The sequence below is a fragment of the Streptomyces sp. NPDC030183 genome (genome assembly GCF_055573455.1).
The window spans coordinates 170,720-228,390 of record NZ_JBVIBK010000012.1 but is presented as its reverse complement, the minus strand read 5'-3'; the positions used below and the strand labels follow the sequence as shown (position 1 = coordinate 228,390).

12 protein-coding genes and 1 pseudogene (2 of these 13 running past the window's edge) are annotated in these 57,671 nt (G+C 71.3%); 9 read left to right on the top strand and 4 right to left on the bottom strand.

Annotation, left to right across the window (positions count from 1 at the left end; genetic code table 11):
* The 5 genes from ACZ4Z2_RS16930 to ACZ4Z2_RS16910 form a co-directional block, all read left to right on the top strand.
* Positions 1-87, top strand: the end of a protein-coding gene (locus ACZ4Z2_RS16930; protein WP_468076664.1) for a CocE/NonD family hydrolase. It extends 1,395 nt beyond the left edge of the window; 87 of the gene's 1,482 nt are visible here — the last part of the coding sequence; the start codon falls outside the window, past its left edge; the stop codon is at positions 85-87.
* Positions 84-1,463 (top strand): YcaO-like family protein, encoded by a 1,380-nt coding sequence (locus tag ACZ4Z2_RS16925; RefSeq protein ID WP_468076662.1) that lies wholly within the window; start codon positions 84-86, stop codon positions 1,461-1,463. The genes ACZ4Z2_RS16930 and ACZ4Z2_RS16925 overlap by 4 nt, the downstream gene beginning before the upstream one ends.
* Positions 1,464-1,696: 233 nt before the next feature.
* On the top strand, positions 1,697-2,674 hold the full coding sequence (locus ACZ4Z2_RS16920) for a nitroreductase family protein (RefSeq protein WP_468076661.1): 978 nt from the start codon (positions 1,697-1,699) through the stop codon (positions 2,672-2,674).
* Entirely contained in the window at positions 2,671-4,410 is a 1,740-nt protein-coding gene (locus tag ACZ4Z2_RS16915) for an ABC transporter ATP-binding protein/permease (RefSeq protein ID WP_468076659.1), read from the top strand. The genes ACZ4Z2_RS16920 and ACZ4Z2_RS16915 overlap by 4 nt, the downstream gene beginning before the upstream one ends.
* The gene (locus tag ACZ4Z2_RS16910; protein WP_468076657.1) at positions 4,407-6,170 is read left to right on the top strand and encodes an ABC transporter ATP-binding protein; all 1,764 of its coding nucleotides are present in this window, start codon (positions 4,407-4,409) and stop codon (positions 6,168-6,170) included. The genes ACZ4Z2_RS16915 and ACZ4Z2_RS16910 overlap by 4 nt, the downstream gene beginning before the upstream one ends.
* Positions 6,171-6,302: 132 nt before the next feature.
* On the opposite strand, the gene metF is transcribed toward ACZ4Z2_RS16910, so the two are convergent.
* From metF to ACZ4Z2_RS16890, 4 genes and pseudogenes are all read right to left on the bottom strand, one after another.
* Positions 6,303-7,193 (bottom strand): methylenetetrahydrofolate reductase [NAD(P)H], encoded by an 891-nt coding sequence (gene metF / locus ACZ4Z2_RS16905; RefSeq protein WP_468076655.1) that lies wholly within the window; start codon positions 7,191-7,193, stop codon positions 6,303-6,305.
* Positions 7,194-7,428: 235 nt separating this feature from the next.
* Positions 7,429-8,412 (bottom strand): carbohydrate kinase family protein, encoded by a 984-nt coding sequence (locus ACZ4Z2_RS16900; protein ID WP_468076653.1) that lies wholly within the window; start codon positions 8,410-8,412, stop codon positions 7,429-7,431.
* Positions 8,413-8,462: 50 nt separating this feature from the next.
* Positions 8,463-9,671 carry a methionine adenosyltransferase gene (metK, locus tag ACZ4Z2_RS16895; RefSeq protein WP_468076652.1) on the bottom strand — a complete coding sequence of 403 codons (1,209 nt, stop codon included), beginning with the start codon at positions 9,669-9,671 and terminating at the stop codon, positions 8,463-8,465.
* A gap of 170 nt (positions 9,672-9,841) precedes the next feature.
* A pseudogene (locus ACZ4Z2_RS16890) lies at positions 9,842-10,545 on the bottom strand (carboxyl transferase domain-containing protein); the annotation flags it as partial.
* Between the two features lie 943 nt (positions 10,546-11,488).
* Between ACZ4Z2_RS16890 and ACZ4Z2_RS16885 the strand changes: the two are divergent.
* The 4 genes in view from ACZ4Z2_RS16885 to ACZ4Z2_RS16870 are tightly spaced (at most 2 nt apart) and all read left to right on the top strand, a layout consistent with a single transcriptional unit that may run on beyond the window.
* Complete coding sequence (locus tag ACZ4Z2_RS16885) at positions 11,489-35,155, top strand: SDR family NAD(P)-dependent oxidoreductase (protein WP_468076650.1); 23,667 nt, start codon at positions 11,489-11,491, stop codon at positions 35,153-35,155.
* A 2-nt stretch (positions 35,156-35,157) separates the two neighbouring features.
* Positions 35,158-48,780, top strand: coding sequence for an SDR family NAD(P)-dependent oxidoreductase (locus tag ACZ4Z2_RS16880; RefSeq protein WP_468076648.1), 13,623 nt, complete (start codon positions 35,158-35,160; stop codon positions 48,778-48,780).
* On the top strand, positions 48,777-57,116 hold the full coding sequence (locus tag ACZ4Z2_RS16875; RefSeq protein ID WP_468076646.1) for an SDR family NAD(P)-dependent oxidoreductase: 8,340 nt from the start codon (positions 48,777-48,779) through the stop codon (positions 57,114-57,116). The genes ACZ4Z2_RS16880 and ACZ4Z2_RS16875 overlap by 4 nt, the downstream gene beginning before the upstream one ends.
* On the top strand, positions 57,109-57,671 hold the 5' end (the start) of the coding sequence (locus ACZ4Z2_RS16870) for an SDR family NAD(P)-dependent oxidoreductase (RefSeq protein WP_468076644.1). 8,806 nt of this gene lie beyond the right edge of the window; only the first 563 of its 9,369 coding nucleotides appear in the window; the start codon lies at positions 57,109-57,111; the stop codon falls past the right edge of the window. Before ACZ4Z2_RS16875 ends, ACZ4Z2_RS16870 begins: the two co-directional genes overlap by 8 nt.

Genomic DNA, 57,671 nt, shown 5'->3' with positions numbered 1-57,671 from the left:
ATCGATCCGGACAGCCTGGTGCTGAGCCTGCCCGTGCTCCCGTCCCGCCCCACCCCCGTCGACCCCGCGGAGGAGATCCTGAGATGACGACGCTGCCACTGGAAGCACTCGTCGACCCGGTCTGCGGCATCGTCCGCAAGGTCGAGCCCGTCGAGCACCCCGCGGGCGCCCCGCCCCGCTACACCGCGCTCACGGCCGAGATATCCGACGCCCGCAGACACGGCCTGTGGCCCGCCGACCGGGTCTCCCTCGGCACCACCTTCGGCGACCCCGGCCAAGCCCGTGTCGCCGCGATAGCCGAGGGGGTCGAGCGGTACTGCGGCAACCGCGTGCCGCCGCCCGGTCACCCCGACGCCCCCGTGCGCGCCACCGCCACCGAACTGGCCGACAAGGGCCTGCGGCTCTACGGCCCGGGGGACCTGCCCGCGTACGCCGACTGGCAGTACGACCGGGAGAAGTTCCCGTACCGCCCCCTCACCCCCGACACCCCGGCCCTGTGGACGCGCGGCACCGAACTGCTGCCCGACGGAAGGACGACGGAGGTCTGGGCGCCCGTCGCGCTCACCCATCTCAACTGGCGTCAGGGCGAACTGCGCGAGCTGCCCCGCACCCACCACCTCAACTACGCCGGGATCGCCACCGGACAGGGCCTCGACGACGCCGTCGAACGCGGCCTGCTGGAGATCGTCGAACGCGACGCCCTGGAACTGTGGTGGCATCTGGACGGTCCGGCCCGCGGCATCGACCCGGCGAGCGTGCCCGGCCTCGCCGACGACCTCGCCGGCTCCGCGTTCGACGTCCACATCGTCGAGATGCACTCGGAGTTCGCCCCCTGCATGGCCGCGCTCGTCCACGACCCGCGCCTCGGTCTGTACGCCGCCGGATTCGCCTGCAAGTACGACCCGGCCGAAGCCGCCCGCAAGGCCGTCCTGGAAGCCGTCCACACCTGGGTCTTCACCCAGGGCCTGACCGACTCCGACGGCTGGGTGTTCCAAGCCGTGGAGGCCGGGCTGCTCGCCCGCGGGCTGTACCTGGACCATCGTGCCGACGGCCGTTATCTCGACGCGTGCGGCGAGCAGTTCGAGCACGTACGGGACCTGGGCGCGCATGTGCAGGTGTGGCTGGACGAGCGAATGGCCGCCGAGGCCAGGCGGTTCACCGAGCCCGCGCTCGGGACCGTGTCCCTCGACGAGGTCCAGCCCGGCGGCCGGCAGCGGCTGGTCGACACGCTGCACGCGGGCGGCCACCGTGTCATGACCTTCGACCTCACCACCGAGGACGTCGCCGAGACCCCGCTGCGCGTCGCCCGGGTCCTCGTCTCCGGACTGCTGCCCAACGCCCCCGCCGCCTTCGGCTACTTCGGCTGCCCGCGCCTCGCCGAGGCCGCCGTCGCCCGAGGATGGCGCACGAACCCGCCGAGCGCGCCGCAGGACTTCACGCTGGCGCCTCCGCCGCACATGTGAGGGCCGCACCCGTGGAAGACCTCCGCGAGGACCGTCCGGTCGACCTCGTCACCGCCCTCGCCCGCGCACGCTCCCCGGAGCCACCCGGACCCGATACCCCCGCCGGGGAAGCGGTCCGGGTCTGGCCCGGACCGCCGTGCCCCCTCCCTCGGACGGACCCGGCCGCCCTCGATCTGGGGGCATTGCTGCACCACTCGCTCCGCGCGACGGACGACTCCGGACGCCTCAGGCCCGTGTCCTCCGCCGGTGCGCTCCACCCGGTGGACACCGAACTGCACGTGGGGCCGGGCTGCTCCCTGCCCCCGGGCCGCTACGGCTACGACCCGCTGCGCCACCGCGTCCACCGCCTCGGCCGGCAACCCGAGGGCACACCGTCGGGGGTGACCGCCGAACTCTCCGTCACCGCGCGGCGCACGGCCTCCCACTACGGCCACCGCGCCTGGCCGCTGCTGCTGCTGGACACCGGGCACGCCGCCGCCGCCCTCTTCCTCGCCGCCCGCGCGCTGGGCACGCACGAACCCGACGTACGGCTGGACGGTCTCGCCGAGAGCCCCCTGGCCGTCGTACACGTCCCCCCGCCCGGCGGGCGGGGCGCCCCGGCGCACCAGGACGGCGGCGCCCGCGTCCTGGACCCGCCGGGGGGCCCGGCCACCCCCGCCGAACTGCTGGCGCGCCGCAGTACCCCACCGCCTCTGCCGGGCACCCCGTCCCGGGAAGCGCTGCTGGCGGTCCTCACCACCGCCCAACGGGCGGGCACCGACGCGTCGCGGGAGGCTTTCACCACCGCCGCTGGATCGTGCGGCGGCGACCTGCGCTGGTGCGCAGCGGTGGGCCCGCCACGCCCCGCCCTGATGGCGCTGTCCGCCGACGGCACGACCCTGCGGCGGCAGGCGGCGGGAGAGGCCCGTCCGACCCTCGCGGCCTGGGCCGCGGGCCAGGCGTGGATCGCGGACGCGGGCGCCGTCCTCCTCGCCCACGGCTGCCCCGCCGACGCCGACGCCGCGCACATCCGCCGCACCCACCTGCGGGCCGGCTTCGCCGTCCACCTGGCCCATGTCACCGCCCTGCGCCACGGGTTGGCGGCCCGCCCCGTCGGCTCATGGCAGCAGGCGGACCTCGGTGCCGCCCTCGGCGCCGCCCCGGGCCGGGACTGGGTCGTCCACGGACTGGCCCTCGGCACCCGCCACGCCGACGAGGAGAACACCACGTGATCGTCCACCCCGAGCTGCGCCGCGCCGCCGGGCGCGCCCGGCGCCCCCTGCTCGCGGCCACCCTCCTGCTGGGCGCCGTCACCCTGACCCACCTGGCGCAGGCCGCACTGCTGGCCCTCGCCCTCGCCCACCTGGCCCGCGGTGACACCGGCCGGCTGCCGTGGCTGCTGGCCGCGGTGCTCGCCGTCGTCGCAGCCCGCGCCGGGCTCGCCGTGTGGCAGCGGCGCATCGCCACCCGTGCCGGGTCCCGCGTCAGAGTGGACCTGCGGGACGACCTCCTCACCCACCTGGGCCGACTGGGGCCCGCCCACCTGACCACGGCGAGGGCGGGAGCCGTCCGCACCACCCTCGTCGACGGGGTGGAGGGTGTCGACGCCTACGCCTCCCGCTACCTGCCCCAGCTGCTGATCACCCTCACCGTGCCGCCGCTGGTGCTGGCCGCGCTGGCCGTGGTCGAACCCTGGGCACTCCTCGGCCTGGTCCCCGCCCTGCTGCTGGCGCTGGCCGGTCCGCGCGCCTGGGACAGGCTCCTGGCCGCCCGCGGCAAGGAGCACTGGGACACCTACGAAGGGCTCGGCGCCGACTACCTGGAGGCGCTCCAGGGCATGCCCGCCCTCCGTGCCGCCGGAGCCGTCGGGCGCACCCGCGCACGCCTGGAGGAGCGGTCCGCCGCGCTGCACCGGGCGACCGTGGCCAAACTGCGGGTGTCCCTGGTCGACACCGCCATCACCGACCTCGCCATCCAGGGCGGCACCGTCGCCGCCGCGCTCCTGGCGTGCTGGTCGGCCGTCACCGGATCCACCACGGCGACCGGCACCTATCTGGTACTGCTGCTGGCCTCCGAGTGCTTCCGGCCGGTCCGCGACCTGGCCCGCGAATGGCACGCCGGATACCTGGGCGTGTCCGCCGCGGACGGCCTCGCGGCCCTGCGCACCGCCGAACCGGCCGTCCCCGACACCTCGAAGGCCCCCGCCCACTGGGCGACCCCACCCGAAGTGTGCTTCGACAACGTCCGGTTCACCTACGACGGCACACCGGCGCCCGTCCTGGACGGCGTCTCCTTCAGCGCGCGGGCAGGACGGACGACGGCGATCGTCGGTCCTTCCGGCGCGGGCAAATCCACGCTGCTGGCCCTGCTGCTGCGCCACCACGACCCGCAGGAGGGCAGGATCACCCTCGACGGGCGCCCCACGACCGAGTACGCGCTCGACTCGCTGCGGCAGGGCATCGCCGTCGTGTCGCAGGAGACGTACCTCTTCCACGCCACCGTCGCCGACAACCTGCGCCTGGCCCGGCCCGGCGCCACGGACGACGAGCTGACGAGGGCGGCGCGTGTCGCCGGAGTCCACGACGAGATATCCGCCCTCCCCGAGGGCTACGCCACCGTCCTCGGTGAACGCGGCGCCACCCTCTCGGGCGGCCAGCGCCAGCGTCTGGCCCTCGCGCGCGCCCTGCTCGCCGACGCCCCGGTGCTGGTCCTCGACGAGGCCACCAGTGCGGTCGACGAGCGCCGCGAAGCGGACATCCTCCGCGAACTGATGAACGCCGCGAGCGGCCGGACCGTCCTGGTCGTCGCCCACCGGCTGGCCGCCGTCCGGCACGCCGACCGCATCGTCGTCCTCGACGAGGGGCGGGTGGACGCCGTCGGCGAGCACGCCGACCTGGTCGCGGCCGGCGGCGTCTACGCGCGGCTCGTCGACGCCGGCCGCGCCCACCGAGGGGAACTCGCCGCATGAGCACCGCCACCGCCACCTCCGCCGCTGCCCCCTCCGAAGCGGACGCACCCGCGCGAGGCGCCCTGCGGGCCCTCCTCCCCGCCCTCGCCGCACACCGTGCCATGACGGCCCGCACCTGCGCCGCCGCCCTCCTCGAACAGGGCTCCCTCGTCGCGCTGGTGACCCTGGCCGCGCACACCGTGGGGACCGCCGTCATCGAAGGGCGCGCCCCCTCGGCCGCCACCGTCACCGCGCTGGTCGCCCTGGTCCTCGTGCGCGCCCTGACGACCTGGCGGGAGATGGACCTCTCGCACGACCTGGCGTACCGGGTGCTGGCCGTCCTGCGGGTGCGCGTCTTCGACGGACTCGCCCGCAGCGCTCCCGCTCGCATCGCCGGCCGGCGCAGCGGTGACCTCGCCGCCACCGCCATGACCGACGTGGAGGCGCTGGAGTTCTTCTACGCCCACACCACCGCCCAACTTCTGGCGTCGGGAACGGTCTTCACGGGCGGCTCCCTGGTCCTCGCCGTGGTCGAACCGTGGCTGCTGGCGGCCGTACTTCCGGTAGCGGCCCTGCTCGCCGCGGCGCCCTTCGCCGACGCGCGCGGACGTGCGGCACGCGGTGGCCGCACCCGGACGGCCGTGGCGAGGCTGTCCGCCGACACGGTGGAGACCGTCGACGGGCTGCGCGAACTGCTCGCCTTCGGACGGCTCGCGGAACGCCGCCGCACGTTGGCGGAGCGGGGACGGCAGGTGGGCGAAGCCCAGCGCGCCGAGGCAACCTGGGAGGCGGTCGCCGCATCGGTCCGCGACCTGCTCATCGTGGCCGCCGTCCTCGGCGTGGTCACCGCGGCGGCGCAGTCCGTGACCTCCGGACGGCTGCACGGCGCATGGGCCCCGGCGGCGATGGCCCTGGCCCTGTCCGTCCTCGGTCCGGTCGCGGAGTCGGCACGCGCCCTGAGCCAGGCCGTGGCGCTGCGGGCCGCGGCCGCCCGCGTCGGCGCGGCCGTCAAGGCCCCCGCCCTCTCCCCGCCGCCCGCCGAGCCCCGCCCCCTGCCGCCCGGTCCGTTGGGTGTCCAGCTGCACGGCGTGCGGTTCGACTACGGCGGGCAGCCCGTGCTGGACGGCGTCGACCTGACCGTCCCCGCGGGCCGGACGGTCGCCCTGGTCGGCGTCTCGGGAGCCGGCAAGTCGACCTGCGCCCACCTACTGGCCCGGTTCTGGGACCCCTCCCGGGGAGTGGTCCAGCTGGTGCCCGCCCACGGCGACCCCGTGGACATCCGGCACGTGAGCGACCCCGAACTGCGGCGGGCGGTCGTCCTCGTGGGACAGGAGACGCCCCTCTTCCACGGCACTCTCGCCGAGAACCTACGGCTCGCCGCACCCGAAGCGGACGACGACCTGCTCACCGCGACGGCGCGCCGGTGCGGCGTCGACCGGATCGCCGCGATGGACACCCTCGTCGGGGAGCGCGGCGCGACCCTCTCGGGAGGACAGCGGGCCCGCATCGCCCTCGCGCGCGCCCTGCTGGTACGCCCGCGCGTCCTGGTGCTCGACGAGTCCACCGCCCACCTGGACAACACCGGCGACGCCCAGCTCGCCGCCGCGCTGCGGGAGGAGGGCCGCACCACGATCGTCATCGCCCACCGGCCGGCCACCATCCGCCGTGCCGACCGCATCGCCGTCCTGGAGAAGGGCCGCATCACGGAAGAGGGAACCTGGGAGGAACTCACCAGCCGCCCCGGCAGCGCGCTCAACCGCGTACTCACCACGTCTTCCTGAGTACGGGACCCCGCCCGGGGCCCGGGCGGGGTCCCGGCCGCACGCAGGTGTGCACTGACAGTCGAACATGGCGATGGAGTGGGGGTCAGTCCTCTCCACCGCATGAGGGACGCGGCCTCGAAATCGGTGGACTCAGCCGGAACGAAGGCTTCTTGTGGCCAGGAGGTCGCGGTGGATGTCGAGGGCCGCGGTGGAGCGGTTCAGTGTGATGTAGTGCAGGCCGGGGGCACCCTCGTCGAGGAGGCGTTCGGCCATGGCGGTGGCATGCTCGACGCCGACGCGGTGGCCTTCGGCAGCGTTGTGGCGTACCGCTTCGAGACGGTGGGCGAGGTCCTCGGGGAAGACCGCGTGGGACAGTTCGGCGAAGCGGCGGATCTGGCGTACGTCGGTGGCCGGCATGATCTCCGGAATGATCGGTATGTCGCAGCCCGCCGCCACCACCCGGTCGCGCAGCCGAAGATAGTCGTCGACGTGGAAGAACATCTGGGTGATCGCGTAGTCGGCGCCCGCGCGGCACTTGGCGACGAAGTGACGGATGTCCGATTCCCAGTCGGGTGAGCGCGGGTGCTTCTCGGGGAACGCGGCGACGCCGACGGTGAAGTCGCCCAGTTCCCGGACGAGTTCGACGAGTTGGGCGGCATACGTAAAACCGTCCGGGTGCGCAGTCCAAGGTCCGTTCGGATCGCCGGGTGGGTCGCCGCGAAGGGCGAGTACGTCGCGGATGCCTGCGTCCGCGTACTGGCCGATGATGTGCCGCAGTTCGGCCATGGGGTGCCCGACCGCCGTGAGGTGGGCGACCGGGCGCAGAGTGGTCTCCGCGGCGATGCGTTTGGTCACGTCGACGGTGCGCTCACGGGAGGAGCCGCCCGCGCCGTAGGTGACGGACACGAACGTGGGCGAGAATGCCTCGACCCGGCGGATGGTGTCCCACAGAGTGCGCTCGCCCTTGTCGGTTTTGGGCGGGAAGAACTCGAAGGAGAAGGTCGGTTGCCCACCGGCGAGGGCATCGCGCACCGGGGTCATCAAGGCCTCCTGCGTAAGTGGTCCGCTTTGGGGCGGAGACGACCACTGCATGGGCGGACTGCTCGCTGGGCCACCCGCGCTCCGACCTCGAACGGGCCCAAGGTTCGAGCGGCGTCGTCGCATGTGCCTGGTCCCCCGTGTGGGCCGTGCGGGCCGAGCGGGCGACGTCCGGATGGGGCACCGAGGCATCGTCGGCCTCCTCGTATTCCGACCGCGCCGCCCGCCCAGGGCCCGTTCACGACACGCCCGCCAGGCGAGGCTCGATCTCTCGGGCGGCGTCGTGTCCGTAGGCGCGTTCGACGCGGTCGACGAGGTCCGTGGCCAGGAGCTTGTACTCCTGTGTGCCGACCGACTCCAGCACCACGGAGGCGAGGGCGCAGCCGAGCCGAGCGGCGCGCACGTCCGGCCAGTCCCAGGCCAGTCCGGCCAGGAAGCCCGCGCGGAACGTGTCACCGGCGCCCGTGGGGTCGGCGATCTCGGCGGTCGGTACAGCGGGCACGTCGAGGCGGGGCTCCCCGTGGCGGGACAGGCTGACACCCTCGGCGCCGCGGGTGACGATCCACGTGCCGACCCGGTCCAGGATGTCCCGCTCCCTCCAGCCGGTGCGCTCCCCCAGCAAGGCGGCCTCGTACTCGTTGGTGAACAGCAGATGCGCGCGGTCGACCAGACGGCGGGCCTGTGGTCCGTCGAGGCGGGCCAGTTGCTGCGAAGGGTCGGCGGCGAGGCGGATGCCCGCACGGTGCGCGGTCTCGGTGTGCCGCAGCATCGCCTCGGGATCGTCCGCGCCGACGTGAACGAGGTCGAAACCGCCGACGCGTGCGGCCACCGCGGCGAAGTCGATCTTCGAGGCGTCGGCCATGGCGCCGGTGTAGAAGGTGGCGATCTGGTTCTCTGCCTCGTCCGTCGTGCACACGAAGCGGGCGGTGTGCAGTGTCTCGCTGATCCGCACGGAATCCGTGTTCACGCCGGCACTGCGCAGCCAGCTCCCGTAGTCGGCGAAGTCGAGCCCCGCCGCACCGACGAGGTGCGGGGTGAGCCCCAGGCGGCCGAGCCCGAAGGCGATGTTGGCCGCGACGCCGCCTCGGCGCACATCCAGGTGGTCGGCGAGGAACGAGAGGGACACCTGTTCCAGATGGCTGGAGATCAGCTGGTCGGTGAACCGACCGGGGAAGTACATCAGATGATCGGTGGCTATGGAGCCGGTCACAGCGATGCGCACGGTGTTTCTCCTTGCCCGTGAGTGGGACGGCCGGACTACGGATGAAGGGCCTAGAGCCCTGCCGCCTTGCGCAGCGCCTCCACTCGGTCCGTCCGCTCCCAGGTGAACTCCGGCAGCTCACGGCCGAAGTGACCGTAGGCCGCGGTCTGGGAGTAGATCGGCCGCAGCAGGTCCAGGTCGCGGATGATCGCGGCCGGGCGCAGGTCGAAGACCTCGTCGATGGCCTTCTCGATCTTCTCGGCGTCGACCTTGGCCGTGCCGAAGGTCTCGACGAACAGGCCGACCGGCTCGGCCTTGCCGATCGCGTACGCCACCTGCACCTCGCACCGCGCGGCCAGACCCGCCGCGACCACGTTCTTGGCGACCCAGCGCATCGCGTAGGCCGCCGAACGGTCCACCTTGGACGGGTCCTTGCCGGAGAACGCCCCACCGCCGTGGCGGGCCATGCCGCCGTAGGTGTCGATGATGATCTTACGGCCGGTCAGACCCGCGTCACCCATCGGGCCGCCGATCTCGAACCGCCCGGTCGGGTTCACCAGCAGGCGGTAGCCGTCGGTGTCCAGCTTGATTCCCTCGTCCAGCAGCGCCTTCAGCTCCGGCTCGACCACGAACTCCCGGATGTCGGGCGCCAGGAGGGAGTCAAGGTCGATGTCGCTCGCGTGCTGCGAGGAGACGACCACGGTGTCCAGACCGACCGCCTTGTCGCCGTCGTACTCGATGGTGACCTGTGTCTTGCCGTCCGGGCGCAGGTAGGGGATCGTGCCGTTCTTGCGGACCTCGGACAGGCGCTTGGACAGACGGTGCGCCAGGAAGATCGGCAGCGGCATCAGCGTCGGCGTCTCGTCCGTCGCGTAGCCGAACATCAGGCCCTGGTCGCCGGCGCCCTGGCGGTCCAGCTCGTCCTGGTCGCCCTCGACCCGGGACTCGTACGCCGTGTCGACGCCCTGCGCGATGTCCGGCGACTGCGAGCCGATCGAGACCGAGACTCCGCAGGAGGCGCCGTCGAAGCCCTTCTTCGAGGAGTCGTAGCCGATCTCGAGGATCTTGTTGCGGACCAGCGTCGCGATGTCCGCGTACGTCTTGGTCGTGACCTCGCCGGCCACATGCACCAGACCGGTCGTGATGAGGGTCTCGACAGCGACCCGGGAGGTCGGGTCCTCGCGCAGGAGCGCGTCCAGAATGGTGTCGCTGATCTGGTCAGCGATCTTGTCGGGGTGACCTTCGGTCACGGACTCCGAGGTGAACAGGCGACGGGACATACCGGGCTCCAGTGAGTAGGGGGATGTGCCGATCAGTGCAAAGGCCGACGTGACGTGAAGTCCTCCGTCACGGGGGCGGGTTCTCGTGCTTGCGGTTGGGCAGGTCCGCATGCTTGGTGCGCAGCATGGCGAGCCCGGCTGCCAGCACCTTCCGGGTCTCCGACGGATCGTCGGACCTCCTCGATGCAGGACTGCTCGTCGTCGTGCGCGAAGTGGGTGACACCGGACAGGCCGGAGTGGACGTCGGCGCCACCGAGTCCGTTCTGAGTGATCTTCTCGCCGGTCACGGCCTGGACCACGTCCGGTCCTGGATGAACATCTGCGAGGTGTCGCGGACCATGAAGACGAAGTCGGTCAGGGCGGGGCTGTAGGCGGCGCCATCCGCGCACGGGCCCAGCATCACGCTGATCTGCGGGATGACGCCCGAGGCCTTGGTGTTGCGCTGGAAGATGTCGCCGGAACCGGCGAGGGCGGTGACGCCTTCCTGAATGCGAGCGCCCGCGCCGTCGTTGGGTGAGACCAGCGGGGCGCCGGCCGCGATGGCCATGTCCATGATCTTGTGGATCTTCTGGGCGTGCGTCTCACCCAGGGCGCCGCCGAAGATCCGGAAATCGTGGGCGCGGGTGCAGACGGTGCGACCGTGCGCGGCTCCCCAGCCGACGTCGGCGCCGTCCGTATGCGGCTTCCTGGCTTCCAGGCCGAAGCCGGTGGCGCGGTGCCGGCGCAGCGGCTCCATCTCATGGAACGAGTCCTCGTCGAGCGGGAGTTCGATGCGCTCACGGGCCGTCAACGTGACATTGGCGTGCTGGGCTCGCGTGGCCCTCTCGCCGGGGCCGCGGCAGATCTGCGTGCCCGGCTCCGGGAGTTCGGTGATTCTCCTGGCGGTGTCGGCTGGTACCTCGGGAGTCCGCTCACCGACCGGCGCTTCACGCCCAGGGCCCTTCTGATGGATCTCCGCGGCGTCGCGACGCCCGGCACGCCCTCTCCCGTGGAGATCCGTCAGAAGGGCCCTGGCCGTCATCTCGAACTCTCCAAGGGTGGGGGATCTGTCCGGCGGCCCGAGGGTGATGGCCCTGCCAATAGCTAACACGCTATCCGTCCACGATGCTACTGAACTCGATTGCGAGATTTTGGGCGGTCGGCAATTTGTTGGCTCTCTCGAATCGCCCGCCGCTTATCTGGGACGGGGCATTGCCGGGGGTGCGCTGGGTTCCTTTCCGGAGGGTCGACTCGTCACTAATGGAATCCACAGCTCCGTATCCTTGCGCATCGATCCGGCGGGGAGATCGACTCGTGGCGGCCCGCTGGCCTTGGGTGTCAGGGAAACACTTGACGCGGTCTTGGACCATGAGCAATGCTGTGGTCGAACGTGTGCACGCGATTGATGTAGGGGGGAGCGAACGCGCACGACCGGAAGCGATCGATGCTGTCAGGCTCACTCATGAGTCCGCGGGCCGACTGGACCAACCGGCTGCCGCGAGCGGCACTGTCGCTGCATCAGGGGGAACTACGGGGAGATTGCTCACCCGGCTGGTAATCCGAGAAGCGCAGGTAGAGGCCTGTGTGGCGGAGATCGGCTGCGGTTCGAAGCTTGTTGAAACTCGCACCAATCGCGAAGTGGCCATCCCATAAGAGGCGCAATGGCGCGTCATGTCAGGCATGGGTGAGTCGGACGCGGGGATCGATCGGTGGCGGTCTGCGATGATGCCGGCCCTGCATGTTCTCGAGCCCCGCCCGGAAGCTCCAGTTTGAAATAGTGCAATTGACGACTCCGGACGTTGATGTAAATTCTCAATGCCCGCTGCCGTGGTGCTGTCATGCCCTTTTATCGTCGCGGCTGGGATATGCGGGATACTCAGGGGGAGCTTTCCGTGCAGGACAACGATGTTGCCGTCATCGGTATGGCATGCAGATTTCCCGGGGCACAGGACTACCGGCAATTCTGGGACAACCTCAAAGAGGGGAAGTCGCATATCGGTGAGGTCCCCCGAACCCGCTGGGACTGGCGTGAGCACATTATTCCGCAGGATGGCTCCATGGGCGGCACACACATGCACGTCAGTAAATGGGGCGGTTTCATCGACGATGTGGACGCCTTCGACGCGGCGTTCTTCCGGCTCTCGCCGTTGGAGGCGGAGAGCATGGACCCTCAGCAGCGCATCATGCTGGAGCTCGCCTGGTCCTGCATCGAAGACGCCGCTGTCCGGCCGGACACGCTGTCAGGCGGCGAGGTCGGCGTCTTCCTCGGCTCGTTCAATCTGGACTACAAAGAGCTCCAGGAGCGAAAGCTGCGCGAGGTGGCGGCCCACCACTCCACGGGCACTACGGGCTCGGTCATCGCCAACCGCATCTCCCACTTCTTCGACTTCCGCGGACCGAGCGTCGTCGTCGACACGGCGTCCTCCGCGTCCTTGCACGCCCTTCACCTTGCGGTGCAGTCGCTCAACCAGGCGGAGTGCGACGTCGCGCTCGCCGGAGGGATCAACGTCGTCCTGACCCCGGGCAGGAACGTCTCTTTCTCCAAGACCGGGATGTTGTCCCCCACCGGCTCGTGCAAGACGTTCGACGAGCGCGCCGACGGCTATGTGCGCGGCGAGGGCGCGGGGATCGTCCTGCTCAAGCCGCTGGCGGACGCCATCCGGGACGGCGACACCATCCACGGTGTCATCAAGGGCAGCGCCGCGAACCACAGCGGCAGAACCCGCACCCTGACCCACCCCAGCGACGAGGCGCAGGCCCAAGTCGTCGCGGACGCTCTGCGACGGGCCGGCGTCTCCCCGGACACCATCGGCTATGTGGAGGCGCACGGCACCGGTACGCCGACCGGCGACCCGGTCGAGTTCCAGGGCCTGGTGAAGGGGTTCAGCGAGGCGCGTGGCGCGCAGGAGGGTCCACGCCGCCTCAACCACTGCGGCCTGGGCTCGGTGAAGCCGAACATCGGGCATCTGGAGGCCGCGGCCGGGATCGCCGGAGTCATCAAGGCGCTGCTCGCGACGGAGCACAAACAGCTGCCGGGGCTGCCGGACTTCCAGAACCTGAATTCCCGTATAGACCTGGAAGGCACGCCGTTCCACGTGGTCGACTCCCTGCGCGACTGGGAGCAACCGCTCTCGGAGGCAGGGCAGCCCTTCCCCCGCCGCTGCGGTGTCAGCTCCTTCGGCATCGGCGGCACCAACGCGCACGTCGTCCTGGAGGAGGCGCCGCCCCGGGAGCGGCCCGTCCCCGACCCGCGTCCGGCCTACCTCATCTGTCTGTCGGCCAGGACGACGACGGCGCTGGAGCGGCGTATCCGCGATCTGGCGGAGTGGGTCGACCGGAACCGGCCCGGACTCGACCTCATGGACGTCAGTGCCACGCTGTTGCTCGGGCGCGAGCACCTCGGCCGCAGGACCGCGTTGGTGGTGCGCAGCGCCGACGAACTGAGCGTGAAGCTGCGGCGCCTGCTCGAGACGGGACAGGCCAGGAACTGCTTCCACGACCACCCGGCCGCCGCACAGACACACCCGGCGGGCCAGAAGCCGGCCGAAGCGCCGACGACCGGGGTACCGGACACCTTCCACCTCGGTGTGGACCTCCCGGCGGATGAGTACGCGCAACAGCTCCTGGCGCTGGCCGAGGCATTCGCCGGGGGAGAAGACCGTATCTGGGCGGGCCTGTTCTCGTCCGTCCCGGTGAGCAGGCTCCGTTTGCCGACGTACGCGTTCGACCGGCGCCGCTTTTGGATCACACCGGACGGCGCCGACGGGCTGCCGGCGGCGGCACCGGCCGAACACGCGGTAACGGCAGCGGACATGAGCGGGAACGCGGGCCACGAGGAGTGGGCAGGTTTGGGCGTCCAGGAGAGCGTCGAGGCAGATCTCAGGAGCATCGCGGGCCAGGTCCTGAAGCTCGCAGCGGACGAAGTACATCCGAAGGACCGGCTGACAGACCTCGGGTTCGACTCGGTCGGCAACACACAGCTGGCTCTCAGGGTGAACGAGCACTTCGGGATCGACATCGGGCCCTCGCTCTTCTACACGTACTTCACCCTCGAGATGATCCGGGACCATGTGATCGAGGAGTACACGGACGCCGTCCGGCAGAAGTACCCCGCCGACGCAGGTACGAGCGCGGCGGAGCCGGCCGCCACCGCGCGCGAGGACGCCGCCCCCACGCCGGCACCCTCGCTGTCCCCCACTGACGAGGCCGACGACGCCATCGCCGTCATCGGCATGAGCGGACGCTTTCCGCAGGCCCGCACCGTCGAGGAGTTATGGAACCTCCTCGCCGAGGGACGTGAGGCGCTGCAACCGATACCCGCGGACCGGCTGCGAAGCTGGCGCACCCAGAGCAACGCGGCCGGGACCAAGGGCGGTTGGCTGCCCGGTGCGGCCGAGTTCGACCCGCTGTTCTTCGAGATCTCCCCGAAGGAAGCCGAGGCCATGGACCCGCGGCAGCGGCTGCTGCTGCAGGAGGCATGGCGGGCCCTGGAGGACGCCGGCTACGGGGCGAAGAAGCTGCAGAGCAGCACCATGGGCATGTTCGTCGGCGCCGAACAGGGCGACTACCAGCGCCTCACCGGCGACGAGGAGACGCTGACCTCCGGCCACGACGGAATCCTGGCCTCCCGGCTCGGCTACTTTCTGAACTTCTCCGGCCCCGTGCTCAGCATCAACACGGCTTGCTCGGCCGGCCTCGCCGCCGTGCACCAGGCGTGTCTGAGCCTGCGCGCCGGCGAGTGCGACACCGCGGTGGCCGCAGGCGTCAACGTCCTTGCGGGCTCCCACTTCTTCGAGCACGCCACACAGGCCGGAATGCTGTCGGGCGACGGCGTCTGCTACGCCTTCGACAAGCGCGCCAACGGCATGGTGATGGCCGAGGCGGTCGCCGTCGTCGTCCTGAAGCCCCTGTCGAAGGCAGTGGCAGACGGAGATCGCGTGCACGCCGTCATCAAGGCCAGCGGCGTCAACTACGACGGGCGGACCAACGGCATCACCGCGCCCAGCCAATTCGCGCAGGCCGCTCTGCTCGGCTCCGTCTACGAGCGGTTCGGCGTCGACGCGGCCGAGATCGAGCACGTGGTGGCGCACGGGACCGGCACTCGGCTGGGCGACCCCATCGAGGTGAACGCGCTCGCCGACGTCTTCGGCCGGTACACCGACAACAAGCAGTACTGCGCCCTGACGTCGGTCAAGCCGAACGTCGGGCACACCCTGGCAGCCTCGGGTGTGGTGAGCCTGATCGGTCTGATCCAGGGACTGCGTCACGAGGCGGTGCCCGCGAGCCTGCACTGTGAGCAGGAGAGCGATTACATCGACTGGGCGCAGAGCCCGTTCTACGTCAACAGGGAGACACGGCCCTGGCGGCGCGCGCCCGGCAGGAAGCGAGTCGGCGCGGTCAGCTCGTTCGGCATCAGCGGAACCAATGCCCATGTCGTCGTGGAGAGTTACGACGCCGAACCGGACGACGCCACCGCCGCTGCCCGGCCGTCCTACCTGCTTGCCCTGTCCGCGAAGACCGACGACGCGCTGCGGGCACGGGTGGCGGATCTGCTCGCCTTCCTGCGCGGCGGGGAAGCCGATGCGGCCGCGCTGGGACGGATCAGCGCCACGCTGCTCGGGGGGAGGCACCACTTCGCGCACCGCTGCGCGGTGGTCGCCGCCACCCGCGAGGAGGCCGAGCACCTGCTCCAGCAGGTCCTCGACGGCAAGAAGGCCCCCGCCTCCCAGGTCTTCCGCGGCGTGTCCGGCAGGGACTTCCGGCCCCAGGTCGCCCTCACCGAGTACGGCAACGAGCTGATCGCGCGCGCCGAAGGGCCGGTCGACGACCAGGGCAGGTACCAGGACGCCCTCCGAGCGTTGGCCGACCTCTACTGCCAGGGCTACGAGCTCGCCTGGGAGCGGCTGTTCGGCGACCGGCCGCCGCGGTGCGTATCGCTGCCCGGCTACCCCTTCGCACGCGAGACGTACTGGGCCGACGTGCGACGGACCGGCGCGCCGCGCGCGCTGCCCTCGTCGGGCGGCGGCGCACCCTTGGCGTCCCTGCACCCGCTCCTCGACAGCAACACCTCCACGCTGCGGGGGCAGCGGTTCGCAAAGCGCCTGTCGACGGACGAGTTCTTCCTGCGCGATCACGTCGTCGACGGGAAGATCCTGCTGCCGGGCGTCGCCCACATGGAGATGGCGTACACCGCCGCTCGGCTGTCCTCCGGCTCCGACACCGTGACACTCCAGGACATCATCTGGGGCCACCCGGTCGTCATGGACGAGGCCTCCAGGACGGTGGAGATCGCCCTGGCCCCGCTCAAGGAAGGCTCCCTCGAGTACCTCATCCACAGCGAGAGCGACGGCAAGCGGACCGTCTTCTCCCAGGGCCGGGCGAACTACGCCGCCGACCAGCCGGGGCGGGTGCGCGGCAGCATCGACATCCCCGCGATCCGGTCACGGTGCACCGGCCGCAAGGAGAACGCGGAGATCTTCGCGAGCTTCCGGGAGCTCGGCTTCGCCTACGGCGAGACGTTCCAGGCCATCGAGACGCTCTACTGCGGTGAGACCGAGGCCTTGGCGAAGATCGTGCTCGGCGACGGCCTGGAGGACGAGTTCCCCTCGTTCACCATGCACCCCTCGCTCTTCGACGCGGCGCTCAACACGTTGCGGGGGATCGGGGAGCAGGACGGTGTCCTGAGGATTCCGTTCAGCCTCGAAGAACTCGTCGTGTTCGCGCCGATACCGAGCCTGTCGTACTGCCATGCCACGATCCACCGGATCGCACGGGACGGCGCGGTGAGCGTGAACCTTGCGATCTGCGACGAGAGCGGCGCGGAGTGCGTGCGGGCGACCGGCCTGGTCTTCAAAGAGTTCGCTGCCGAGAAGGACGATGCGCTGCACCTGTATGTGCCGCGCTGGACGGAAGCGGCCGACGAGCCCACCGGGCCGGCGCGGTCCGCAGTCGTCGGGGCGGAGCGGACCCTGCTCGTCCTCGACGACGACGAGGCCCGCCCGGCCGAGCTCGCGGCCGCGCACACGGGCCGCGTCGTCCGGGTGCGGACCGGGGCAGCATTCGAGGAGCTGGGACCGGAGCTGTTCCGTGTCGACCGGCGCAGCGCCGCGGACTTCGACCGGCTGCTGCGCACCCTGGACGAGCGGGGGCAGCTGCCGCACGCGATCGTGGATCTCTGGTCGCTGGCAACGGCTCCGGCCGACCTCACCGTCGGTCTGGAGAGCCTGCTGCACCTCTTCCGGGCCGTGCACAGGGCCGGCATCGAGCGCGAGATCCAGCACCTGTCCGTCCTCCCGGGTGAGCGAGGGCTCGGCCGGGTGGCGGCGCTGGGGCTCTCCGGGTTCGCCCGTGCCATGACGCCGGTGAACCACCTGTTCCGTATGAACAGCCTCCAGGTCGACACGGCACAGGGCGCGGGAACCGTCGCCGACAGCGTGCTGCGGGAGCTGGCCATGGCGGAGGGCGCCACCTCCCGCGGCGGGCACGAGATCCGGCACGTCGACGGCGTTCGTGCGGAGTGGGCCCTGCGGCCGTGGAAGGGCGGTGGCCGGCCCGCGGCATCGGCGTTGCCGCTGAAGGAAGGGGGCGTCTACCTGATCAGCGGCGGCGCCGGTGCACTGGGACTCCACCTCGGCACCTACCTGGCGCAGCAGTGCCGGGCCAGGCTCGTCCTGCTCGGCCGCAGACAGCCGGATGCCGAACGGCGGGAGAAGATCGCCGCACTGGAAGCGGCCGGGGCGGAGGTCCTGTATCTGGCCTGCGACGTGGCCGACCGCGACGCCGTGCGCAGGGTGCTCGACGCCGCACGGGAGCGCTTCGGCACGCTGGACGGCGTTTTCCACAGCGCAGGCATCGCCGGCAGCGCGGGCGTCATGGACGTGGACCAGGCCGACTTCGACGCCGTTCTGTCGCCGAAGCTGCACGGCACCGTTCACCTGGACGAGCTGACGCGGCAGGACCCGCTCGACTTCTTCGTGCTCTTCTCCTCCATCGCCGCATACGTCGGCGACTTCGGGCAGGGCAGCTACGCCGCCGCCAACCGGTTCCTCGACGCCTACGCCCACCACCGTGAGTCGCTGCGGGCCGACGGCCAGCGCAACGGCCGGAGCGTCTCGGTCAACTGGCCCTACTGGGACGAGGGAGGCATGCTCGGCGACCTCGCCGAGGACGGCCCCTCGAAGACCCTCTACCACGACCACTCGGGCCTGCGCGGCCTCAAGACCGCCGAGGGTATCCGGGTCCTTCTGGAGATCCTGGTCTCGGGCGAGACACAGGTCGTCGTGACCAAGGGCGAGCGCCAGAAGATCGAGAAGGTACTGCGCGTCGCCGGAGCGGACCGCGCCAAGCCGGCCGGCACCACGAGCACTGCCGAGGCACCCGCGCCCGTGCGGCCTCAGCGCCCCGCGGCGGAGGTGCCGTCGGGCGGGGTGGTCGGGCAGGAGTTGTTCGGGGCGGCCGTTGAGTATCTGAAGGATCGGTTGTCGCAGGTCTTCCGGATTCCGAAGGGGCGTATCGATGCCGCTGCGGAGTTGGGTGAGTACGGCATCGAGTCGATTCAGATCATGGAGTTGATGCGTCTTCTGGGGAAGGACTTCGAGTCCGTTCCGGGGACGTTGTTCTTCGAGTACCGGACGATCGAGGAGTTGGCCGGGTACTTCACGGAGCATCAGGCGCAGCGCCTGGGCGAGCTTCTGGGTGCGACCTCCGGGGCGGAGCGTGCCCCCGCGGCAGAGGCCGCACCGAAGCACCCCGCTGCCGCTGAACCGGTCACCGCGCAGGCCCGGTTCGCCGAGCCGCGCCCGGCCGCGGCCCACGTCGAGCAGGCCCCGGTGCCGGCCACCGGACGGTCGCGGGACGTGGCCATCATCGGCATCAGCGGCCGCTACCCGAAGGCATGGAACCTCGACGAGTTCTGGCAGGTCCTGTCCCGCGGCGAGGACTGCATCGAGGAGATCCCGGCGCACCGCTGGGACAAGGACGCGTACTACGCCGCCGAGAAGATGCCCGGCAAGACCAACAGCAAGTGGGGCGGCTTCATCGACGGCGCCGAGAACTTCGACGCCCTGTTCTTCAACATGTCCCCGAACCAGGCCGCGCTGACCGACCCGCAGAGCCGCCTGTTCCTGCAGGCCGCCTGGGAGGCCATGGAGGACGCCGGGTACACCCGCAAGACCCTCAGCCCGGACAAGGCCCGCAAGGTCGGGGTCTACCTGGGCATGATGTGGAACGAGTACCAGCTCTACAGCGGCCAGGACGTCGTTCTCTCCGACCGCGCGGCCGCTTCCAACGCCGTCTCGTACTTCTTCGACCTGCACGGCCAGAGCCTGACCGTCGACACCGCGTGCTCGTCGTCGCTCTACGCGATCGCCATGGCGGTCGAGAGCATCAGGAACGGCACCTCCTCGCTGGCATTCGCCGGTGGTGCGAACCTGTCGCTGCACCCCAACAAGTACGTCTCGCTCAGCCAGATGAACTTCTTCGCCGAGGACGGCCGCTGCCGCTCCTTCGGCGCGGGCGGCACCGGCTACGTTCCCGGTGAGGGCGTGGGCTGCGTTCTGCTCAAGCCCCTCGACCAGGCCGTCCAGGACGGCGACCACATCTACGGCGTGATCCGCGGCGTGGCCACCGTGCACGGCGGCAAGACCAACGGCATGACGGTGCCCAATCCGCTGGCCCAGGCGGACATGGTCACCGCCGCCCTGGCGGACGCGGGCCTCTCGCCCGAGGACATCAGCTACATCGAGGGCCACGGCACCGGCACCTCGCTCGGCGACCCGATCGAGATCACCGGTCTGACCCGGGCGTTCCGCAAGCACACCGACAAGAAGCAGTACTGCGCCATCGGGTCGGTCAAGTCGAACATCGGCCACCTGGAAGGCGCGGCCGGCGTCGTCGCCGTCACCAAGGTCCTGCTGCAGATGCAGCACGGGATGCTGGTGCCCTCGCTCCACTCCCAGGAGCTGAACCCGTACATCGACTTCGCGAACACCCCGTTCTACGTCCAGCAGGAACTGCAGCCGTGGAAGCGGGCCACGCGCACGGTCGACGGCGTGACACGGACGCTGCCCCGGATCGCCGGTGTCTCGTCGTTCGGTGCCCACGGTGCCATCGCCCACGTGATCATCGAGGAATACGTCCCCTCGTCGGAGCGCCTCGCGCGCACGGAGCGGGCCGGGCGGACACAGCTCGTGGCCCTGTCGGCGAAGGACGGCGAGCGCCTGCGGGAGAAGGCGCGGGCCCTCCTGGCGTGGCTGTCGGAACAGGGCCGCGACGCCGACCTCGCGGACATCGCGTACACGCTCCAGATCGGCCGCGAGGCCATGGAGGAGCGCCTCGCTCTGGTCGTCGACGACCAGGACGCGCTGCGCCGGAAGCTGCAGGCGTTCCTCGACGGCGAGGAAGACGCCGAGGGCGTGTTCCAGGCCGGGGTACGCCGGCACAGGGACACCATCGCCCTTCTCGAGGCCGACGACGAGATGCGGGAGTTGACGCAGAAGTGGCTGGCGCGCGGCAGGTACGAGAAGCTGGCGGAGCTCTGGGCCAAGGGCCTCGCCCTCGACTGGGAGGCCGTCGACCGCGGCGCTGAACCGCGCCGCATCTCCCTGCCGACCTACCCGTTCGCGCAGGAACGTCACTGGCTCGACCTGACCCCGCAGGCCGAAGCACGGGCTCCCCGGCCGCTCCACGAGACCCCGCAGACCGCCGTGGCCGCGCTGGAACCGGTCGCGGTGGACGAGGAGCAGGCGATGCCGCTCGCCTTCGTCGAGGGCTGGGAGCCCGAGGAACTGGGCGCGGCGACGGCACAGGAACTCGGCGGAATCGTCTTCCTGTGCACCGGGACGGAGCGCCAGGCCGAGGTCGCACGTGCCCTGCGGGCGATCGACCCCGGTGTGCGCGCGGTCTTCATCGGGCAGGGGGACGCCTACCGGAAGGTCTCCCCGGATGCGTACCAGGTACGCGGCGGCGCCGCTCAGGACTACCTCGACGCGTTCCGTGACATCTCGGCGAGCCGGCTCGGCATCGACGCCGTCGTCAACCTCCGGGCACTTGAGGCGGATTCGGGCGGCGACGACTTCGGCGATGTCGTCCTGACCCTCCAGGCCGTCGCCGACGCCGGGATCCCCGCGCGGCGCCTCCTGATCGCGGGAAGCTACCGCGACGGCGTCGAACGCGCGCTCCTGGAGGCGCACATCGGCTTCGAGCGTTCCCTGAGCCTCGTGATGCCGAAGCTGTCGGTCGCGGCCGTGCTGCAGGACCTCGCGGACCCGCGGCGGCCCGCCGGAACCGCCGCGTGGATCGAGCGGCTCCTCGCCGAGCTGCGTCAGGAGAAGGCCGTCAGCGCGCTCTACCGCGAGGGCCGACGCTTCGTCAGCCGCGTCCGTCCCGCCGTCCTCACCGACGGCCCGACCGCCCTCAGGCGCGGTGGCACCTATCTCATCACGGGCGGTTGCGGCGGCCTCGGGATGATCGTCGCCCGGCACCTCGCCGAGCGCTACGGGGCGAACCTCGTGCTGACCGGGCGCTCCCCGTTGGACCCGGCACGGCAGGACAGGCTCCGCGACCTCACCGCCTCCGGAGCCCAGGCCCTGTATGTGCGGGCGGACGTCTCCGACGCCCAGGACATGAGGAAGGTCGTGGCACAGGCGCGCGAACGCTTCGGCTCCCTGCACGGCGTCGTCCACGCCGCAGGCGTCCAGGGCGAGGGCAGCATCCTCCACAAGGACCTGGCTGACTTCGAGGCCATCCTCGCCCCGAAGATCCACGGCACGCTCGTCCTCGACGAGGCCCTGGCGGGCCAGGACCTCGACTTCGTCTGCTACTTCTCCTCGACCTCCGCCGTGATCGGCGACTTCGGCACCTGCGACTACGCCGTCGGCAACCGCTTCCAGATGGCGTACGCCGCCCATCGCGACGCGCAGGTGGCGGCGGGCCGCCTCGCTGGCAGGACCGTGGTGGTCAACTGGCCGCTGTGGCGCGAGGGTGGAATGGGCTTCGACCGTGACACCACCACGATGCTGCTGCGGTCGAGCGGCCAGGACTTCCTGGAGACGCGGGACGGCATCGCACTGTTCGAGCAACTGCTGTCCCAGGAGGCCACCCAGCACCTGATCCTGGTCGGCAGGCCGGGCCGCGTGGAACGCTTTCTCGGGCTTTCGGAGCCACGGCCGTCCCGTCCTTCCGAGCCGTCCGGTCAGCCCCGGCCCGCGGCCGTCCCGGCGCGGCAGGACGCTCCCGCGGGCGTCCGGGTCCGGGCCGATGTCCCGGGGCCGGCGCTGGAGGAACGCCTGGACCAGGACCTCAAGGAGATCGTCAGCCGCGTCGTCAACGTCTCCCTCGACAAGCTCTACGAGGACGACAACCTCTCCGACTACGGCTACGACTCGGTGAGCCTCGCCGACCTCGCGGCCCAGCTCGGCAAGCACTATGGCATCGAGGTCACGCCCGCACTCTTCTACAGCCACTCCACGCTGAAGAAGCTGAGGACGTACCTGGCCGCGGAGCACGAGGAGCTCCTCGCCTCGTTCTACGCCGGCGCCGGCACGGACACCGACAGCGACGCCGACGCCGAAATCCATGGCGGCGGCGGTCGTGACGGGCAACGCGACAGCGCCGGTGCCGGTGAGGCGCCCCGTACCGAGGCAGGGCCGGTCCCGGAGGCCGGGCCTCCGTCCTCGGCGCCGTCCGCGGAGGACGACGACGCCATCGCCGTCATCGGCATGAGCGGCCGCTTTCCCGGCGCGAACGACGTGGACGAGCTGTGGTCGGTCCTCGCGGAGGGCCGTGACGTGGTGACGCCTGTCAGCCGCGAACGTCTCGCGCTATGGAGAGAGCCCCAGGACAGTCCCTTCGGCGCGTTCCGCGTCGGCCAGCTGTCCGGCCCCGACGAGTTCGACCCACTGTTCTTCGAGATCTCTCCGAAGGAGGCGCAGGGCCTGGATCCGCGCCAGCGGCTGCTCCTGCAGGAGTCGTGGCGGGCGCTCGAGGACGCGGGCTGGACGCCGGCGGCGACGCGCAGGGTCGGCATGTTCGTGGGCGTCGAGCAGGGCGACTACGACGACCTGACCCACGGAGCGGGCGGCCTCACCGCCAACCACGACGGCATTCTCGCCGCGCGCCTCTCCTACTTCCTCGACCTCAGCGGCCCCGCGATGGCCGTCAACACCGCCTGCTCCTCCGGTCTCGTGGCGGCCCATCAGGCGTGCGCGAGCATTCGCAACGGCGAGTGCGACATGGCACTCGCCGCCGGTGTCAGCCTGATCACGACCTCGCAGCTGCTCACCCGTACCGAGCAGGCCGGGATGCTGTCCAAGGACGGCGTCACCTACGCCTTCGACAAACGGGCCGACGGCATGGTCCTCAGCGAGGCCGTGGCGGTCGTCGTCCTGAAGCGGCTCTCGGCGGCCGTCGCCGACGGCGACAGGATCCACGGCGTTATCCGCGCCAGCGGCATCAACTACGACGGCAGGTCCAACGGGATCACGGCGCCCAACGGCGAGGCGCAGGTGGAACTGCTGTGCTCCACGTACCGGCAGTACGGGGTGGACCCGGCGGACATCGAGTACGTGGTCGCCCACGGGACCGGAACCCGGCTAGGCGACCCCGTCGAGGTGAACGCGCTCAACGACGCCTTCCGCAGTTTCACCGACAAGCAGCAGTACTGCGCGCTGACCTCGACCAAGTCCAACGTCGGGCACACGCTCGCCGCGTCCGGGCTCGTCAGCCTGATCGGGGTCATCCAGGCCCTGCGGCACGAGACCATCCCGGCGAGCCTGCACTGCGAGCAGGAGAACGACTACATCGCCTGGCGGAACAGCCCGTTCTTCGTCAACAAGGAGAGCCGGCCGTGGCCCGAGGTCGCCGGGCGCAGGCGGGTCGCCGCGCTGAGCTCGTTCGGCATGAGCGGCACCAACGCCCACATGGTTGTGGAGGGGTATCCGGTGAAGGACCAGGCCGAGGCCGTTGCGCAGCCCGCCCACCTCCTCGCCCTGTCGGCCAAGTCCGAGGAGGCGCTGCGGCAGCGGGTCGCCGACCTGGTCGACTTCCTGGAGGACGCCACCCGCACGCACGACCTGCGCGACATCGGCGCGACCCTGCTCGACGGGCGGCTGCACTTCCAGCATCGCTGCGCGGTGGTGGCCCACGACACCGCTCAGGCGGTGCGTCTGCTGCGCCGGTGGGCCGGCGACGGGCAGGACCCGGAGGTCTTCTCGGGACGGGTGCCCAAGGGCTTCGTCCAGCTGGACGAGGTGCGCCGGGCCGGCGAACACCTACTGGATCAGGCGCCCCTGCTGCGCCACGACGCCACAGCCTTCGAGGAGGCGCTGCGCGCCGTCGCGAAGGTCTACTGCCAGGGGTACGACCTCGCATGGCGCAGGCTGTTCGGCGGCATGCGCATCCAGCCGGTGTCGCTGCCCGGCTATCCCTTCACAAGGAAGCGCCTGTGGCAGCGGGACACGGGACAGCGGCCGACGGGACCGCACGAGACCCACCAGGCCCACCCGTTCCTCGGGACGCGGCAGAACACGGACGCGGGGCAGCGCCTCGGCGTGACGTTCACCGGGCAGGAGTTCTTCCTCCGCGACCACGTCGTCGCCGGAGAGAAGGTCTTCCCGGGCGTGGGCCACCTGGAGATGGCCCGCGCCGCCCACGAAGCCGCGCGGCAGGACGGCGACGGGCGGGCGGCAGACGTGTCGATCCGGGACGTCGTGTGGATGCGGCCGGTCAGGGTCGGCGACAGCCCGGTCGATGTCCATGTCGACCTCGAACCGGACGGCGGCGCCGGAGCGCGCTACCGCATCCTGGCCCCGGCCGACGGCGGGCAGCTCGCCGTCCACAGCCAAGGGCGCATGGTCGTCGGCGAGAGCGTCCCCCGGGCCCCGCTCGACCTGGCCCGGCTCAGGGCCGAGTGCGGCGCGTACGAGATATCCGCGGCCGAGGCGTACGCCTTCTATCGGCGCAGGGGCATCCAGTACGGACCGGCCTTCCAGGGCCTGGTGCGGATCCTCGTGGGCGAGGCGCAGGTACTCGCCGAACTCGCCCTGCCGGCAGCCGCAGAGCACGGCACCGACCGGTTCGTGCTGCACCCCAGCCTGCTCGACGCCGCGCTGCAGGCGTCCATCGGTCTGCTCGACGCGGCCGACGGCCCGCAGCTGCCATACGCCGTGCAGGAGGTGGAGATCCTGGGCCCCTGTGCGCCGATCATGTGGGCGTGGATCAGGCGCGCCGACCGCGGTGTTGGGCAGCTCGGCGGGAAGCTCGATGTCGACCTGTGCGACGCCCAGGGCAACGTCAGCGTGCGCATCAGCGCGTTCAGCACCCGCCCCCTCAAGCACACGGCCCAGGCACTGCCCGCTCGCGCCCCGTCCCCGGCGTCCGCCGAGGGGGAGCTGACCTTGCTGCGGCCGAGCTGGGAGAAGACGCAGCCGGCGTTCCGTGCGCAGGCACTGCGGGGCCCCGGCGGGCGGACGTTGCTCGTCGGCGACGAGCCGGACGCGCTGGCCTCCGTGCTCACGGAGCACGAGGGCGTGGACCTGCTGCTGCTCCGTGCCGAGGACACCGTCGACGGACTGCGGGCACGGCTCGCCCGCGGCGCCACGGCGCACGACCACGTGGTCTGGATCGCGGGCGGCGGCACTCCGGTCGGGCCGGACAGCGAGTCCCTGGTCGAGAAGCAGGAGGAGGGAGCGTACGCGGGCTTCCGCCTGGCCAAGGCCCTCCTCGCCCTCGGCTACGAGAAGCGGGCCCTGGAGTGGACCGTCGTCACGGTCCGCAGCCAGTTCGTCGAGGACACCGACCGCGTCGACCCGACCCACGCCGGGGTCCACGGGCTCGTGGGGTCCCTGGCGAAGGAGCACCCGCGGTGGAGGGTGCGCCTCGCCGATGTCGACGAGCTGCGGGAGGACGTCCTGCGCGAGGCGCTCGCCCTGCCGGACGAGCCGCCCGCGAGCACCTGGGCGCACCGCGGTGGGCGCTGGTACCGCCAGACCCTGGTCCCCGTGCCGGCCGTCGCGGCGGGCCGCGACGACGCCACGCCGTACAAGCAGGGCGGCGTCTATGTGGTCATCGGCGGCGCGGGAGGTCTCGGGGCGGCGTGGACCGAGCATGTCGTGCGTACCTACCGGGCGCAGGTGGTCTGGATCGGCCGCCGCCCCGAGGACGAGGCGATCCGGGCCAGGATCGACGAGCTCGCCCTCCTGGGGCCCGCGCCGTGGTACCTGCAGGCCGACGCCACGGACCGGGAGTCCCTCGCGGCAGCCGTCGCGCGGATCAAGGCGCGCTTTTCCGAGATCCACGGTGTCGTCCACTCCGCCATCGCTCTGCTCGACCAGAGCGTGGCGCGGATGACGGAGGACCGCTTCAAGGCCGCCGTGCGTGCGAAGGTCGACGTCAGCGTCCGGATGGCACAGGTCTTCGCAGGCGAGCGGCTGGACTTCGTGCTGTTCTTCTCCTCGCTCAACTCGTTCCAGAAGTCCGCGGGACAGAGCAACTACGTCTGCGGCTGCGTTTTCAAGGACGCCTTCGCCCGGCTGCTGCGGCAGAGCCGGCCCGTCACCGTGAAGGTGATGAACTGGGGGTACTGGGGCAGCGTCGGCGTCGTCGCGTCGGATGCCTACCACCGCCGGATGGAACAGAGCGGCATCGGATCCATCGAGCCCGCCGAGGGCATGGCGGCGCTGGACGTCCTGCTCTCCGGGCCCTACGACCAGCTCGCCCTGGAGAAGACCAGCGCACCGAAGCGGGCCGCGCAGGTGGCGTCCATGACCGCCCGCGTGGACGAACGCCACCTGCGGCGCATCGCCGCCGACTCCGGCGGCGCCCGGGGCTTCGACGACGAACTGCTCTGCCAACTCCTGTTCACACAGCTGCAGACACTGGGGATGAAGGGGCAGGGCAGCGGGTCCGTCGCCGACGTCAGGGCAGCCCTGAAAGCGGGTGGCGGTTACGACAGCTGGCTGGACGTCAGCCTGCGCGTCCTGGCCGAGCACGGCTATGTGGAGTACGACGGCGACCGCTACACGCCGACCGGCAAAGCACCCGCCGACCGGGACGCCGTTTGGCGGCGCTGGGAGTCCCTGTGCCGGGAGAGCAACGGCACCAACCCCTACGTCAACATCCTCGACCCGGCACTGCGTGACGGCCCGAAGGTCCTCGCAGGTCACAAGGCCGCGACAGACGTCATCTTCCCCGGCTCGTCCATGTCCCTCGTCCAGGGCATCTACCGCGACTGCGACAGCGCCGACGCCCTGAACGACATCACGGCGGACCTGGTGGCCGCCCGAGTGGCGGCCCTGCTCGGCCAGGACCCCGCCCGCCGCGTCCGGATCTTCGAGATCGGCTCGGGCACGGGCGGCACCACCGAGAAGGTGCTGCGCAGGCTCGCGCCGTACCAGGACAGTGTGGCGGAGTACCGCTTCACCGACGTGTCGAAGTACTTCCTGCACAAGGGGGAGAAGGAGTTCGGCGCCGCGTACCCGTACCTGCGGTTCGGGCTCTTCGACGTGGAGCGCGGCCCCGCCGGGCAGGGCCTGGGCGAGGGCGGCTACGACGTCGTCATCGCCACCAACGTCCTGCACGCCACGCGCGACGTGCGGGCGGCCGTCCGCCACGCCGAGGCGCTGCTGGGCGCGGACGGCGAACTCGTCCTGAACGAACTGGCGACGCGCACCCTCTTCCTCCACCTGACCTTCGGTCTGCTCGACGGCTGGTGGCTCCACCAGGACGCCGAGCTGCGGATCGACGGCTGCCCCGGCCTCGCGCCCGCCGGCTGGCAGCGTGTGCTGGAGGAGGAGGGCTTCGCCGCCGTCTCCTTCCCCGCTGCCGCCGTTCACGAGTTCGGCCACCAGATCGTGGTGGCCCGCACGGGTGCCGTGGCGCGCATGCCCCGCGCGACGTCCGCGCAGCACGCCGCACCCGCAGTGCGCCAGGACGCATCGCGCAACGGGGACGAGGGTGACGTACGGGCACATGTGCAGCGTGCGATCACCGACCAGATCCAGCGGTCCCTGGGGCTTGCCGCGAGCGAGATCCACGAGGAGGACGCGTTCGCGGACTACGGCGTGGACTCCATCCTCGGAGTGCAGCTGATCCAGGACCTCAACGCCGTGCTGGGCGGGGTACTGGTGAGCACGGACCTGTTCGACCACAGCTCGGTACGCCGACTCGCGGCCTATGTGGCGAACGCCTTCCCGGAGCAGGCGCGTGCCCTGTCGGCGCGTGGCAGCGGGGACGCACCGGAGGCGGTACCGGCGCCGGCCGCGGTGACGGAGGCGCAGGTCAGGGACGTGATCATCACTCAGGTGCAGAGCTCCCTCGGCCTGGACCGCAGCGAGATCTCCGAGGAGGACGCGTTCGCCGACTACGGCGTCGACTCCATCCTCGGTGTCGAACTGACGCAGGACCTGAACTCCGTCCTCGGCATCTCACTCACGGCCACGGACCTGTTCGACCACAGCTCGGTGCGCGCTCTGGCGCGGTACGTGGTGGAGCACCACGCCCATGAACTGGCGTCGTCCCCCACGACGGAGCAGGGCACCGTCGCGCCGCAGGAGCCCCTGTCCGTCGGCGGACCCGAAGCGGTCGTGGACCTGGCCGTGGAGCCGGCCGCGGAGGCCGCCGTGGAGCAGGTCGCGATCATCGGCATGAGCGGGAGGTTCGGCACCGCGAAGAACGTCGACGAGCTGTGGCGGCACATCGTCGACGGCCGCAGCCTGGTCGGCGAGATCGACCGCTGGGACCTCTCGACCTATGTGTCGCCGGGCGCGGACCGCCCCAAGTACGCCTCCCTGATGGACGACATCGACCAGTTCGATCCGCTGTTCTTCCAGATCTCCGGCGTCGAGGCCAGCTACATGGATCCACAGCAGCGCGTGGTGCTGGAGGAGTCGTGGAAGGCGCTGGAGGACGCCGGGTATGCCGGGAGGGGAGTCCGTGGCCGGTCCTGCGGCGTCTACGTCGGCACCCAGGTCAGCGACTACCTGACCGCGCCCGCGGAGGACGCCCCCGCGCAGGCCATGTGGGGCAATGCCGAAGCGATCATCCCGGCCCGCATCTCCTACTACCTCGACCTGCAGGGCCCCGCCATCGCCGTGGACACGGCGTGCTCCGGCTCCCTCGTCGCCATCCATCTCGCATGCCAGGCGCTGCGGGCCGGTGAGGTGGAACTGGCCCTGGCCGGCGGCGTATCGGTGCAGTGCTCGCCCGACTACTACCTGGCGGCCCACAAGGCCGGCATGCTCTCCGAGACCGGACAGTGCCACACCTTCGACGAGTGCGCGGACGGCTTCGTGCCCGGCGAGGGCGTCGGCATGGTCGTGCTCAAGCGTCTGCGGGACGCCCTCGCCGACGGCGACCACATCCACGGCGTGGTACGTGCCTCGGGACTGAACCAGGACGGCACCTCCAACGGCATCACCGCTCCCAGCGCGAAGTCGCAGGAGCGCCTCGAGCGCGCGGTGTACGACGCCTTCGGTGTCGACCCGGCCGACATCCAGCTGGTCGAGGCCCATGGCACCGGCACCAGGCTCGGGGACCCGATCGAGTTCCAGGCGCTGACCCGGGCGTTCCGCAGCTACACCGACAAGCAGGAGTACTGCGCGATCGGGTCGGTCAAGACCAACATCGGGCACACGGCGCCCGCTTCCGGGGTGGCGGGCCTGATCAAGGTCCTGCTCGCCATGAAGCACCGCGAGCTGCCGCGCTCCCTCCACTTCGAGCGGGGCAACGCCCACATCGCCTTCGACGGCAGCCCGTTCTACGTGAACACCGTTCAGCGGGAGTGGACGGTCGAGCCGGGCGGCAGGCGGCTCGCGGCGCTGAGCTCGTTCGGCTTCAGCGGCACCAACGCCCACCTGGTGATCGAGGAGGCCGCCCCCGAGCCGCGGCGCACCGCACCGCGGATCCCCGGCCACCTCGTGGTGCTCTCCGCCCTCTCCCACGATCAACTGCGCGCCCAGGCCGCACAGTTGCACGACCACCTGCGCGACCACCCGGACACCGATCTGGGCGACGTCAGCCTGACGCTGCTCCTGGGCCGCAGGCACTGCCCCGTGCGCCTCGCCTGCGTCGCCCAGGACACCGCCGAGTTGTCGGCACGGCTGGGCGAGTGGCTCGCGGACGGCCATGACGAGCACGTGCGCGTCGCGGACCTCACTGAGCAGGCACCGCGCCCGCAGGCCTCCCTGGAGCAGTTCGGCAACTCCTGTGTGCGGGAGTGCGCCGACGGCGCGGCCGGGACGGTCCGTGTCGAGCACCTCGAAGCCGTTCGAGACCTGTATCTGCAGGGCTACGAGCTGCAGTACGCACGGCTCTTCGCGGCGGGCGCCCACAGGCGTGTTCCGCTGCCGACGTACCCCTTCCAGCGACAGCGCTACTGGCTGCCCGAGAACTCCGTGGCGGTGCGGCCTGCCGCTGTCGCCTCCGCCCCCGCCTCGGGCGCACAGGACGCCGAGCACCTGACGCTCGCGCCGCTGTGGGTGCGGGACGGCGGCCCCGCGGCTGCCGCCGACCTCGCCCTCCGGGGCAACGTCGTCGTCATCGGGGGAGACGCCGACGAGCGCGCCGCCGTCACGGCCGCGTGCACCGCACCGCACTTCCTCACCGAAGACAGCATGCGCAGCGTCGACGGGCTCACCGCGGCGCTCCGCCGCATCGGAAGGGTCGAGCACATCGTCTGGATCTGCCGTGCCGACGACAGCGCAGAGCCCGAGGCCCTGCTGCGGCGCACCGACGCCGGAGTGGTCACGTTCTTCCGGCTGACACAGACGCTGTTCGCACTGGGCTACGGCAGCGAGGAGCTGACCTGGACGGTGCTGACCCGCCAGAGCCAGCCCGTGTTGCCGGGCGAGCCCGTGCACCCCGCCGACGCGGCTCTGCTCGGTCTGGCCGCCGTGATGGCGAAGGAACTGCCCAACTGGAAGGTGAAGTCATTCGACCTCGGCGTGGCCGAGCCCGCTCCCCTGTCTGCCCTGCTCGGTGCGGCCGCGCAGCCGGTGCGGGCGCTGCGCAACGGGCAGTGGTTCCGCCAGCGCCTGGCGAGGACGGAGCTGTCCGCGCCGGCCAGGACCCCGTACCGGACGGGCGGCGTGTACGTCGTCCTCGGCGGGGCCGGTGGCATCGGCGAGCTCTGGAGCGAGGACGTGATCCGGCGCTGTGACGCCCAGGTGGTCTGGATCGGCCGCCGGGAGCTGGACAACGCCATCCAGGAGAAGATCGACAGGCTGAGCGCCCTCGGCCGCGCACCGTCGTACCTCTCGGCGGACGCCGCCGACCCCGCCTCCCTCCGGGCCGCGTACGCGAAGGTGAAGGAGCGCTTCGGCACGGTCCACGGCGTGGTGCAGTCGGTCTTCGGGCTGGTGGACCAGAGCCTGCCCAACACGAGCGAGGAGCAGTTCCGGCAGGGCCTGAGCGCCAAGGTCGACGCCAGCGTGCGCATGGCGGAGGTCTTCGACGCCGACGGGCTCGACTTCATGCTCTTCTTCTCCTCCATCGCCTCGGTCAACCCGACCATGGGCTACTGCAGTTACGTGGCGGGCAACACCTTCGAGGACGCCCTTGCACGCCGCTTGTCCGCAGAGCGCCCGTACGCCGTCAAGGTGGTCAACTGGGGCTACTGGGGCGCCGTCGGCAGCGGACTCGACGTTCCGCGGCACGTCCGGGAGCGCATCTACGAGCGCGAGGGCCTGGGTGACATCGATCCCGCGCTCGCGATGGACGCGGTCGAGCGGCTGCTGGCCGCCCCGATCGGGCAGGCCGTCTACCTCAACACCGGCAAGCCGGAACGGTTCGAGGCCTACTCGGGCCATGAGACGGTCCGCGTGCTGCGACCCACGGCGCACAAGCCCGGCGCGCTCGGCTCCGAACTCCCGTCGCGCAAGGACATGTTGCAGACCGTGCAGACGCGGGCGAAAGCCAAGCTGCGGGACCTCGACGCGCTGCTGGCCAAGCTGCTGTGGTGCGAGCTGCATGGCCGGGGCTGGATCGACGACCGGGTCTTCGACCTGTCGTCCTTCCAGCGGGCCAACGGCGTCATCGGCAAGTACGACCGCTGGCTGCAGGAGACCGTGAAGTTGTTCGTGCGCCAGGGCTACCTGGTGGCGACGGAATCCCGCTACCGCGTCGCCGCGGTGAACCCGCTCGACGCGGCGGAGACCGCGGCCGAGTGGGAGCGCAGCAAGCGCGCCTGGGTCACCGACCCGGAGCTCAGCGCGTCGGTCGGCCTGGTCGACAAGACCCTCCACGCGCTGACCGACATCCTCACCGGCAGGATCCCCGCTGTCGACATCGTCTTCCCCGGCTCCTCCCTGGACCTTGTGGAGGGCATCTACAAGCGGAACATGATCGCCGACTACTTCAACGACGTGGTCGGCGACTGCACGGTCGCCCTGGTCGAACGCCGTCTCGCCGAGGACCCGGACGCGAAGTTCCGGATCCTGGAGGTGGGTGCGGGAACGGGGGGCACCACGGCGACGGTCATGCGTCGGCTGCGCCCGTACGCAGGGCACATCGGCGAGTACTGCTACACCGATCTCTCCAGGGCCTTCCTCCTCCACGGGCAGCGGGAGTTCGGCGCGGAGAACCCGTTCCTGCGCTGCGCGACCTTCGACGCCGGCCGGGCCGTGGCGGGGCAGGGGTTCGAAGAGGGAGCGTACGACCTCGTCATCGCGACCAACGTGCTCCACGCGACCCAGGACATCCGGGAGTCGCTGCGCAACAGCAAAGCCCTGCTGCGGCCCGGTGGTGCCGTCGTCGTCAACGAGATCGACGGCTACACCGTGTTCGGCCTGCTGACGTTCGCGCTCCTGGACGGCTGGTGGCTGTACGACGACCCCGAGTTGCGCGACGCGGGCGGCCCCGGCCTGGAGCCCCGCATGTGGCAGTCCGTCCTGGAGTGGGAGGGCTTCGAGGGCGTGGAGTTCCCCGCCCGGGACGCGCACGTGCTCGGCCAGCAGGTCGTGGTCGGCTTCAGCGACGGTGTCATTCGTCAGGCCCACGGCGACGAGCCGCAGCCGGTCGCGCAGGCCACGGCAGAGCCCGCCGCCGCGCAGGTCACGGCGGAGCCCGCCGCCGGGCAGGTCACGGCGGAGCCGCAGCCGGTGCGGGTGGACGAGGTGGAGCTCAGGGGCGCGGTGCGGTCCTACCTGAAGGATCTGGTCGCGCGGACCCTGCTGATCCCGAGGGAGTCCATCGACGCCAGGGAGCCGCTGTCCACCTACGGCATCGACTCCATACTCATCCTCCAACTGCTGAACCACCTCAAGCAGGACATGGGAGAGGTCAGCAGCACCCTCTTCTTCGAGTACCGCACCGTCGAGGCGCTCACCGAGCACTTCGTCTCCCGGCAGAGCGAGGCCGTCGCACGGGTCGTCGGCCTCGGACAGGAGCCGGGCCCGGTCCAGGAGTCCGCGCCGGCACCGGCACCGATCCCGACCGCCGTGCCCGCTCCCGCTCCCGCGACCACGCGGCCGGAACCCGTGGCGGCGCCGTTACGGAGCGGCGACATCGCGATTGTCGGCATGAGTGCGCGCTTCCCCCAGGCCGACACCCTGGACGCGTACTGGGAGAACCTGCGCGCGGGACGCAGCTCGATCACCGAGATACCCGCCGACCGATGGGGACTCGACGGCTTCTTCGAGCCAGACAAGGAGAAAGCCGCGGCGCAGGGCAAGAGCTACAGCAAGTGGGGCGGCTTCGTCGACGGCTTCGCCGAGTTCGACCCGCTGTTCTTCGAGATGACGCCGAACGAGGCCGTGGAGATCGACCCGCAGGAGCGCCTATTCCTGCAGGAGGCATGGAAGGCGTTCGAGGACGCCGGCTACACCCGGGACCGCATCGAGCTGGAGCATGACGGCCGGGTCGGTGTCTTCGTCGGCATCACGCGCACCGGGCACAGCCTCTACGGCCCGGAGCGGTGGCGCAGCGGCGACACGGCGTACCCGTACACCTCTTTCGGCTCGGCCGCCAACCGCGTCTCGTACAAGCTGAACCTGAACGGCCCCAGCCTGCCGGTGGACACGCTGTGCTCCTCGTCGCTCACGGCACTGCACGAGGCGTGCGAGCACCTGCTGCGGGACGACTGCGAGCTGGCGGTCACCGGCGGGGTGAACCTCTACCTGCACCCGTCGAGCTATCTCAACCTGTGCAACCTGCAGATGCTCGCGGACGGGGACGAGTGCCGCAGCTTCGGGCGGGGCGGGAACGGCTTCGTGCCCGGTGAGGGCGTCGGTGCCCTCGTACTCAAGCGTCTGGAGGACGCCGAGCGGGACGGCGACCACATCCGCGCCGTCATCCGCGGGACGAGCATCAACCACGGCGGCACGACCAACGGTTACACCGTGCCGAACCCGGTGGCGCAGGGAAGGGTCGTGCGCCAGGCGCTCGACCGCGCAGGCGTCGACGCACGCACCATCAGCTACGTCGAGGCCCACGGCACCGGTACGGCGCTGGGCGACCCGATCGAGATCAACGGCCTGACCCGGGCTTTCTCCGCCGGCACCCGGGACGTGGGGTACTGCGCGATCGGCTCCGCCAAGAGCAACATCGGCCATGCCGAGGCCGCGGCGGGCATCGCGGGCGTGTTCAAGGTCGTGCTGCAGCTGCAGCACCGTGAACTCGCCCCCAGCCTGCACGCCGACGAGCTGAACCCGCACATCGACTTCGACTCGACGCCGTTCGTGGTCCAGCGCGAGCTGGCCGACTGGAAGCGGCCGGTCGTGACCCTCGACGGCGTCACCCGCGAAGTGCCGCGCCGGGCCGGTGTCTCGTCCTTCGGGGCGGGCGGCGCCAACGCCCATGCGGTGATCGAGGAGTACACGCCGAAGGAGGCACCGCGCGAGGACGCGCAGGCGAACGGGCCCGCCGTGGTCGTCCTCTCCGCCAAGGACGAGGAGCGGCTGCGGGAGCAGGCGAGCGCGCTGCTGCGCTGGCTGCCGCAGGGGGAGCGGGCCGGAGTGTCCGTCACCGATGTGGCGTACACCCTGCAGACAGGGCGCGAGGCCATGCCCGAGCGGCTAGGGACGGTCGTCTCCTCTCTCGGCGAACTGAAGGACGTACTGCAGGGCTTCCTGGACCGCCCGGAGCGGACCGAAGGGCTGCACCGCGGTCGGGCCGGGCGCCGTGACCGGGCGCTCTCCACGCTCACCGAGGACGACGACATGAGCGCGGTCGTCGAGACCTGGATCGCCAAGGGCAAGTACGCGAAGGTGCTCGACCTGTGGGTGAACGGCTTCGCGCTCGACTGGCGCAGCCTCCACTCGGACGGCACGGCACGCGTCGTCCCCCTGCCGACCTACCCCTTCGCCCGGGAGCGGTACTGGATCGCGGAGAAGAAGATCGAGGGGCAGCAGCAGGGCGAGGCCCCGGATGCGGAGTCCGGCACGGCGGTCGCGTCGATCGACGGCCTCCTCGACGACTACCTGAGCGGCTCCCTCGGCGTGGAGGCCGCCATGGAGCACATTCGCCTGTCATTCGATGACGGTGCCGGCCGCGACACGGACAACGAGGGGCACTGAACATGGACAGGCAGCTCGAACAGCTTCTGCTGGATCTCAAGGCCGGGCGTGTCTCGAAGGAGCACGTCAAGGAGTTACTGACTCGGCGTCAGGCCGCCGGGACGGCCCCGGAGCTGGTGCGCCTCCACCCTGTGTGGCAGACGGCACCGGACAAAGCCGCGACGCCGGAACGAGTGCCGGGGCACGTGGTTCTGCTCGCCGGACCGCGGGAACTGGCGCGGGCACTGCGGGAGCGGGACACGACGGTCACGGTGCGCCTCCTGGAGAGCGGGGCCACCGCCCTCACGGAGCGCTGCACCGAACTGGCAGGACAGGCCCTCGACGCGGTCCGCGGGCTGCTCACCGACCCCGCGCTGCCCCGGACGCTGGTCCAGCTCGTCTGCGCCCGCACCGGCGAGGACGCTCTCCACCGCGGCCTGTACGGCCTGCTGAAGAGCGCGGCCCTGGAGAACCCGAGGCTCGTGCCCCAGCTCGTCCTCGTCGACGCGGCCGCGGCGGCGGACACGAGCGCCGCGCAGATCCTCGCCAGCCGGGACCGCGCGGACGAGCGGGCGGTGCGGTTCGGCGACGCCGGCCGGGAGGTCCTGACCTGGCAGGAGCTGCCCGCCCCCGAGCACACCGCGCTCGCCTGGAAGGAAGGCGGCACGTACGTCATCACCGGCGGCCTCGGCGGCCTCGGTCTCATCTTCGCGCGGGACCTGCTGCGGTCCGTCCGCAGCGCGACCGTCCATCTCACCGGGCGTTCTTTGCTGGACGACGAACGGCGGCGCCTGCTGGAGTCACTGCAGAGCCCGCACGCGCGGGTGCGGTACACACCCCTCGACGTGGCCGACGCGGCCGGCACCGAGGCCTTCCTGGCCGGGGTGCGGCGGGAGCACGGCGCGATCAACGGCGTCATCCACAGCGCCGGCGTCATCCGGGACGGCTTCGTACTCAACAAGACCGCGGACGACCTGCGCCAGGTTCTCGCGCCGAAGGTCGCGGGAGCGATCAACCTCGACGACGCCTGTCGCGACGACGAACTGGACTTCTTCGTGCTGTTCTCCTCCGTGGCGGCAGTCACGGGCAACGTCGGCCAGGCCGACTACGCGGCCGCCAACGCGTTCATGGACGCCTTCGCGTGGCACCGCGCGGAACTGGTCGCCGCGGGGCGGCGCTCGGGCCGCAGCCTCTCGCTCAACTGGCCGCTCTGGGCCGAGGGCGGCATGCCTGTCGACGCGGAGACGCGGCACGCGCTGCGGGAGCACGTCGGCATGCACCCCCTGCGCACCGAGTGGGGCGTCCGTGTGCTGCACGAGTGCCTGGGCACGGACCACAGCCAGGTCCTCGCGGTCGAAGGCGACGGACCACGCATTCGCCGGGCACTGCTGGGGGAGCCGGTCACGACGGTCACTACCGCCGCTGCACCCGCCGTACCCACCATGCGGGCCGCGGTGGCTGTGGACGACACGGAGCTGCGCGACAAGGTCGTGCGCAGGCTCAAGCAGGTACTCGGCGGAGTCATCGGCCTCGGGGTCGCGAAGATCGACGCGGAGACCCCGCTGGAGGAGTACGGGATCGATTCCATCGTCGTCACCCGGCTCAACCGGAAGCTCGCCGAGGTCTTCGCGGACCTGTCGAAGACGCTTCTGTACGAGTTCAACTCGCTGGACGCTCTCGCGGACCACTTCCTGCGCGAGCACCGGGACACGTGCCTGCACTGGACCGGGCTCGTCCCGGCGCGGCGGACGCACCCCGAACCGGCGGCCGTCGCCGAAACCGCGGCCACGCCTTCCGTCACCACCCGCCCCGTCGAGAAGCCCGCACCCGTCGTCGCGCCGCCCGCGGATGCCATCGCCATCGTCGGGATGAGCGGCCGTTTCCCCCAGGCACGGAACCTGCACGAGTTCTGGCAGAACCTGGCCGAGGGACGGGACAGCGTCACGGAGATCCCCGAGGACCGCTGGGGACTGGACGGCTTCTACCACCCGGACCGCGACGAGGCCGTGGCGCTTGGCAGGAGCTACAGCAAGTGGGGCGGATTCCTCGACGGGTTCGCCGACTTCGACCCGCTCTTCTTCAACATCTCGCCGCACGAGGCGATGAACATGGACCCGCAGGAACGCCTGTTCCTGCAGGAGTCCTGGAACGCCCTGGAGGACGCCGGATACACGCGCCGCCGCCTGGCCGACGCGCACCGCGGGCGGGTCGGCGTCTTCGCCGGCGTGTCCAAGACCGGGTTCGACCTCTACGGCCCGCAGCTCTGGAAGCAGAACGAGAAGCTCCACCCGCTGACCTCGTTCGCCTCGGTGGCGAACCGGGTCTCGTACGTCCTTGACCTCAAGGGCCCGAGCCTGCCGGTCGACACCATGTGCTCGTCCTCGCTGAGCGCCGTCCACGAGGCGATGGAGCACCTGCGCGGCGGCGCGTGCGACCTGGCTCTCGCGGGTGGGGTCAATCTCTATCTCCATCCCTCGACCTACACCCTCATGTCCGGCAAGCGGATGCTGTCGGACGACGGCAGGTGCCGCAGCTTCGGTGCCGGCGGCAACGGCTTCGTGCCCGGCGAGGGCGTGGCCGTGGTGCTGCTCAAGCGGCTGGCGGACGCCGAGCGGGACGGCGACGTGATCCACGCCGTGCTGCGCGGCAGCAGCATCAACCACGGCGGCCGCACCAACGGTTACACCGTGCCCAACCCGGTCGCACAGGCCGAGGTGGTGCGCGAGGCCCTGGACCGCGCGGGGGTCTCGGCCGACGAGGTCGGCTACGTGGAGACCCACGGGACGGGGACGGAGCTCGGGGACCCGATCGAGCTCGACGGGCTCACGCAGGCGTTCGCGCAGGACACCGACGCCAGGCAGTACTGCGCCATCGGCTCGGCGAAGAGCAACATCGGCCACCTCGAGGCGGCGGCGGGCATCGCGGGACTGCTCAAGGTCGTCCTCCAGATGCGGCACGGCCAGATCGTCCCCAGCCTGCACGCGCAGGACCTCAACCCCAACATCGACTTCGCCAGGACTCCGTTCCGCCTGCAGCGGGAGCTGACCGAGTGGCAGCGCCCCACACCGAACGCGGCCGACGGGAGCCGGCCGGCGCCCAACCGCATCGCCGGAGTCTCGTCGTTCGGAGCGGGCGGCGCCAACGCACATGTCGTCGTGGAGGAGTACCGCCGCGACGACACCGCCCGCACCGGCACCGACCAGGACACCCCGTGCCTGGTCGTGCTCTCCGCCAAGGACGGTCAGCGCCTGCGGGAGCGCGCGCAGGACCTGCTGGACTGGCTCGGTCGCCAGGACCCGGAGGACCTGGACCTCGCCGAGGTCGCCCACACGCTGCAGCTCGGCCGTGAGGCGATGGAGACGCGGCTGGCGCTGACCGTCACCTCCCCGGACCAACTCGTCTCGCGGCTCGCCGCCTTCGTCGCCGACGACGAGGACGTCGAGGACCTTCATCTGGGCAGTGTCAAGGAGCACCGGGAAACCCTGTCCGTGCTCGGCACCGACAGCGACATGGCGGCCACCGTCGACGTCTGGATCGAGAAGGGGAAGTTCGACAAACTGCTCGACCTCTGGGTCAAGGGGCTTGCCGTCGACTGGGCGAAACTCCACCGGGGGCGGCGACCGCGGCTGCTTCCGCTGCCGGGCTACCCCTTCGCACGTGAGCGCTACTGGGTGGGCGACGTCACGACCGGCCCGAGCGATGCCCAACCCGGCGCCGCTCGGCTCCATCCCCTCGTGCACGCCAACACCTCCAGCCTCGACGCCCAGCGGTTCGACTCGGAGTTCTCGGGCGAGGAGTTCTTCCTCCGGGACCATGTCGTCAAGGGCAGCAAGGTGCTGCCCGGCGCCGCATACCTGGAGATGGCGCGTGCGGCGCTGGCCGCCTCCCTCGATGCGGGACCGGTGCGGACGACGCTGCGCAACGTGGTCTGGGCGCGGCCCGTGACGGTCGCGGAGCGTCCCGTGCGCGTCCGGACGACGTTGTACACCGAGGAGGGCGGGGAGGTCGCGTTCGAGATCTCCAGCGTGCCGGGTGACGACGCCGGGGCGGACCCGATGGTGCACAGCCAGGGCGTGGCCGTGTTCACCGCCGAGGCCGAGGACGCCGACCCGGTTGACGTGGCCGCGCTGCGGGCCGCCTGTGCCGCCGCACACCTGGACGCCGAGGAGTGCTACCGCACGTACCGCGGTCTTGGCCTGGACTACGGGCCGACGCACCGCGGAGTCGGTGGCATCGAGATCGGCGACGGCCAGGCCCTGGCCCGTCTGCGCCTGCCTGCCGAGGCGGAGACGACGCTCGACCGCTACATGCTCCACCCGGGCCTGCTGGACTCCGCCCTGCAGGCGTCCATCGGCCTGCTCGGCCAGGACGACAGCCCGGCTGAAGCGGGCGGGCTCCATCTCCCCTTCGCACTGGACGAGTTGGAGATCCGGGGTCGGTGCACCCCGCAGATGTGGGCCTGGGTCAGGCACAGCGAGGACGACCGGCCGGACAGCGGGGTTCGCAAGCTCGACATCGACCTGCTCGACGACCGTGGCGTTCCCTGCTGCCGCCTCAAGGGCTTCACCTCCCGGGCCTACCCGGAGGATGCTCCGGCCACCCCCGCCCCGGTCACCTCCGCCCCGCGGGTGCTCCCGCACGAGGCTGGGCCGCAGCAGCCGGGCGCCACCCTGGCGGACCGGGCGGACCGGTATCTCGTCACCCTCCTCGCGTCGGAGCTGCGGCTGCCCGCCGACCGGATCGATGCGAGCGATGCCCTGGACAACTACGGCATCGACTCCATCATGACGATGAACCTGACCAACAAGCTGGAACAGGCATTCGGATCGCTCCCCAAGACTCTCTTCTTCGAGTACCAGAGCATCGGTGCCCTGACGGAGTACTTCCTCGAAGCCCATGGAGACCGGCTGGCCGAACTCCTGGGCACGGACGACGACGCAGTGGGCGCCGCACCGGAGCCCGCCGCACAGCCCCGGCCGTCCGCACGGCGCCCCCGGGGCCGCCGCCCCGAGACCGCCTCCGAGGGCCTGGAGATCGCCGTCATCGGGCTCGCGGGACGCTACCCGCAGGCGCGCAACGTACGGGAGTTCTGGCGAAACCTGGCCGAGGGCCGCGACAGCGTCACCGAGATCCCGGCCGACCGCTGGGACCACGGCCCGTACTTCGACCCGGACAAGAACGCGCCGGGCAGGACCTACACCAAGTGGGGCGGATTCCTCGACCGCGCCGATCACTTCGATCCGCTGTTCTTCAACATCTCGCCGCGCGAGGCCGAGTTCATGGACCCCCAGGAGCGGCTGTTTCTGGAGTGCGTGCAGGAGACGCTGGAGGACGCGGGCTACACGCGTGAGGCGCTGAGCCGTTACGGCGAGCGCGGTCTCGCCGGGAACGTCGGTGTGTTCGTGGGGGTGATGTACGAGGAGTACCAGCTCTACGGCGCCCAGGAACAGGCGCGGGGCCGCAACGTCACGCTGTCCGGCAGCGCCTCGTCCATCGCCAACCGGATCTCGTACGTCTTCGACCTGCACGGCCCGAGCATGGCCGTCGACACGATGTGCTCGTCGTCGCTCACGGCACTGCACCTGGCCTGCCAGAGCCTGCAGACGGGCGGATGCGAGCTCGCGGTCGCCGGCGGGGTCAACCTGTCCCTGCACCCCAACAAGTACCTGATGCTCGGCAACGGCAAGTACGCCTCGAGCACGGGCCGGTGCGAGAGCTTCGGCGAGGGCGGTGACGGCTATGTCCCGGGCGAGGGCGTCGGTGCCGTCCTGCTGAAGCCGCTGTCCCGGGCCGTCGAGGACGGCGACACCATCCACGGCGTCATCCGGGGCACGGCCCTCAACCACGGTGGCAGGACCAACGGCTACTCGGTCCCCAACCCCCGTGCCCAGCACAACGTCATCGGCCACGCGCTGCGCGAGGCCGGCGTCGACGCGCGCGCGGTGAGCTACGTCGAGGCGCACGGCACCGGCACCTCGCTCGGCGACCCCATCGAGATAGCGGGACTGACCAAGGCCTTCCGCGCGTACTCGGACCAGAGGCAGTACTGCGCGATCGGCTCGGTCAAGAGCAACATCGGGCACGCCGAGAGCGCCGCGGGCATCTCGGCGCTGACCAAGGTGCTGCTCCAGATGAAGCACCGTCAGCTCGTGCCCTCGCTCCACTCCGCTGTGCCCAATCCGCACATCGACTTCGACAACAGCCCGTTCCACGTCCAGCGTGAGCTGGCGGAGTGGAAGCGCCCGCGGGCCGCCGACGGCACCGAGTCCCCGCGGATCGCCGGCATCTCGTCGTTCGGCGCCGGCGGCTCCAACGCACACGTCATCGTCGAGGAGTACGTCCCGGAGCAGCGCGGCTCGCGTGCGGCCGGCGCCGAGGGCGATCCCGCAGTCGTCGTCCTCTCCGCGAGGACGGCGGACGGCCTGAGGGCCCAGGCCGAGCAGCTGCTGCGCTGGACGACTGAGGAGGACGGCGCCACCGCCGCGCTCGCCGACATCGCCCACACCCTCCAGGTGGGCAGGGAGGCGTACGAGGAGCGCCTCGGTTTCGTCGCGGCCACGACCGGCGAACTCGTCGCCGGGCTGCGGGCCTTCCTCGACGGCGACGAAGGCGTCGCCGAGCTGTACCGCGGGCGGGTCGGGCACCGGCAGGGCATCCTGGCGGTGTTCACGCCCGACGAGGACCAGGCGCGGTCCCTCGACAGCTGGATCGCTGACCGGACGTACGGCAAGCTGCTCGAACTGTGGGTCACCGGCCTCGTGTTCGACTGGAGCAGGCTCCCTACCGCAGCCACCGCGCCACGCCGCATACCGATGCCGACCTACCCCTTCCAGGGCAGGCGCTACTGGCTGTCCCCGGGCACGGGTGCCGAGCTCACGGCGGGCCCGAGGCGGCTCCACCCGCTGCTCCACACGAACACCTCCAGCCTGAACGAGCAGCGCTTCACCTCGGTCTACACGGGCGAGGAGTTCTTCCTGAAGGACCATCAGGTCCAGGGCCGGCGCGTGCTCTCGGGCGCGGCCTGCCTGGAGCTCGCGCGCTCCGCGGTGGCGGCCTCGCTCGATGCACCGACGGGTGCGCTGAGCATCAGGAACGTCGTCTGGACGCGGCCCGTCGTGGTGCGGGGCCAGGACACGACCGTCCATGTGCGGCTGCTGCCCAGGAGCCAGGACGAAATAGGCTTCGAGATCCTCAGCCTCGGAGGGGAGGACGGGCACCCCGCCGACCAGCCGGTCGTCCACAGCGAGGGCCTGGTCCACGTGGCCGCCGAGCCCGCTGACAGCGACACCCACGTCGATCTGACGGGCCTGCGCTCCGCTTGCCGGGGCGCCGGACTCGAGGCCGAGGAGACGTATGAGGCGTTCCGCGCGCGCGGCATCGCCTACGGCCCCGGACACCGCGGCATCGAACGGCTGTGGACGGGCGAGGGCCAGGTTCTCGGCCGACTCGTGCTGCCGCCCACGGTCCGGGGCACCCTGGACGACTACGGCCTGCATCCCACTCTGCTGGACTCCGCCCTCCAGACCTGCGCGGGCATGCTGCCGCTGCGGGACGAGGAGGCGCCGCTCCTGCTGCCCTTCGCGCTCGACGAGCTGGAGATCCACGGCCCGTGTACGCCGTCCATGTGGGCCTGGGTCCGCGACGGCGCGGGTGGGCGGAGCGACGCGGTCCGCCGCCTCGACGTCGACCTCTACGACGACGAAGGGCAGCTGCGCGTTCGGCTCAAGGGCGTCTCCCTGCGTGCCCACACGGACAAGGCGACCACCGCCGAACTGCTCGCCGTACCGCACTGGATCGCCAAGGAACGCGAGCCGGCTGCCGACGCCGCGCCCGCCGCCCTGGCAGTGGTCGCCGGGCTCCCCGACGTCGCGGCAGCCCTGGAGTCGCGGGACGCGGCGAAGGTCGTCCTCCTCGACTCGCCGGAGCCGGGCGTCGCCGCCCGCTACACCGACTGCGCACTGCAGGTCTTCGCCGCGGTCAAGGACGTCCTCGCCGAGCGCACGCAGCACGACGTCCGGGTCCAGCTGGTCGGCTCGGCCGCGGAGCCGTCCTCATGGGCAGGGCTCGCCGCCGTCCTGAAGTCCGCCCAGCTGGAGAACCCGAGGCTGCTCGGCCAACTCGTCCTCGTCGATCCGCAGGACGGTCCGGAGCGCTCCGCGTCCCACGTCACGGCCGACCGCGCCGCGCTGTCGGACACCGGTGTCCGCTACCGCGACGGCCGGCGCGAGGTGCTGCGCTGGCGCGAGGAGGACGACGCGGCGGCACCCGCGGTGCCCTGGAAGGACGGCGGCGTCTACCTGATCACGGGTGGCACCGGCAGCCTGGGCGCCCACGTCGCGCGGGACATCGCCGCGCGGGTGCGCGGGCCCCGCATCGTCGTCACCGGCCGTGCGCCGCGCGACGAGCGCAAGGACGAGCTGCTCGCGGAGCTGCGGCAACTCGGCGCGATCGCAGTCTACGAGCAGGCCGACGTGGCCGTCAGGGACGAGGTGACGGCACTCGTCGACAGGATCCGCGAGGCGCACGGCCGGATCGACGGCATCGTGCACAGTGCCGGAGTCATCAAGGACAGCTTCATCCTCAAGAAGGACGAGGCCGAGTTCGCCGATGTCCTCGCGCCGAAGGTCGCGGGCCTCGTGAACCTGGACGAGGCGACGCAGGACGCGGACCTCGACTTCCTGGTCGCGTTCTCCTCCGTCGCCGGATCCCTCGGCAACGTGGGCCAGGCCGACTATGCGGCGGCCAACGCGTTCATGGACGCCTACGCGCACCAGCGCAACGCGCGCGTGGCGCGAGGCGAGCGCCAGGGCCGCACGCTGTCGCTCGGCTGGCCGCTGTGGGCCGACGGCGGCATGCACATCGACGCGGGGACGGAACAGTCACTGCGCGAACGCTTCGGCCTCGTTCCGCTCCCCACCCGGACCGGCATACGGGTCCTGTACCGCGCCCTGGCCTCGCAGCACGACCAGATGCTCGTGCTGGCGGGCGACAAGCCGCGGCTGCGGCGGACCCTGCTGGCCGGCCTGCTCGCGGACCCGCCGGCGAGGACACCGGAGACCTACCCGGTCCCCGGTCCCGGCGAGGCCGGGGCGTCGGCGGGTGAGCCGGACGAGAACACCACGCACAAGGCCGTGGGGTACTTCAAGAGACTCCTGGCCACGGCGATCAACCTGCCCGCGGCGAAGATCGACGCGGCGGCGCCGATGGAGGACTACGGCATCGACTCCGTGATGACGATGGAGATGACCCGCACGCTGGAGGAGGTCTTCGGGTCGCTGCCGAAAACGCTGTTCTTCGAGCACCGCACCATCGATGCCCTGACGCGCCACTTCCTGGAGACGTACCCGGACCGCATGCACGAGCTCCTGCCCGTCGCGGGCCCCCGCCCGCGGGGATCCGAGGCCCCCGCAGGCGGCACCGCGGCGCCGACCGCGCCGGGCCGCGACCGTACCTGGCGCACCGGCATCGTCACGCGGCCGCAACCGGGACCGGCAGGGAACGCTCCCGCGGGCGCCGGGGACATCGCGATCATCGGGCTGGCGGGGCGCTACCCGCAGGCCCGCGACGTCCATCAGTTCTGGCAGAACCTCGCTGCGGGCAAGGACTGCGTGACGGAGGTCCCGGGCGACCGGTGGGACCACGGCCGCTTCTTCGACCCGGGACAGGGCGTGCCGGGCAAGACGTACAGCAAGTGGGGCGGATTCCTCGACGGCGCCTACGACTTCGACCCGACGTTCTTCCACATCGCGCCCCGCGAGGCGGAGATCATGGACCCGCAGGAGCGGCTCTTCCTCCAGTGCGTCCACGAGACGCTGGAGGACGCCGGCTACGTCCGCGACACGGGCAGGAACCGGACCGGCAACGTCCTCGACGGCCGCGTGGGCGTGTTCGTCGGAGTCATGTACGAGGAGTACCAGCTCCACGGCGCCCAGTCGCAGCTGGGCGGCTCCCCACTGGCCGTGGCGGGCAACCCCGCATCCATCGCGAATCGGGTGTCCCACCACTTCAACCTGCAGGGCCCGAGCATGAGTGTCGACACGATGTGCTCGTCGTCCCTGACGTCCGTCCACCTGGCCGCGCAGAGCCTGAAGTGGGGCGACTGCGAGATGGCGATCGCGGGCGGCGTGAACCTCTCGCTGCACCCGAACAAGTACCTGCTGCTCAGCCAGGGCAGGTTCGTCTCGACCAACGGCCGGTGCGAGAGCTTCGGCGCCGGCGGCGACGGCTACGTCCCCGGTGAGGGCGTGGGGGCCGTCCTGCTCAAGCCGCTGGAGAAGGCCGTCGCGGACGGCGACCGGATCTACGGCGTCATCAAGGGCACGGCCGTCAACCACGGCGGCAGGACCAACGGCTACTCGGTGCCGAACCCGCAGGCCCAGGCCGACGTGATCGCCCGGGCACTGGCGACAGCAGACGTGGACGCGCGCTCCGTGAGCTACATAGAGGCACACGGCACGGGGACGGCCCTGGGCGACCCGATCGAGATCGCCGGACTGTCGAAGGCGTTCGGCGAGCACACGGACGACCGGCAGTTCTGCGCGATCGGCTCGGTGAAGAGCAACATCGGCCATGCCGAGAGCGCCGCCGGCATCGCCGGCATCACCAAGGTGCTGCTTCAGCTCCGGCACGGCAAGCTCGCCCCGTCGTTGCACGCGCAGACGCTCAACCCGAACATCGACTTCGCGCAGACGCCGTTCGTCGTGCAGCGGGAGCTTGCCGAGTGGCCGAGGCCCGAGCCTTCCGACGCGTCCGGCACCACGGCGCCGCGCATCGCCGGCGTCTCCTCCTTCGGAGCCGGGGGCTCGAACGCGCACGTCGTGATCGCGGAGTACGTGGCCGACACACCCGAGCAGCCCGTCGACGAGGCGGACCGGACCGTCGTCGTGCCCCTGTCGGCACAGACCGAGGACCGCCTGCGGGCCCAGGCCGAGAACCTCCTGGAGTGGCTGGAACGCCCGGCGCACGCCGAGTTCGGCCTCGCGGACATCGCGTACACGTTGCAGGTCGGGCGGGAGCCGATGGACGAGCGCCTGGGCGTACTCGCCGTGTCCGTGTCCGATCTCGCCGCGAAGCTGCGGAAGTTCCTCGCCGGTGACACCGGCGGCGGCGACGTCGTACGAGCCACGGTCACCGGCTACAGCACGCTCCTGACGCTGTTCGCCTCGGACACCGACCTCGACGCGATGATCGCGGCCTGGGCCGGCAAGGGGAAGTACGACAAGCTGGTCGAGCTGTGGGCCAACGGCGTGCAGCTGGACTGGCGGCTGCTCCACGGCGCCCGCACACCCCGGCGCATCGCGCTGCCGACCTATCCCTTCGCCCGCGAGCGCTGCTTCCCCTTCGACGGCGAGCCCCTCGCCGGGCAGGCCGCCCCGCAGGGCATCGGCCGCCTGCACCCGCTGGTGCAGGCCAACACCTCGGACTTCGAGGAGCAGCGCTTCACGTCCGTCCTCACCGGGCGGGAGTTCTTCCTGCGCGATCACGTGGTGCAGGGCTCCAGGGTCCTGCCCGGCGCGGCGTTCCTGGAGATGGCCGTCGCCGCCGCCTGCCTCACCTGCAAGGCATCCGTCGCGCCCACGGCGCCGGTCGCGCTCGCCAACATCGCGTGGACCCAGCCGGTGCGGGCGGACCAGCCGCGGGTACTGCACATCGGACTCCACCCCGACACCGAGGGCGACATCCGGTTCCGGATCTACAGCATCTCGCAAGAGCCGGACACCGATGGTGAGCTCACGCTGCACAGCGAGGGTGACCTCTACTTCGTGGAAGACGTCGAGGAGACCGTGCTCGACATCCCGTCCCTGCGGGAGGCGTGCGACCTGCCCGGGCTCACCGCCGAGCAGTGCTACGAGCTCTACCGGGCGGCCGGTATCGCCTACGGCCCGGCCCACCAGGGCGTGCAGCACATCTGGACCGGGCGTGACCAGGCGCTGGCCCAGCTGGCTCTGCCCGCCGAGGTCCAGGACACCGAGGACGACTTCACGCTGCACCCGAGCCTGCTCGACGCCGCTGTGCAGGCCTGCGCCGGTCTACTCGGAGCGCAGGCTCATGAGGTTGCGGCGGAGCGCGCGGCCGGGCTCGCCGTACCTTTCGCCGTCGACGACGTCCTCGTGCTGGACGCCTGCACGGCCGCCATGTGGGCGTGGGTGCGCCCGAGCGCGGAGCAACCGGGCGACGCGGCAACGCGCAGGCTCGACATCGATCTGGCCGACGAGCACGGCCGGGTGCGGGTCCGCATCGGCGGCCTGTCGTTCCGCGTCCTGGAGCAGCCGCCGGGGCACGCCCCTGAATCCGGCCGGGCCACGCGTGGGACCCCCGGGAGCGAAGCGACTCTGCGGTACCCGCACTGGCAGGAGCGGCCGGTACACGACCTGCCGTCCGAGTCGGGCGAGGAGGGGCGGGCCGTGCTCGTCGTCGGGCTGCCCGAGGTGGCCCCGCTGCTCCGCAGCAGGGGCGAGAGCGACGTCGTCGTACTGACCTCGCAGGAGGAGACCCCGGACGGGCGCTACGCCGCCCACGCTCTCCAGGTCCTGGACCGTCTGCGGGCAGTGGTGCCGGGCGGGGCGGGCAGGACCCACCTGCAGATCGTGATCGCCGACGGCCCTGACGCGTTCCTGCTCTCCGGCCTCGCGGCGATGCTCCGCACGGCCCGGCTCGAGAACCCGAACGTCACCGGGCAGGTCGTCCTGCTCGACGGTGCCGACACCGCGGAAACGGCCGTGGAGCGGATCCTGGAGAACCGGGGCCGCCCCGAGGACACGATGGTGCGCTACACGGCGGGACGCCGCGAAGTGCTGACCTGGGCCGAGGACGACACCACGTTCTCGGCCGCCCTTCCCTGGAAGGAGAACGGGGTCTATCTCATCACCGGCGGGATGGGCGCACTGGGCCTGGTCTTCGCCCGGGAGATCGCCGCACAGACCGGGAACGCGACCCTGGTCCTGACCGGACGGTCCCCGCTGGACCAGGACAAGCACGGCGTACTGGAGGAGCTGACGGCGGCCGGAGCGGGCGCCGCGTACTACGAGCAGGCCGACCTGGCGAACCGGTCCGAGGCGGACGCGCTGATCGCGCGGACGCTGGAGAGGTGCGGCCGGATCGACGGTGTCATCCACGGGGCCGGAGTGACGCGCGACGCCTTCATCCTGAAGAAGCAGCCGGAGGAATTCCTCGAGGTCCTCGCGCCGAAGGTGTCGGGCGTGGTGAATCTGGACGCCGCGACCCAGGCCCTGCCGCTCGACTTCTTCGTGACCTTCTCCTCCACCTCCGGAGCGTCCGGGAACGTGGGCCAGGTCGACTACGCCGCGGCCAACGCCTTCATGGACGCCTTCGCATGGCACCGGCAGGACCTGGTCGCCCGCGGGGAGCGCTCCGGGCGGAGCCAGTCCGTCAACTGGCCGCTGTGGGCCGAGGGCGGCATGCACGTTCCGGCGCAGACACAGGCCGAACTGCACTCGCGCTACGGCGTCGTCCCCCTGGAGACCGCCGCCGGGGTGTCCGCGTTCTACCGGACGCTCAGCTCCACGCACCGACAGGTGATGGTCTCTGGTGGCGAGCACAGCCGCGCCCTGGACGGCTCGGACACCGCCTCACCTGTACCGCGACAGACCTTCCCTGTTTCCTTCGCCGTCGGGACGAATTCGTGACGCACTACGACAACGACACGCTCGAAGAGAAGGCGACCGCCTACTTGAAGGGTCTCCTCTCGCGGGCCACCAAGCTGCCCGGCAGCCGGATCGACGCCCACGCGGCGTTCGAGGGCTTCGGCATCGACTCGGTCATGGCGATGACCATGACGGCGGAGCTCGAAGCCGCCCTCGGACCCCTGTCGAAGACGCTCTTCTTCGAGTTCCGCAACCTGCGCGAGCTCGCCCGGCATTTCGTCGAGAACCACAGGAGTGCGCTGGTGCAGCTCCTGGCCCCGGCGGAGGAGACTGTGGCAGCAGCGGCTCCGAAGCCCCGCCCGCGCGTCTCCGCCGTGCGGCGCAAGCCGCTGGCGTCGAGCCGGTGGTCGACGCGGCCCGACCGGCCCGCGTCACAGGACCGCACGTCGTCCCGGCCCGCCCGGCGGAAGGACGAGCCGCAAGGGCTCGACATCGCGATCATCGGTCTGTCCGGGCGCTACCCGAAGGCCCGTACGCTCGACGAGTTCTGGACCAACCTCGCCGAAGGACGCGACTGCGTCACCGAGATACCGAAGGACCGCTGGGACCACGGCGTGTACTTCGACCCTGACAGGGACGCCCCGGGGACGACGTACAGCAAGTGGGGTGGATTCATTGACGGTGTCGACGAGTTCGACCCGCTGTTCTTCCACATCTCACCCTCCGAAGCGGAACTGATGGACCCGCAGGAGCGGCTCTTTCTGCAGTGCGTCTACGAGACGGTCGAGGACGCCGGCTACACACCGGCCCGGCTGAACGCGCCCACGGCCGACGGCATGGCGCCGAACGTCGGCGTGTACGTCGGCGTGATGTACGAGGAGTACCAGCTCTACGGCGCGCAGGAGCAGGTGCTGGGCAACCCGGTCGCCGTGTCCGGCAACCCGTCGGCCGTCGCCAACCGGGTCTCGTACTACTTCGATCTGCAGGGCCCGAGCATGAGCGTCGACACGATGTGCTCGTCGTCGCTGACGGCCGTCCACCTCGCCTGCCAGAGCCTTCGGTCGGGCACCTGTGAGGTGGCGATCGCGGGTGGCGTGAACCTGTCGGTGCACCCGAACAAGTACCTGATGCTGGGTCAGGGCAAGTTCGTGTCCGGCAAGGGCCGGTGCGAGAGCTTCGGCGCCGGCGGCGACGGCTACGTCCCAGGTGAGGGCGTGGGCGCCGTCCTGCTGAAACCGCTGGCGGCGGCGCTGCGCGACGGGGACCGCATCCACGGCGTCATCAAGGGCGTCTCCGTCAACCACGGCGGAAGGACGAACGGCTACTCCGTGCCCAGCCCCCTGGCACAGGCCCGCTCCATCACCGACGCGTGGCGGCAGGCCGGAGTCGACCCGCGCGCCGTGAGCTACATCGAGGCGCACGGCACCGGCACCGCGCTCGGCGACCCCATCGAGATCTCCGGCCTGGTCAAGGCGTTCCGGGAGCACACGCAGGACGACCGGTTCTGCGCGATCGGCTCGGTCAAGAGCAACATCGGGCACTGCGAGAGCGCGGCGGGCATCTCCGGCCTGACGAAGGTGCTGCTGCAGATGCGCCACGGCAAGCTCGCCCCCTCGCTGCACTCCTCGGAGCTCAACCCGAACATCGACTTCGACGGCACGCCCTTTACGGTGCAGCAGACGCTCGCCGACTGGAAGCGGCCGGTCGTGACGGTCGACGGGGTGGAGCGGGAACTCCCCAGGATCGCGGGCCTGTCCTCCTTCGGCGCCGGCGGGTCCAACGCCCACCTGGTGATCGAGGAGTTCAGGGCGGAGGCGGACGCCGTCGCCGCCCCTGGGGGTCCCGTCGTCGTGCCGCTCTCGGCCCGGAGCACCGAGCGCCTGCGGGAGAAGGCGCGGCAACTCGTCGACTGGATCGAGCGCAAGGGTCTCTCCTCGGACGACCTGCCCTCGCTGGCGTACACACTGCAGGTGGGACGCGAGGACATGCGGGAGCGCGTCGGCGTCGTCGTGCGCACCATGCCGGAACTGCTCGCACGGCTGCGGGACTTCTGCGCGGACACGGCAGAGACCGCAGGCCTGGTCCGCGGCAGGCCGGTCGGAGACTTCGAGGCCCTCGCACGGCTCGCCGCCGAGGAGGGGCTGCCGGACGCGCTCGCCGCACGGGACCTGGCGAAGGTCCTCGACCTCTGGGTCAGGGGCGTCACCGTCGACTGGGCCGTACTCCACGACGGCAAGGCCCCGGCGCGCATCGCCCTGCCCACCTATCCGTTCGGCAGGGACCGCTACTGGATCGACACCTCCCGTACCACGGCCGCGCTGTCCGCGGGCGGGGCGGCGCCGCAGGCGGGCGCCGCGACCGGCGCCGTTGCCACGACCGGTGCGGACGACGCCCCGGACCTGCTCGTCTTCACGGAGTCCTGGGAGCCCGCGCCGCTGCCCGCCCGCCCTGCCGACGGGCCGCGGACACTGGTCTGCCTCTGCACCGACCCGGCGGACCAGGAAGACCTCACGCGCGCCGCGCGCACCCTCGCCCCCTCGGCGACGCTGGTGTTCGTGGCGCGGGGCGAGGGCTTCGAGCAGCCCTCCGACCGGTCCTATGAGGTCGATGCCCGGGAGCCGGGCGACCTCGTCCGCGCGTTTGAGGACATCCGGGTGCGGTACGGCGATGTTGACGGCCTCCTGCACCTGTGGGCGCTGGAGGAGCGGCCGGGGCCGGACTCGTACGCCACCACCGCGCACATCCTGCAGGCCGTCGCCACGGCGCGGTTGACGGTCCGGCGCATCCTCCAGGCAGGGGAGTTCCGCGACGGAACCGAGCGGGCGCACGTGGAGTCGTGGCTCGGCTTCGAGCGCTCCCTCGCCCATGTGCTGCCCGGCGTGGAGTACGTCGCGGTCCTGGAGGACGCCCGGGACACCGATGCCCAGGCGGCCGACCGGTTCGCGCGCCTGTGGGACGAGCTCGCCGCCGAGCGGCCCGCGAGTGTGCTGTACCGCGGTGGAACCCGTCATGTCAGCAGGGTCCGGCCCAGCGCGCTCGGCGCCGGGAGGGACCTGCTCGCGCGGGGCGGCACCTACCTCATCACGGGCGGTCTCGGCGGACTGGGGCTGCTGTTCGCCGAGCACCTGGCACGGACCCGCTCCGCTCGCCTGGTGCTGACCGGCCGCTCTCCCCTGGACGCCGACAAGCACCAGCGCATCGCCAGGATCGAGTCGCTGGGCGGGCAGGTCCTGTACGGCCGGGCCGACGTGGCGGACCGGGAGGACATGGCCGGGGTCGTGCGCGCGGCGCGGGAGGGCTTCGGGGCGATCGACGGTGTCATCCACGCCGCCGGCGTCGCAGGCAGCGGCAGCCTGCTCGGCAACGACGCCCGGGCGTTCGTCGACCGGGTGTCCTCCAAAGTGACGGGCACGATCGTGCTCGACGAGGTCCTGGCCGACGAACCCCTGGCGTTCGTCTGTTACTTCTCGTCGACATCGGCGGTCCTCGGGGACTTCGGCAGCTGCGACTACGCGGTCGGCAACCGCTTCCAGACGGCCTACGCCCGGCACCGCGACGAGCGAGTGCGGCGAGGGGAGCTGTCCGGCGCGACCGTGGCCGTCAACTGGCCGCTGTGGCGCGGGGGCGGCATGGGTTTCGACGACGCCCAGGGCGCCGAGCTGTACCTCGCCTCCAGCGGCCTGCGCCTGCTCGAAGAGGCCGAGGGGGTCCCCCTCTTCGAGCGGCTCCTCGGGCAGGGCGCGACCCAGCACCTCGTCATGGTCGGCGACCCAAGCCGGGTACGGAGCCTGCTCGGCGTCGACCCGTCGCCCGCCGGCTCGCGGCAGCCCGCCGAACAGTCCCCCGCCCCGCACGCCGCGCACACCGCGCACGTCCCTGGAACGGAGCACGTGGACCTCGACGCCCATACCGTGGACGCCCATGTCCTGACGGACCTCGAAACCATGATCGGAGAGATGCTCCGGATACCCCGTGAGCAGATCCACGACGACGAGAGTCTTTCGCAGCTCGGCTTCGACTCCGTGCACCTGGCGAAGCTCGCCAAGACGATGAGCGGGCACTTCGGGTTCGACGTGCTCCCATCGGTCTTCTTCTCGTACCCCACCCCGCGGAAGCTGGTGACGTACCTCGTGGCGGAGCACGGGGACGCTCTGCGGGCGCGCTATGCGGTGCGGCCCGGCAGCCCCGTCGGCATCGGGTCCGCGAGCGTCACCGTGACAGAGCCGCAGCCCGTCCCCGCACCGAGCGGCCGGTCGGGCCCGGAGCCCATCGCCGTCATCGGTATGAGCGGCCGCTTCCCCGCGGCCCGGTCGGTGGACGAGCTGTGGAGCATTCTCGAACAGGGCCGGGACGTGCTCTCGCCCGTACCCGAGGACCGCCGCGCCGACTGGAGCGACCCCGAGGCCCAGGACCCGGAGCGCACTCGCTGCGGATTCGTCCCGGGTGTCGCGGAGTTCGACCCCGCCTTCTTCGAGATATCGCCGCGTGAGGCGCAGAGCATGGACCCGCGACAGCGGCTGCTGCTGCAGGAGGCCTGGCGTGCCCTGGAGGACGCCGGCTACGGCGAACGGCGGCTGCGCGAGGGCCAGATCGGCATGTTCGTCGGCGCCGAGCAGGGCGACTACCTGCGCCTGACCCGGGGAGAGGGCAGCATCACCGCGCAGCACGAGGCGATCACGGCTTCGCGACTTGCGTACCATCTCGACTTCTCGGGACCCGTGCTCGCCGTCAACACCGCCTGCTCCTCGGGCCTCGCGGCCGCGCATCAGGCGTGCACGAGCCTGCGCAACGGCGAGTGCGACGCCGCGGTGGTGGCCGGGGTCAACCTGGCGACCACGTCCCGTGTGTTCGCCGAGACGAGCAAGGCGGGCATGCTGTCCGACAGCGGTGTCTGCCACGCCTTCGACCAGCGGGCGGACGGCATGGTCCTGGGCGAGGCGATCGCGGTCGTCGTGTTCAAGCGCCTGTCGCAGGCCGAGGCGGACGGCGACCGCATCCTCGCCGTCATCCGCGGCAGCGGCATGAACTACGACGGCCGTACGAACGGCATCACCGCCCCCAACGGAGCGGCCCAGGCGAACCTGTACCGCAGCGTCCACCGGCGGTACGGGATCGAGCCCGAGCGCATCGAGCACATCGTCGCCCACGGCACCGGCACCCGCCTCGGCGACCCTGTCGAGGTGAACGCGCTGAACGAGGTGTTCAAGGAGCGCACGGACAAGGTCGGCCACTGCGCGCTGACGTCGACGAAGCCCAACGTCGGCCACACCCTGGCCGCTTCCGGCCTGGTCAGCCTGATCGCCCTCGTCCAGTCGCTGCGGCACGGCGTCATCCCCGCGAGCCTGCACTGCGAGCAGGACAGCGACTATGTGGCGTGGCAGGAGAGCCCCTTCTACGTCAACAAGACGGCAAGGCCCTGGCAGGCGGGCCCCGACGGGACAAGGCTCGGCGCGGTGAGCGCGTTCGGCATGAGCGGGACCAACGTCCACATGGTCGTGGAGAGCCACCGCGACGGTGCGCGCCCGGCCTCGGCCACCGAGCCCCGGGCCCGTCTCCTCGTCCTGTCCGCCAAGACCCCCGACGCGCTGACCGAACGGATCAGGGAACTGGGACAGGCCCTGCGGGACGGGGACTTCGACGCCCCGCGTCTGGGTGACGCCGCGTACACCCTGCTCGAAGGCAGGCACCACTTCGCCCACCGGTGCGCGCTGGTGGTGAGCGGCCCCGAGGACGCCATCGCCGCGCTGGCCGCGGCCGAACGCGGAGAACAGGGGCCGACGGTCCGCCGTGGCGAGGTGCCGCGCGACCGCAAGGACCGCTCGCTGCTCGACATCCAGGCGCAGGCGCTGCTCACCGAGTCGGCGGCGCCGGGCGTCCCTGCGGCCAGGTACCGGGACGTGCTCACCGCCCTGGCCGACCTGTACTGCCAGGGTGCTTCTCCGGACTGGCCGAAGCTCTTCGTCGCCGACCGGCCGCGCCTGATCACTCTGCCCGGCTACCCGTTCGCACGCACGCGGCACTGGGCCACACAGAGGCGTTCGGGTTCCACGCAGGCCGCGCCTGCGGTGCGGGAGCCCGCAGTGGCCGAGCCGGCGGTGCGTGAGCCCTCGGCGCAGGCCGGTGGACGGTGGCGGATCGTGCTCCAGAGCCCGGGCGCCGCGGTCTCCGGGCCCGTGTCCCCGGTCGCCAAGCCACGCAACGTCCGCCTCGACGACGTACGCGGCGCGTCTGCGCGACCAGCCCCCACGGCCCCCGTTCCCGTGCCCGCGGCCCCCGCGCCCGTGGGGCGGCCCACGGGCGATCCGGTGAAGTCCACGAGCACGCTGCGGCAGGAACTGCGGGCCGGTCTCGCGGAGGCCCTGTACCTCCCGGAGGGCGACATCGACCTCGGTCGCAACTTCATCGAGCTGGGCCTCGACTCCATCGTCGGGGTCGAGTGGATCAAGTCCCTGAACAAGAAGTACGGCACCGCTCTCACGGCCACGCGGCTCTATGACCACCCCTCGGTACGGGAGTTCGCGGACTTCCTGCAGGGTGAGCTGGCGAAGTCCACACCCGAGCAGCCCGAGCCCGTGCAGCCCGAGCCCGAGCCCGAGCATCCCTCGCCCGTGCAGCCCGAGCCCCGACCGCCGGCTCTCGCCGAGCCCGAAGCCGCCCCGGTTCAGGCCCGGCCGCAGCGCTCGAGGCCGGCCCTCGTCGACGAGCTGAGGACCGGCTTGGCCGAGGTCCTGTTCCTCGACCCGAGCGAGATCGACGCCAGCCGCAGCTTCCTGGAGATGGGTCTGGACTCCATCGTCGGCGTGGAGTGGGTGAAGTCCCTCAACCGGACCTACGGCACGTCGCTCACGGCGACGCAGTTGTACGACTATCCGACCCTGCGCGAACTCGCGGGATTCCTGGAGACTCAGATCCCCGTGGCCGAGCCGGTCGCCCCGGCCGAGCCGGTCGCCCCGGCCGAGCCGGTCGCCCCGGCCGAGCCGGTCGCCCCGGCCGAGCCGGTCGTGCCGCAGCCGGTCGTGCCCGAGCCGGTCGTCCGGACCGCAGCGGTCCAGCCGTCCGCGTCGGCCGAGCCGCAGGCCATCCCTACCGGCGATCGGGCGGCCGTCATCGGAATGTCCGGGCGCTATCCCGACGCGGAGAACCTCCGCCAGTACTGGGACAACCTCAGCGACGGCCGCGACTCCGTCCGTGACGTGCCTGCGTCCCGCTGGGACATCGAGCAGTACTACAGCCCCCGCCCGGGCGAGAAGGGCAAGACGTCCTGCAAGTCGATGGGGTACCTGGAGGACGCGGACTGCTTCGACCCGCTGTTCTTCAACATCTCGCCCCTGGAGGCGGAGGGGCTCGACCCGCAACAGCGGCTCTTCCTGCAGGAGGCGTACAGCGCGTTCGAGGACGCGGGATACGACCCGCAGTCCCTGAGCAAGAAGAAGTGCGGTGTCTTCCTGGGCATCAGCGGCAACGAGTACAGCTTCCTGGTGTTCCGCAACGGCGCAGAGACCAACGCCGCGACCAGCGGCAGCAACGCCATCGCCGCCTCGCGCATCGCCTACTTCCTCAACCTCAAGGGCCCGGCGATCGCGATCGACACCGCCTGCTCCTCCTCGCTGGTCGCGCTGCACCTCGCGCAGCAGGCGCTGGCGAGCCAGGAGATCGACATCGCGCTGGTCGGAGGCGTCGCGCTGTACCTCCTCCCGGACACGTACGTGGGGATGAGCGAGGCGGGCATGCTCTCGCCGCAGGGCCGGTGCAGGTCCTTCGACAACGACGCCGACGGCTTCGTGCCGGGCGAGGGGGTCGGCGCCCTGGTGCTCAAGCGCCTGAGCGACGCCGAGGCCGATCACGACCACATCTACGGAGTCGTCGTCGCCTCGGGCACCAACCAGGACGGCAAGACCAACGGCATCACTGCACCCAGCGCCAACAGCCAGATGGATCTGGTCCGCACGGTCTACGACCGCCACGGCATCGACGCGGCGTCCATCGGCTACGTGGAGATGCACGGCACGGGCACGAAGCTCGGCGACCCGATCGAGCTCGACGCGCTGGGCACCGTCTACCGCGAGCGCGGAGTCCCCACGGGCTCCTGCGCCATCGGCTCGGTCAAGAGCAACATCGGGCACACCTCGGCGGCGGCGGGGGTGGCCGGGGTGCACAAGGTCCTCCTCAGCATGCGTCACGGCAGGCTCGTGCCGTCCCTGAACTTCGAGACACCCAACGAGCATGTCGACTTCGACAATTCCCCGTTCCATGTCAACACCCGCCTGCGCCCCTGGGAGCCGCAACGCGGCCGAGAGCCGAGGCGTGCTGCCGTGAGCTCGTTCGGATTCAGCGGAACGAACGCCCACGTCGTGCTGGAGGAGTACCGCAATGCGTGACAACCGTGAACCGACCAGGTCGGCGGCCGTTGTCGTCGTCATATCGGCAAAGACCGAAGCGCAGTTGGACAGCGCGGCGCGGAACCTGCTCGCCTTCGTCGAGGACGAGCCGGGAGTCGGCCTGACCGACCTGGCCTTCTCGCTCCAAGTCGGCCGGGCGGCCCTGGACTTCAGACTGGCGTTCACGGCGGACTCCCTGGCCGCGGTCGCCCGCGGACTGCGCGCCCATCTGCGCCACGACGGCGATGCCGAGCTCTTCCTGGGACGCGTACCGGATCAGCTGACCTGGGACGAGGAGGACGAGGAGCGCAAGGAACTGGTCCGAGCGCTCATCGCGGCCGGGGACCACCGCGGCATCGCACAGGCCTGGGCCGAAGGCTGCGCCGTCGACTGGCCCCGGCTGTACGCGCCGCACAAGCCCTTCCGCATCCCGCTGCCCACGTACCCCTTTGCCAAGGAGCGCTACTGGGTCGAGGCGCGACAGGCTGCCGAGGCAGGCGTCGGCGTGGCTGCGACGGCGGTGCTGCACCCCCTGCTGCACCGCAACACCTCCGG

What these genes read in the sequence shown, in the direction of transcription:
- ACZ4Z2_RS16925 (WP_468076662.1), top strand. Translation starts at nt 84, where the DNA reads ATGACGACGCTGCCACTGGAAGCACTCGTCGACCCGGTCTGCGGCATC.
- ACZ4Z2_RS16910 (WP_468076657.1), top strand. Translation starts at nt 4,407, where the DNA reads ATGAGCACCGCCACCGCCACCTCCGCCGCTGCCCCCTCCGAAGCGGAC.
- metF (WP_468076655.1), bottom strand. Translation starts at nt 7,193, where the DNA reads ATGACCCCGGTGCGCGATGCCCTCGCCGGTGGGCAACCGACCTTCTCC.
- metK (WP_468076652.1), bottom strand. Translation starts at nt 9,671, where the DNA reads ATGTCCCGTCGCCTGTTCACCTCGGAGTCCGTGACCGAAGGTCACCCC.
- ACZ4Z2_RS16885 (WP_468076650.1), top strand. Translation starts at nt 11,489, where the DNA reads ATGCCCTTTTATCGTCGCGGCTGGGATATGCGGGATACTCAGGGGGAG.
- ACZ4Z2_RS16880 (WP_468076648.1), top strand. Translation starts at nt 35,158, where the DNA reads ATGGACAGGCAGCTCGAACAGCTTCTGCTGGATCTCAAGGCCGGGCGT.